The following is a 51,086-nucleotide window of genomic DNA, read 5'->3' on the forward strand; positions in this document are numbered from 1 at the left end:
CCTGCTGGCGACGGCCGCGGGCGATCAGCCAGTCGCGCAGCCGGGCGCCGCCGGGATGGGCCAGCGCCGCGGCGCCCCAGACCAGCCGGTAGGGCGCGGCCAGGCGCAGCGGCAGGCGGAAGGGGATGACCAGCGCCCCGCGCGCCAGTTCCTCCTCCATCATCGACAGCTGCCCCAGCACCACCCCCTGCCCGGCAGCCGCGGCATCGATGGCGGTGGCCGTCAGCGCGAAGCTCATCATCGGAACCGGCGCGGCGGGCAGTTCCAGCTCCTGCGCCGCCGCCCAGCCCGCCCAGCTGGGCGGCGACAGCCCGGCAAAGCGCGGCCCCCAGACGATGTCGAGCCGCGGCAATGCCAGAAGTCCGGCCGGATCCTCCAGCCCCGCGGCCAGGGCAGGCGCGCAGGCGGGGACCGCGAGATCGGTGAACAGGGCCGCATGGCGGCCCTCGGCGGGCGGCGGGCCGAAGGTCATGCGGAAGGCGGCGGCCTCGGCGCCGGGCTCCGCCTCTCCGGCGGTCAGGCGCACCGGCAGGTCCGGTGCCTCAAGCGTCCAGTCGTACAGGCTGCGCCCCAGCCATTTGGCCGTGGGCGTCGGCAGGCCCGACACGACCAGCGGCGCGGCGGCGCGGGCCCCGTGCACCACGTCCTGCGCCCCGGCCAGCACGGCCATGCCCCGGCTCAGCTCGGCATGGTAGAGCCGCCCCAGATCGGTCAGTTCCAGCCCCCTTCCCTGCCGTTCGGCCAGGGTCACGCCCAGATGCGCCTCCAGCCGCTTCAGCTGCTGGCTGACCGCGCCGGGGCTGACCCCCAGATCCGCCGCCGCCCCCGCGACCGATCCCGTGCGCCCCAGCGCCTCGAAGGCTTCCATCGCGCGGAAATGCGGCAGCCGCGTCATCCGCCCGCCCGGGGGGTGAACCGGGCCGTCAGCCGGTGCAGCCCGCCGGGATAGAGGAACCGCACCGCCGTCACCGGTGCGCCCTGCTTCCAGGTGCGCCGCGAAATGGCCAGGCAGGGCGCGCCCTCGGCAAGCTCCAGCCGCGCCGCCTCCTCGGCCCCGGCCGCGACGGCGGCGATCTGGTTCTCCGCCGCGCTCCAGGGCACGTGATCGACCAGCCACAGCCCCGGCGCCGCCGCGGCGAAAGGTTCCCCGGCCGCCTCGGGCACGCTGTCGAGAAAGATCAGCCGGTCCTCCAGCGCGAAGGGCCGGTCATCCGAACGGTGCAGGCACAGCACCCGCAGCGCCGCCGCCCCCTCGGCCAGCCCGTAGCGCGCCGCCTCCTCCGCGCCCAGACCCTGCGTGTCGCGGGCGAGGATGCGGTGGCTGTAGCGCCCGCCGGCGGCCTCGACATCGTCGCGGACATCGTGGATTTCCAGGATCGACACATGGTCCTTCTGCGGCAGGACGACCGAGCCCACGCGGCGGCGGCGGCGGATCAGCCCGGCCTGCGCCAGCTGGGTCATCACCTTGTTCACCGTCATCCGCGAACAGCCGTAGCTTTCGCTCAGCTCCAGTTCCGAGGGCACCTGGTGGCCCGGCGGCCACTCCCCCGACAGGATGCGCGCCTCGATCTCGCCCAGGATGGTGTCGTGCAGCGACTTTGCGGGTCCGGGCGCCTGGTCCATCACCGCAGCATCTGCGCCCCGCGATCCAAATAGGTATCGAGGAACTGCTCCAGCCGCGGATGGCGCGGCGCGGCAAAGACCGTTTCGGGCGTGTCGTGGAACAAGAGCTGCCCGTGATCGAGGAAGCAGACGCGGTTGCCGACCGAGGCGGCAAAGCCGATCTCGTGGGTGACGACGACCATGGTCATGCCCTCGTCGGCCAGCGTGCGCATCACGTTCAGCACCTCGCCGGTCAGTTCCGGGTCCAGCGCCGAGGTCGGTTCGTCGAACAGCATGATGGTCGGGTCCAGCGCCAGGGCGCGGGCGATGGCGACGCGCTGCTGCTGGCCGCCGGAGAGCTGGCTGGGATAATGCCCGGCGCGTTCTTCCAGCCCGACCTTGACCAGCTGCGCCATGGCGCGGTCCTCGGCGGCCTTGCGCGACAGCCCGCGCACCCGGCGCAGCGCCATCGACACATTGCCGAGCGCCGTCATGTGCGGCCAGAGATTGAACTGCTGGAACACCATGCCGATCTTCGAGCGCGTGCGGCGCAGCTCGGCCGGGGTCTGGCGGCGGCGCTTGCCGTCCTTCTCGAACACCCCCAGGGCTTCGCCCTCGATCTCGATCGTGCCGGCGGTGGCTTCCTCGAGAAAGGCCATGCAGCGCAGCAGCGTCGACTTGCCGGAGCCCGAGGGACCGATCAGGCAGGAGACCTGGCCGCGCGGCACTTCCAGGTTGATGTCCCTCAGGACCAGCGTCTCGCCGAAGCGCTTCGACACGTTGCGGACGGAAATGGCAGGCTGGGTCATGTCAGGCACTATAGGCAGAGAGGCGGCGCTCGGCGAGGCGGCCCAGGAGATTGGCGAATTCCACGAGCGCCCAGTAGACCAGCGCCAGCACGACAAGCGCCTCGACGAAGGCATATTGCTGCGAGCCGATGGCCTGCACGGTCATGGTCATCTCGGGAACGGTGATCAGCGACAGCAGCGCGGTTTCCTTCAGGAGGATCACCGCCATGTTCATGGAAGGCGGCAGCACCAGCAGCGCCATCTCGGGCAGCTGCACGTGCAGGATGGTCTGGAACCGGGTCAGCCCCACGCATTGCGCCGCCTCGGAATGGCCCGGCGGCACCGACTGGAACCCGGCGCGGAAGATCTCGGCGTAATAGGCGGCCCCGTACAGCGTGAGGCCCAGCAGCCCGGCCGCGACCGGATCGAGGCGCAGCCCGATATAGGGGCCGCCGAAATACAGAAGGAAGATCTGCACCAGGAAGGGCGTGCCGCGCAGCACCTCGACCGGGACGGACAGGACCAGATCGGCCAGCCGTCCGCCATAGCGGCGCGCGGTGGCGACGAGAAAGCCCAGCACCGCCCCCAGCAGCGTGCCGGCGATCCAGATCAGGACGGTGACGCCCAGCCCGGCGAGAATGGCGGGGCCCTTGGCGAGGATGACGGCGAAATCGAAGCTCATTTGGCTGGCAGTCCCGGCAGGGCCGCCTCGGCGCGGCGCCCGGCAATGGCGACGATCCAGTTGATCGCCAGGTAGATCAGCCCGGCAGAGGCAAAGATCGGCAGCGGCATGTAGGTGGAGGCGGCGAGGTTCTGCGCCATCTTGGTCAGCTCGATCATGCCGACGACGGAAACCAGCGACGACGCCTTGAGGATCAGGATCGCCTCGTTGACCAGCGCCGGGAAGGTCAGGCGCAGCGCGATCGGCGTGCGGATCCAGACGAAGCTCTGGACCGGCGACAGCCCGGCCATCTCGGCCGACTCGATCAGCCCGCGCGGGACGCCCTCGAACCCGCCGCGCAGGTTCTCCGCCTGGTAGGCGGCGGTGCACAGCGACAGGCCGATCAGCGCGGTGGCCAGGCTGGAGAGGCTGAGTCCGATGGCCGGCAGCAGGTTGAAGATCAGCAGCAGCTGCACCAGCAGCGGCACGCCGCGGAAGAAGGAGATGAAGATCCGCGCGAACCAGACCAGCGGCGCCAGCCCCGACATGCGCATCGCGGACAGCCCGATGGCGAAGGCCAGGCCCAGGCTGATCGAGGCGGCGCTGACGAAGATCGTCATCAGCGAGGCCTGCAGCAGCAGTTCGAAGAGTTGCCAGGTCATGAAAGGGTCCGCGGAAGGTGCAGCGCGGCGGAGGGGAGAGAGAAGGAGCCCCCCGCCGCGCCGCGTCGGTGGATCAGATATTCGGCTCGGTCACGTAGTCGGGCATGTCGAAGGTGGTGCCGAACCATTTCTGCTGCAGCTCGGCCATGCGGCCATCCTCCTTCATCGCCAGAAGGATCTCGTCGATCTTGTCCATCAGGCTGGCATATTCGGGCTCGATCCGGCCGGGATAGCCGAAATAGGTCGGCGTGCCGAAGGCGGGCTTCACGACCTTGAAGACCTCGGGGCGCTGGCTGGCGACGAAGGCGATGTTGGGCAGGGAATTGGCCACCGCCTCGATCCGCCCGGCCGCCAGGTCGGCATAGGATTCATTGAAGGAGACGTACTCCTTGATGTCGGTCGGCGGGGTCTCCAGCGTCTCGGCAAAGGCCTGCAGCTGTGCCAGCTGCGCGGTGCCGGTGCCCGATCCGACGGGCTTGCCCGCGATATCCTCGGGGGTCTCGATCTCGCATTTCGCGCAGGCCAGAAGCGCCACGGTGGCCTCGGCGACCGGCGAGGAGAAGCGATAGCGCGCCATGCGCTCCTTGGTGATGGTCGCGGGGCCTGCGACCACGTCGAACCGCCCGGCTTCCAGCCCCGGCAGGACGCCCGTCCAGTCCAGCGTGATCCATTCCAGATCGACGCCCATCTCCTTGGCGATCTCCTCGAAGACCTCGACATTCAGGCCGGTATGCGTGCCCGCATCGATATAGTCGAAGGGCGCGAAGGCGGTCTCGGTGCCGACCTTAAGGACCCCGGCCTCCATCACCCGCGCCAGCGCATCCTGCGCCTGCGCCGCCAGTGCGGAACCAAGGGTCAGAGCCGCCCCGGCCATAACCGCGAAAATCTGTCTACGCATGTCCTTGCTCCCTGTGCGCCCCCTCGGGGCTGTCCTGTTCGGTATCCGTCGGCCGCGGGACGGCCTTCCCTTTTGTTTATACAATTGAGGCAAAGCGACAGAGAGGATCGCCCCGTCCCTCGGCCCCACCGTGTTTTGCCCAATATATGAGCGCATCGCCGCTCGCCAGCCCAAATCCGCGCCGGAGGGAAACCCGCCGAGCGGTGCCCGGCCCTGCCGCGCCCTCTCGCCTGGCGGCGGGGGCCTGCTATGATGCCGGTCATGTCCAGACCCGAGTCTTCTCCTGCCGCGGCGCTGTCTCCCGAGGCGGAGGCGCAGATCCGCGCCTTCATCCGCCGCAATTTCGGCCTGCGCGGCACGCTGTCCCTGCACCGCCACGCGCTTGGCTGGGACCTTCTGCGGGCGCCCGCCAACGTGCTGCTGGCCGGGCTGGCCTTCGTCGTGCGCGTGACGATCTGGCTGCTGCACCGGCTGGGCGCGCGCCGCGCGGGCGAGGGGCTGGGCCGGATCCGGCTGGCCTTTCCCACCGCCGTGGCGCGCGAGATCGACCGCCGGCTGCGCGACGAATTGCTGGCGCCGCTGGGCCTGCTGCCCGAGGAGGCCGCGCTGCGCAGCTATGCCGAGATCCGCGCCGCCACGGGCGAGATGACCGCCACGGCCGGCACGCTGGGCACCGGCGCCGCCTTCAAGACGCTCACCCCCGGCGTCATCTCGCTGGCACCGCTGATCGCCGGGATCATCGCCCAATCCGCCGCCATTGCCGCCTTTCCGCTGGGGGGCATGCTGGGCGCCTGGTGGTACGGGGTCTTTCCGCCGCGCCCGGATGCGCAGCTGATCGCGATCTGCGTCGTGGCGCTGATGAGCTGCTTCGCGCTGGTCTCCACCTTTGCCGGGCTGGTCGCCGACCCGCTGCAGGCGCTGCTGGGGATCCATCGCTGGCGGCTGAGACGGCTGGTCCGCGCGCTCTCGGCCCCCGGCGGGCGCATGCCGGCGCCGGAACACGGCATGGCACGCGCCGGCGACCTGGCCGACATGGCCGTGAACCTGAAGCGGTTCCTGGGGCTCTAGCGCGGTCCGGGTCCCGGTCCCGGCGGGCAAATTCGGCCGCAGGGGTTGTCAGGAGACCGACTCGGACCCTATATAGGCGCCACAGAGACCCGCCCGGTCGCGCATGCCGCGTGTCCCTTCGGGTCGCCGGGGCCCTGCGGCCAGAGCTGCATTTCCCCCGGTTCCATATCAGCCAGGACAGACCCGTTCCCCGGCAGGCCCTCGCCAGTGCCCGGAGCGCGTTTTTCATTTGTCCCGGCCCAAGAAGAAGAAAGGACACGCCCATGCCGATGAGCGACGAAGAACTCGAGCGCCGGATCGAAGAGCTGAACAATTCCGGGATGACCCTTGCCGCCAAGGCGCTGATGCGCGAGCTGAGCTTCCGCCAGAAGCGCGCGGCCGCGGCCTGAGCAGGGCGCATCACGGACCGGGCCGGAGGCGGCCCGGCCGGGAATGAAGGCGGGCTTGGCCCGCCTTTTTTGCATTCTGCCGCCCGGTTTTCCTTCGCAAAGCCGCCTCGCGGGGCTATGTCACCGGAACGTGCAGGGAGGTTCGCATGGCGCAGGATCCGCTATTCCTTCTGGCAGGCGGCGCCTGTCTTCTGGTGCTGATCGTGCTGATGATCGGCATCGGCGGCTTCGCCCGCGGCGGCGCGTTCAACCGGCGCCACGGCAACCGCCTGATGCGCTATCGCCTGGCGGCCCAGGCCGTGGCGGTGGCGCTGATCCTGCTTTTCGTGGCAATCAGGGGAGGCATCGGCGGCTGATGGTCGTTCTCAACCGGATCTATACCCGCGGCGGCGATGACGGGGACACCGCGCTTGGCAGCGGCGAACGCGTGCCGAAACATGCCCTGCGCGTCGAGACTTATGGCACGGTCGATGAAACCAATGCCGCGATCGGGCTGGCGCGGCTGCATGCGGCGGGAGAGATCGCCGCGCGGCTGGCCGCGATCCAGAACGACCTGTTCGACCTGGGCGCCGACCTGTGCCGTCCCGGCATGGAGCGGGACGCGGAGGCCGCGCATCCCCCCCTGCGCGTGACCGGCGCCCAGACCGGGCGGCTGGAAGCCGAAATCGACGCGATGAATGCGGATCTGGCGCCGCTGCGCTCCTTCGTCCTGCCCGGCGGCTCGGCGCTGGCCGCGCATCTGCACCAGTGCCGGACCCTGGCCCGCCGCGCCGAGCGGCTGACCGCGCGGCTGGCCCGCGAGGAAGAGGTCAACCCGCACGCCCTGCGCTATCTCAACCGTCTCTCCGACTGGTTCTTCGTCGCCGCGCGGGCGGCCAATGACAACGGTGCAGGCGATGTGCTGTGGGTGCCGGGCGCCAATCGCTGAGCAAACCGCCGCCGGCCTTCCCCGCGCGCGGCCGCCGCGCCCACAGCCCGGACGTGACGTTTTGCGGGGCTGGCGCGATGAATTTTCCCTGTTTCTCGCGTGCCCTGCCCTATAACAGGTTTGCGACACGCCCGGGTCCGACCGGGGGCGGAGAACAGGAGAAGGCCGATGAAGATCCTCGTGCCCGTTAAGCGGGTGATCGATTACAATGTGAAGGTCCGCGTGAAGGCGGACGGGAGCGGGGTCGATCTTGCCAACGTCAAGATGTCGATGAACCCGTTCGACGAGATCGCCGTCGAGGAGGCGATCCGGCTGAAGGAGAAGGGCGTGGCGACCGAGGTGGTCGTGGTGTCCATCGGCGTGAAGCAGGCGCAGGAAACGCTGCGCACCGCGCTGGCCATGGGCGCCGACCGGGCGATCCTCGTCGAGGCCGCCGATGACGTCCATACCGATATCGAGCCGCTCGCCGTCGCCAAGATCCTCGCGAAGATCGTCGGGGAGGAGCAGCCGCAGCTGGTGATCGCGGGCAAGCAGGCGATCGACAACGACATGAACGCCACCGGGCAGATGCTCTCGGCGCTGCTGGGCTGGAGCCAGGCGACCTTCGCCTCCGAACTTTCGGTCGAGGGCGATGCCGCGACCGTGACGCGCGAGGTGGATGGCGGGCTGCAGACCATCAAGGTCAGGCTCCCGGCGATCGTCACGGTCGATCTGCGCCTGAACGAGCCGCGCTATGCCAGCCTTCCCAACATCATGAAGGCGAAAAAGAAGCCGCTGGACGTGAAGACCGCCGCCGATCTGGGCGTCGATGTCGCGCCGCGCCTGACGGTAGTCAAGACCGCCGAACCGGCGGCGCGCGCGGCGGGCGAAATGGTGGGCTCGGTCGACGAGCTGGTGGCGAAACTCAAGGAAAAAGGGCTGGTCTGATGGCTGTTCTCCTTCTTGCGGAAGTGACCGGCGGCGAGCTGCAGCTTGACGCGACCGCCAAGGCGATGACCGCCGCGGCGAAGCTGGGCGAGGTGACGGTGCTGTGTGCCGGGGCCTCGGCCGCCGCTGCGGGCGAAGCGGCCGCGACGCTGGCGGGTGCCTCCAAGGTTCTCGTGGCCGAGGACGCATCCCTGGGCCACAGGCTGGCGGAAGACACCGCGCAGCTGATCGCGAGCCTGGCGGAGTCGTATGACCATATCCTTGCCCCGGCCACGACGGATGCCAAGAACATCCTGCCGCGGGTCGCGGCGCTGCTGGACGTGATGGTGATTTCCGACGTCTCCGCGGTGATCGACGCCGACACGTTCGAACGTCCGGTCTATGCGGGCAATGCCGTGCAGACGGTGAAATCGGGCGATGCCAAGAAGGTGGCCACGATCCGCACGACCGGCTTCGAGGCGGCCGGGACGCAGGCCGCCTGCGCGGTCGAAACCGTCGCCGTGCCCGGCGCGACCGGCCTTTCGGACTGGGTGGAGGACCGCCTGGCGGCTTCGGACAGGCCGGATCTGACTTCGGCGAAGATCGTCGTCTCGGGCGGGCGCGGGCTCGGCTCGGAAGAGAGCTTCGCCATCATCGGGGCCCTTGCCGACAAGCTGGGCGCGGCTGTGGGCGCCTCCCGCGCGGCGGTCGATTCGGGCTATGCGCCCAATGACTGGCAGGTGGGGCAGACCGGCAAGGTCGTCGCCCCCGAACTGTATATCGCCTGCGGGATTTCCGGGGCGATCCAGCACCTTGCCGGGATGAAGGACTCCAAGGTCATCGTCGCGATCAACAAGGACGAAGAAGCCCCGATCTTCCAGATCGCCGATTACGGCCTGGTCGCCGACCTCTTCGAGGCCGTGCCCGCGCTGACCGAAAAGCTCTGAGACCCCGCCCTCGGACGACAAAAGGCCCCCGGACGGGGGCCTTTTCCATTTGCGCGGGACGATGTCAGTAGCCGCCGAAGGAATGGTGGTACTGGATGCCCAGCCGCTCGGGCCGGGATTTCCAGTCGCCGTCGGAATCGGCCTTGTTGTCCAGCGCCAGCGAGACCGCATCGCCCGTCCCCAGCCGCACGCCCAGCCCCAGCCGGGTGCGCATCGCCAGGTCGTCCTTGGTGTTCACCCCGTCGGTGAAATCGTAATAGCCGGGCATCAGGCTGCCCTCGACGAACCAGGACCCGGCCAGCGGCACCTCGGCCGTGACCCCTGCCCCGACCCAGAGCTCGTCGATGCCGTCCGCCACGGCCCCGCCGCCCGCGCGCAGCCCCACGGGCCCCAGTTCGGCCAGCGTGTTCGACCGGATATCCGCCGAGACGCTGAGATCGCGGTCATGCCGGTCCGAGCCGGGATTGCTCTGGCCGAGGCCGAGAACGACTTCGGCCGCCATGGCCTGGGATGCGAAAAGAAGGCCCGCAAGGGCCGCAACTGCCGGATAAATCCGCATGGTTTCCACTGCCTGTATTTTTTGTTGGACTGCTGCGGCGCAAGATAGCGCGCCGCGCGTCACTCCGCCAGAGGCAGTCCTTCGGCCGCGCGTGCCCCCGCCGATGCCGACCCGGCGGGCCCCAGCTCCTCGAAGTCGAAATTGTCGAGCCGCTGCGCCCGCCGCCCGGCCTTCTCGGCGCTGATGCGGATCTCGGACAGGTCCTTGGCGGCCTGGCCGAAATGCCGGTCGAGATTGCCCACCCGGTCGCCCAGCCGTTCGACATCGCGCGCCAGAAGCGCCAGTTCCCTGCGCACATGCCCCGCCTGTTCGCGCATGCGCACGTCCTTCAGCACCGCGCGCATGGTGTTCAGCGTCGCCATGCAGGTGGTCGGCGACACCGTCCAGACCCGCATCGCGAATCCCTCGCGGATCAGGTCGGGAAACCCGGCATGCAATTCCGCATAGACCGCCTCGGAGGGCAGGAACATCAGGGCCCCGTCGGCGGTCTCGCCCTCGATGATGTACTTCTCGGCGATCGCGCGCAGATGGCTGCGCACCGCGGTGCGCATGTCGCGCAGCGCCGCGGCGCGGGCGCGGTCATCGCCCGCGGCCCGCAGCGCCTCATAGGCCTCCAGCGGGAATTTCGAATCGATGACGATCGGTCCCGGCGGGTTCGGCAGGTGGATCAGGCAATCCGCCCGCCGCCCGTTCGACAGCGTCGCCTGCATGGTATAGCTGTCCGAGGGCAGCGCCTTGGCGACGATGTCATGAAGCTGGATCTCGCCGAAGGCGCCGCGGGTCTGCTTGTTCGACAGGATGTCCTGCAGGCCCAGCACGTCTCCCGAGAGCTTCTCGATATTGGCCTGCGCCTTGTCGATCGCCTCCAGCCGCTGCTGCAGATCGCCCAGCGACCGCGCGGTGCGGGTCGCCTGGCCGTGCAGCGTGTCGCCCATCGACTTGGTGACCTCCTCCAGCCGTCGTTCGACGCTGGCCAGCATCGCGGCCTGCGACGCCGCCTGCGCCTCGGCGACATGGGTCAGCCCGCCGGCCAGCCGCTGCTGCGCCTCGCCCAGACCCTGAACGCGGCTGCCGACCTGGGCCAAGCTCTGGGCCAGCGCCTCGGATTGGCGCGCCACCCGCGCCGAGGCGCGCGCGCCATAGACCAGCACCGCCAGCGCCAGGCAGGCGCCGAGCCCGATCCACAGACGCGGATCGGCGGGATCGAAGGGAAGATCGGCCGGGGTCATGTGCGCCCGAAGAGCCGTTCGATATCGGCGAGGCGCAGCGTCACATAGGTCGGTCGGCCGTGATTGCACTGGCCCGAGAGCGGCGTCGCCTCCATCTGCCGCAGCAGCGCGTTCATCTCCTGTGGCTGCATCTGCCGTCCCGAGCGGATCGAGCCATGGCAGGACATGCGCGACAGCACCGCGTCGATCCGCGCCTTCAGCGCATCGCCGCCGGTGCCCTCCAGCTCGTCCCAGATGTCGCGCAGCAACCGGGCGGCATCGACCTGGCCGAGGATCGCAGGGGTCTCGCGCACCGCCACCGTGTCCGGACCGAAAGGCTCGATGACGAGGCCCAGCCCCGCCAGGTCTTCCGCGATCTCCAGGAGCGTCTCCGCCCCCCCTGCGGGCAGGGTCACGATGTCCGGGATCAGCAGCGCCTGCGCGGGAACCGACCGGGTGGCGGCGCGGGCCTTCAGCTCCTCGTAGACCAGCCGCTCATGCGCGGCATGCTGGTCGACGATCACGATCCCCTCGGCGGTCTGGGCGATGATGTAATTCTCGTGGATCTGCGCACGGGCGGCGCCCAGCGGATGCGCGTCCGGGGCGGGATCCGCCGGCGCGGCGGGAGGATCAGGGGGCGCATAGCGCGCCGAGGGCTCGTCGAACCCAGCCATCGGCGCCGGCGCGGGGGCGGCGGGCGCCTGCGCAGTCCAGGCGGCGGCGCGCGCCTGCGGCGAGGGCCGGTCCATCTGGTAGATGCGCGGCCGCCCGTCGGCGGTGGGTTCCTGCGGGCGGAAGGCGCCCAGCATCGCCCCCGAAACGGTCGAGGAGGCGCGATGCCCCTCCGCCGCCAGCGCATGGCGCAGCCCCGAGACGATCAGCCCGCGCACCGTGCCCGCATCGCGGAACCGCACCTCCGCCTTGGCGGGATGGACGTTCACATCGACCTCCACCGGGGGAAGATCGACGAAAAGCACCGCCGCCGGATAGCGCCCGGAGGGCAGCACGTCCATATAGGCGGCCCTCAGCGCGCCGCTCAGCAGCTTGTCGCGCACCGGGCGGCCGTTGACGAAGAGGTACTGCGCCTGCGAGGAGCCGCGCGCATAGGTCGGCAGCGCGGCATAGCCGGTCAGGCGCACGCCCTCGCGCTCGGCCTCCAGGGGAATGGCGTTCTCGGCGAATTCGGCGCCCAGTATCCGCGATAGCCGCGCCCGCATCGCGTCGAAGAGGTCGCCGGTCTCGGCATCCAGCCGCAGCACCGTGCGGGCATCGCCGTCGCGCAGGTCGCGCAGGGTGAATCCGATGCCCGGCTCGGCCATGGCGAGGCGGCGGATCGTGTCGGCGATGGCCTGCGCCTCGGCCCGCGTGCTGCGCAGGAATTTCAGCCGCGCGGGCGTGGCGTAGAACAGGTCGCGCAGCTCCACCACCGTGCCGCGGGTCAGAGCGGCGGGGCGCGGCGGAGCGATCGCGCCGCCCTCGACCGAGATCGCCGCGGCCGCCGCCGCCCCCGCCGCGCGGCTGGTCACCGTCAGCCGCCCGACCGCGCCCAGCGAGGGCAGCGCCTCGCCGCGGAAGCCGAAGCTGTGGATGTTCAGCAGATCCGTCCCGTCGATCTTGGAGGTCGCGTGCCGCGCCAGCGCCAGCGGCAGGTCGGCCTCCGCGATCCCGTGGCCGTCATCCGTGACGCGGATCAGCACCTTGCCGCCCTCGGCGATATCCACCGCGATCCGGGCAGCCCCGGCATCGATCGCGTTCTCCACCAGTTCCTTCACCGCCGAGGCCGGGCGTTCCACCACCTCGCCCGCGGCGATGCGATTGATCGCCGCCTCGTCGAGCTGCCTTATGGGGGCGGGGCTGATATTGCGGTCCTGGATCGTCATGCCACCACAGTTAGCATGCGCCCCCCGCGGCGCCAAGCGAGTCGCTATTGCGGCGGCCAGGGCCGCGCGGCCTCGGCCTCGATCCAGGCCTGCACCCAGTCGGGCGCCTCCGGCTTGCGCCCGCGATAGGCCATCGCATCCAGCACCCGGTCGGTCGGAACGATCCCCGCCTCGCCGGTGACGGCGATGCGCACGAGGATCTGCGAGGTGCACTCGCCCTTCCGCCACATCGACTGGTCGAGATAGAAGAACCGCGCGTCCCAGGCCACCAGCCGCACCCGCGACTCCACCTTCTGGAACACCCGCACCCGGCGGCGATAGCGCACCGACAGCCCCGCCACGGTCATGCCCCAGCCTTCGCGCTTCAGCGTCTCCCACAGCCCGGCGCGCCGCGCCTGCACCACCCGGGCCACGTCATACAGGGTCAGCGTGCGGCCGTTGTTCAGTTCGAGGAAGATGTCCAGGTCCCAGGGCCAGACGTGATGCGTGGTGCTGTGCGGCTCCAGCGGCGAAAGCGGCGGCGCCTTGCGGAAGACCCACAGATCGACCGCCATGCGGATGAACGGATACATGCCTGACCCCCTGTTCGGCTGCGCCCAAGGGGCCCGGCCACCGCGCCCGCGTCAAGCCGGACATGGCGTCCGTTCTTGTTCTTTTCACCTCGAACCCCTAGGTGCTTGTCCAAGCGCCAATCCAAGGAGTCCCCCGCCCATGATGATGATCCTGCAGCTTGCCGACCTGATCCTCAGCGTCGTCTTCTTCATCATGATCGTCCATATCATCATGAGCTGGCTGATCAATTTCAACGTCCTGAACCTGGGCCAGCCGCTGGTCTACCAGATCTGGGACGGGCTGAACCGCCTGCTGGATCCGCTCTACCGGCCGGTGCGGCGCATCCTGCCCGATACCGGGGCGCTGGATCTGGCGCCGCTGGTCGTGTTCATCGGCATCATCGCCCTGCGCGACATCCTGATCCCCGGCATCGCCCGCAGCGTCGCGATGTGACCCTGCCGGGGCGGGTCCGGCCCGCCCCCGTGACGCCGCGTTCCGGCGGCGCCGCACTGGACAGGCCCCTTCCGCCGGTATTCCCTCCCGGCAGGAGGACCTGCCATGACGCCCTATCCGCATCTTCTCGCCCCGCTCGATCTGGGCCATGTCCGTCTGCCCAACCGGGTGCTGATGGGCTCCATGCATACCGGGCTGGAGGAAACCGGCGACTGGGGACGCGTCGGCGCCTTCTATGCCGCGCGGGCCCGCGGCGGTGCCGGGCTGATGGTGACCGGCGGGCTGGCCCCCAATGCCGAGGGCGCGGTCCTGCCCGGGGCGGCGGGGCTGACCGGCGCCGAGGATGTGCGCCATCACCGCGAGGTCACGGCGCAGGTCCATGACGCGGGCGGGCTGATCGCGGCGCAGATCCTGCATGCCGGACGCTATGCCTTCAGCGAGGCCGCCGTCGCCCCGTCCGCCCTGCGCGCGCCGATCTCGCCCTTCCGGCCGGTCGCGCTGGACGAGGCCGGGATCGAGAAGCAGATCGCCGATATCGCCGCCGCCGCCGCCCGCGCCCGCGAGGCTGGCTATGACGGCGTCGAGATCATGGGGTCCGAGGGCTATTTCCTCAACCAGTTCCTCGCCGCCCGCACCAACCGGCGCGAAGATGGCTGGGGCGGCAGCCATGAGAACCGCATGCGCCTGCCGGTGGAGGTGGTGCGCCGGGTCCGCGCCGCGACGGGGCCGGATTTCATCCTGATCTACCGCCTGTCGATGATCGACCTCGTGCCCGAGGGCGCGCTGTGGGACGAGGTGGTGGCGCTGGCGCGGGCTGTGGAGGCGGCGGGGGCCTCCATCCTCAATACCGGCATCGGCTGGCACGAGGCGCGGGTGCCGACCATCGCCACCTCGGTGCCGCGCGGGGCCTTCGCCTGGGTGACGCGGCGGCTGATGGGGGAGGTGGGCGTGCCGGTCGTCGCCTCCAACCGGATCAACACGCCGGAGATCGCCGAAGGGATCCTCGCGGATGGCAGCGCCGACATGGTGTCGATGGCCCGCCCCTTCCTCGCCGATCCCGATTTCGTCGCCAAGGCGGCAGCCGGGCGGGCGCGCCACATCGCGCCTTGCATCGCCTGCAACCAGGCCTGCCTGGACCATACATTCGCGATGAAGCTGACCAGCTGCCTGGTCAATCCGCGCGCCTGCCACGAAACCGTGCTGGTCCCCGCCCCGGCGGAGGCGGCCAAGGACATCGCCGTCATCGGCGCCGGGCCTGCCGGGATGACCGCCGCGCTGGAGGCGGCGCGCCGCGGCCATCGCGTGACGCTGTTCGAGGCCGCCCCGCGGATCGGCGGGCAGCTGCAGCTTGCCGCCCGCATCCCCGGCAAGGAGGAGTTCCGCGGCCTGCTGGAGTGGTTCGAGACCGAACTGGCGGCCTCCTCCGTCGATCTGCGCCTGAACTGCCGCGCCGGGGAGCCGGAGCTGGCGGGGCGGGACTCGATCATCCTGGCCACCGGCGTGCGGCCGCGCGATCCGGGCATTCCGGGGGCCGAGACCGCGCCCAGCTATGCCGATCTGCTGGGCGGCCGGGTCGCGCCCGGAGCGCGCGTCGCGGTGATCGGCGGCGGCGGCATCGGCTTCGACGTGGCGGAGTTCCTGGCCCATGCCCCCGGCGAAAGCCCGGCCGAGGATCCGGCGGCCTGGCGCCGCGAATGGGGCATCGGCGACCCCGGGACCGATCCCGGCGGGCTGGCGCCCGAGGGGCCGCGCCCGGCCCCGCCCCCGCGCGAGGTGGCCATGTTCCAGCGCCGCCCGGGCAAGTTCGGGCGAGGGCTGGGCAAGACCACGGGCTGGATCCATCGCAGCACGCTGAGGAACCGCGGCGTGAGGATGGAGGCCGGGGTGGAATACCTGCGCATCGATGCGGCCGGGCTGCACTATCGCCGGGATGGCGGCACGCATTGCTACCCGGCGGATCAGGTCGTGCTCTGCGCGGGACAGGATCCCGAAAACGCGCTGGCCGCCCTGGCGGAACGCCTCTGCCCCGGGGGAACCCATGTCATCGGCGGGGCGCAGCAGGCCGCGGGGATCGATGCGAAACGCGCCATAGACCAGGCCTATCGCCTGGCATTGGTCATCTGACGAATTTGTCATGTGGCATCCCGGCGGAGCGCGCTATCTCCCCGGAAGTTCACTGGACTATACCGATGATACGCGTGAATCCGCTGACAAAATGAATAATTGTTGCCGGAGGGATCATATCGTTCGATAGTTTCAACGTTAACCAGTACCCGGGCAGACGCTTGGAAATAATGTAGAAACATGCGAACATTTTTGCTCAAATGTATGAGTACCCTGACAGTAAATCCGGCATGGCCGGAATGGTTGGAGTGACGAATGGACAGACTGTCTGAGATGGAGGCCTTTGCGGCCGTGGTGGATCAGGGTGGATTCACCGGGGCGGCGCAGAAGCTCGGAATTTCGAAATCTGCGGTTTCCAAGCATGTCTCGTCCCTGGAGACGCGGCTGGGCACGCGGTTGCTGAACCGCACCACGCGCCGGGTCGACCCGACCGATATCGGGCTGGTCTATTACGACCGGGCCCGCAGCGTCCTGAGCGCGGCGCTGCAGGCCGATGCCGCCGTGCAGGGCATGCAGGCGGAACCGACCGGCACGCTGCAGATCCTCGCCCCTTCCGATTACGGGGCCTGCGTTCTGGCGCCGCTCGTCTCGGAATACCTCGCGCTCAACCAGGGCGTCGATGTCAACCTGGTCCTCGATCATGACCTCGCCGAGGCCACCCGCAGCGATATCGACCTGTCGGTGCAGCTGGGATCGCGGCCCGACAATGCGCTGCGCAGCTACCGGCTCGATACCGTGACCCGCATCCTGGTGGCCAGCCCGCGCTATCTCGAACGCCATGGCCGCGTCGCGCGGATCGAGGATCTGGCCCAGCACCGGCTGCTGCACCAGCTGGACACGGGCGGCGACCCGTCCTGGACCCTGACCTCCGCCAGCGGCGAGCAGCGCGTGCTGCGCGCCCGCGGACGCCTGGCCAGCAACAGCGCGGCCTGCCTGAAAGACAGCGCGATGGCGGATATGGGCATCGCCTTCCTGCCGGATTTCCTGGTGGCCGATGCGCTCGAGAGCGGAGAGCTGCTGCCGGCGATGCCGTCGCTGCCGACCCAGACCGCCCCGCTCTATATCGCCCATGCCCCCAGCCAGGGCAGCCTGCCGCGGGTCCGCAGCTTCGTGCAGTTCCTCACGGAGCATTACCGCGACTCCCAGCCGATCGAATTCGACCGCGCGATCGCCTGAGCCCGCCGCTCACTCGGCGGCGATCACGACCTCCACCCGCCGGTTCAGCCGCCGCCCCTCGGGGGTGGCGTTGCTGGCCCGCGGCGCCAGCGCGCCGACCCCGGCCGCCTCCAGCCGGGCGCCGGCCAGGCCCAGCCGCTCCACCAGATAGCGGCGCACGGATTCGGCGCGCTGGCGCGACAGCGCCTGGTTGGCCGCCGCGTCGCCGCTGGCATCGCTATGGCCGACCACGGTCGCACGGGCCCGGGGATGCGCCGTCATCCAGGCCGCCAGCTGAGAGACGCTGGCGGGCACGGGCTCCGGCAGGTCGGCAGAGCCGGTCGCGAAATCCAGGCCGTCCAGCACGGCCATGCCCTTCCCGTCCAGCGCCTGCGCGATATCCGCGACCGGCGCGGGCGCCCCCGCCCCCGGCTCGGCCGGGACCTGCGCCGGGACCGCGACGGGCCGGGGGGCCACCGGTTCGGGCCGGATCACGCTTTCCTGCCAGACCACGTCGCTGCCGGTGCGGCTGACCAGCACCAGCCGCAGCCCGGTTTCCGCGCCGCTGCCGGTCTCGACCGCGAAGGCATGGAACTCGGCCAGGTCCAGATACATCTCGGGCGGCGGCAGCAGCTCCAGCGCACGGCGGAAATCGAATCCGCCGCAGTCCTCCGTGGCACAGTCGAAGAGGATGCGCCCGCCCCCGGCCGCTGCCTCGGCGCGCAGCCCCTCGAACACGCCTGCAACGCTGGCCTGCCCGTCAAGCGGGCGGCGCCACGCCGCCAGCCGCCGCACGCCCTGCACGGCACGCAGCGGCACGGCGGTGCCGTCGAAGACCCCCACCGGCAGGCTGTAGCGTCCCGGCGGATCCTCGCGCGTTCCGGTGGCGACGGCCGCGGCGGGCGCCTGCGCGAGGGCCGGGGCGGCCATCAGGGCCGCGGCCAGGATCGCCCGGATCACGGCGCCGGCACCCGGTAGTGATAGCGCAGCACCGGGCGCATCCCCAGCCCCGCATAGAGCGCCCGCGCCCCGGCATTCGCCTCCGTGACAGCCAGGGCCAGGACCTCTCCGCCCCGGCCGGCCGCCCAGGCCGCGGCCCGGGCCAGCAGGCGCGCGGCATTGCCGCGACGGCGCAAGGCGGGGCTGATCTCCATGGCGTGGATCATCGCGACCGGCCCGTCCATGGCGACGAAGGCGGTCCCGGCCGGCCGGTCGCCATCGCGCGCCAGCAGCGACACATGCGGCCCCGCGACCCGCGCCATCACGGCAAGCCGGTCGCGCCCGATCCCGCCGAGCCCCCAGATTTCCTCCTGGATCGCCAGGGGCGGCCAATGCGCGAAGGTCGAGAGCGGCGGCGTCGCGATCCCGCCGAAGGCCGAGAGCGGCGCGGCATGGACGATGGTCGGATCCCCCACCGCCCAGCCCCCGCCTTCCAGCAGCGCATCCAGCCCCGGTGTGTCCGGCAGGATCTGGAAAACCGGCCTCTGCCCCCAGGCCTGCATCTGCGCCACGGCCCGCGGCAGCGCGGCGGCCAGCCCCTCCGCCCCCGGCAGGGCGCGGGCCGCCGTGACGCGCTGCCCTCCGCCGGCCGAGCGGCGCAGCATGAAGGGGCCCATCGCGACCTCCTCCGCGGCGGGCCATGTCGCGGCCAGCGCCCGGCGCATCCGCTCCGCGTCGGGCAGGCTCACTTGCCCACCTGCGGCAGCACCTCGCCCAGCCGCGCCATGGCCGCGTCGATGCGCGGACCATCCGTGCCGCGCACGACGATCTGGGCGCCGAAGGCCCCGTCGCGCTGGAACGGGTAGCTGCCCATCGACAGGTCCGGGAAATCCCGCGCCAGCGCGCCCAGCGGTCCGGCGATCTCGCCCTCGGGCATGTAGAGCGTCACCGACTGGCTCAGCAGCGGCGCGCCCCCGGTCAGCCCCGGCAGGACCGAGGCGACCATCGCCTCGAAGACGGCGGGCACGCCCGCCATGACATGGACATTGCCCAGGATGAAGCCCGGCGCCGCCGAGACCGGATTGTCGATCAGCGCCGCACCCTCGGGAATGCGCGCCATGCGCAGCCGCGCCTCGTTGATCGTCGTGCCGCGATTGGCGTAATGCGCCTCGAGGATCGCGCGGGCATCGTCGCGCACGCCGATATGCGCGCCGAAGGCGGCGGCGACGGCATCGGCGGTGATGTCGTCATGGGTGGGGCCGATCCCGCCGGAGGTGAAGACATAGGTGTGGGCCTCCGACAGCGCCGTCACCGCGGCGGTGATGGTGGCGGCGATGTCGGGGATGACGCGGACCTCCATCAGCGGGATGTTGTGGCGGGTCAGCTCCCCGGCCAGGAAATGCATGTTGGAATCGCGCGTGCGCCCCGAGAGGATCTCGTCCCCGATCACCAGCATCGCCGCCGTGGGAGTATCCGTCATGTCCTGTCCTTTCCGGGTTGGCCTCGGCCAGATCTAGGCCTTCGCTAGCCCGCTTCCATGCGCGGATCAACTGTCCAGACCTTGGCACGGGCGCAAGCCCGGGCCGCGCCCGACCCTCCCCCCGGGAGGGCGCTTTCGGCCTGTCGTCCAGCACCTGCGCCTGGTCATCTGGCAGCGCCCAACAAAGCTCGCCCCGAGCCCCCGCCCTCCCAGGCTCGGGCGCGCCCCTTCCCGCTATGCTTCAACCGCCGCCGGAACCGTAGCGGGCAGAGGCAGATCCGGCACGACCTCCGGGCGCACGAAGTCCGCGTAGCACTGCGACAGGGCGGCAACCAATTCCTTGATGTCCGGCCCCAGAAGATAGCTCGCGCCCGAGCCGATCGCTCCGAAGAGCTGTGGCAGGTAGATCGGAGCCACGGTTCCGGCTGCCGCAGCGGATGCGGGCAAGACGAAATCCCGCAACCAGTCGATTTTGGGATTCTTGAACCCCGCTTCCAGCAAACGGTTCTTCAGCGCGATATCGTCTCTTGCCTTGTCCAACTCCGTCCGCAGCCGGGCGAGTTCCGCTTCGGCTTCGCGGAGCTTCCTGACCAAACCGGCAACATCAGCGGCTGACCCCTGAAGCAGCTTCGCAAGCGCCGGATCGCTTTCCGGTCCCTCGGACAGGACGTCCTGCGATAGCTTGAACAGCCGGATCGCCAGCGCCTCGATAGGCTCGAAGGGCTCCGGCAAGCCATCATTGCGTATCCGCTTCGTGGCTTGGATGACCCCGTCAAGATATCGCGCAAGTCCTTCGGCACAAAGGCTCGCAGATTGCCTCTCATTGCGCAGGATTTCTGCCTGTCGCCGCGCGGCCTCACCGTTGAGAGGTGTTCTGTCACCAATCAGTCGTTGGATAGCCTCGGCCACCGCTGCCGGACCTTCCTGCCAAACCTCGTCCGGGATCAGGGCGACTTGGCGGCAAAGGTCCCAATCCGTCCAGTCTCCGGCGAGGACCGCGAGGTACCAGCGTTTCCAGAAACCCCAGATTGCATCATCGGTCGCGAAAAACTCAAACAGCCTGATCCGGCCTTGCAGGCGGTCAGTTGGTTCGGCCCGATCTGGCCAAAGCGAGGAAGCTCCGCCTCCGTGCCGTCGCAAATCTGCAACCATAGCAGGCGTCATCTCCGCGGAAAGAGCCGCCTCCGACCCCGACAACGACGCGGCAACAGCTGCTGAATGGACCTCCCCCGATAGCGGAACATCTGCGGCGGCAGCGCCGGCAAGAGCTGCACTGATCCCGCTAACTTCCGATGGTCCCCCGCCTGTTGCGGCTGCCGCCAGAAAGCGCGCAGCATTGTTGGCTCCCAGCGCAGAACTATGAGCAGCGCGCTTGATATCCTCCCCAATTGCTCTGGAACATGCCGCCGCCGTTGCCGAGGTCAATGTCGCGCGCAAAACTGGCAGAACGCATTCTGGAAGCACGTCCGGCTTTACGAACCCCAGCCCCGGCAACGCCCTGAGAGCCGACCGCGCCGCTAGGTGAATCGCCACCTGATGCGGCTGGTCCTTCAGCCAGGCCTCAATGCTTGCCTCGTCGGTAAACTCCGCCATGCGGCCGCTCCGCTCAAATCACCGCCACCCTGCCCCCGCGCCCTGCCTCCCACAACCCGCTTGACGCCGCAGCCATTCCCGCGCATCTGGCGGCCATGTCCAAGGAAAAGAAACCCCAGCAGGTCTATACCCTTCTCGTCCAGCTCGGCCGCAAGGCCGGGGACGGGCTGCCCGAGGGCGCGACCGGCGCGGCGCTGATGTGCTATTCGTCGGGCGTCGACGAGGCCGAGGCGGTGCGCGAAACCGTCGCCGTGCTGAAACAGGCCGACCTGGCGCCGCTGGATGTCACCGGCTACGGCACGCGGCAGGAACGCGAGGCGACCGGCCACGAGATCGACCCCGAAGAGAGCGACCTGATGGATCGCGCCCTGGCCGAGAATGCCGTGATCGTCGCCCAGATGACCCCCTTCTTCGGCGAGGACGAGGACGAGTGACCCCGGGGGGCGGATTGCGCCCCCCTGCCCGGCGCGTTAGGTCCCTTGGCGAAGGAGACCGCCGATGACCACCGATCCCGTCGCGCTGACCCGCCGCCTGATCCGCTGCCCCTCCGTCACCCCCGAGGAGGGCGGCGCGCTGGACCTGCTGAGCGCGGAACTGACCGCCGCCGGGTTCACCTGCATCCGCATCGACCGCAACGGTACCCCCAACCTCTTTGCCCGCTGGGGCGACAGGGGGCATGCCAGAACCTTCGGCTTCAACGGCCATACCGACGTGGTGCCGGTGGGCGATGCGGGCGCCTGGACCATGGACCCGTTCGGCGCGGAGGAGGCGGAAGGCTGGCTCTATGGCCGCGGCGCCACCGACATGAAATCGGGCGTCGCCGCCTTTGCCGCGGCGGCCATCGATTTCGTCACCGCGACGCCGCCCGATGGCGCGGTGATCCTGGCGATCACCGGCGACGAGGAAGGCCCGGCCCGCGACGGCACGGTCGCGATCCTCGACTGGATGCAGCAGGCGGGCGAGGCGATGACCGCCTGCCTGGTGGGCGAACCCACCTGCCCCGAGAGTTTCGGCGAGATGATGAAGATCGGGCGGCGCGGCTCGCTCAGCGCCTTCTTCACCGCCACCGGCGTCCAGGGCCATGTCGCCTATCCGCACAAGGCCGCGAACCCCGTGGCGGCGATGGCGAAGCTGGTGGACCGGCTGGCCTCGGCCCGGCTGGATGCGGGCAGCGCCCATTTCGACCCCTCGACCCTGGCGGTGACGACCTTCGACACCGGCAATCCCGCGACCAACGTGATCCCCGCCCAGTGCCGCGCGACGGTCAATATCCGCTTCAACGACCTGCATGACGGCGCCGGGCTGACCGGCTGGCTGTCGCAGCAGATGGCGCAGGTGGCGGCAGAGACCGGCATCGGCTTCGACATGACCACCTCGCTTTCGGGCGAGAGCTTCCTGACCCCGCCCGGCCCGCTGGTGGACCTGGTGGCCCGCGCGGTGACGGCCGAGACCGGCGTCACGCCGGTGATGTCCACCTCGGGCGGCACCTCGGATGCGCGTTTCGTCAAGGATCACTGCCCGGTCGTCGAATTCGGCCTGGTCGGGCACCGCATGCACCAGGTGGACGAACGCGTGGAGATCGCCCAGATCGACCGGCTCAAGGCCGTCTATTCCCGCATCCTGACGGAGTATTTCGACGAATGACCATCACCGAAGCCACCACCGCCCGCGACATGGACGACATCCGTGCGCTGCGCCAGGCCGTCTTCGTCGAGGAACAGAACGTGCCGCCCGAACTGGAATGGGACGGGCTGGACGGCGCGGCCCGGCACCTGATCGCGCGCCAGGACGGGAACCCGGCGGGAACCCTGCGCTGGCGGATCACCGGCGAGGAGTCCGAGATCGCCAAGATCGAGAGGGTCTGCGTCCTGGACACCTATCGCGGCACCGGGCTGGGCGCGCAGCTGATGTTCGCCGCGCTCGACGCCATCGGCGCCGCGCCCGACATCCAGCGCATCAAGCTCTCCTCGCAGGTCGCGGCGATCGGATTCTACCGCAACCTGGGCTTCACCGAGGAGGGGCCGGAATACGACGATGCGGGCATTCCGCATGTCGACATGTGGCGCCAGCGCCCCTGATCCAGCCGGGCGCGGCGCCACCTTGGCACCGGCGGGGCGCACAGCTAGAACGGGGCCAAGCATCGCCTGCGAGGACCTTCCATGACCTTCCGCCACAAGCACCTGCTCGGCATCGAGCCGCTTCACCCCGAAGAGATCGGCACCGTGCTGGACCTGGCCGACCGCTATGCCGAGATGAACCGGCGCGAGAACAAGCATGGCGACGCGCTGGCCGGGATGACCCAGGTCAACATGTTCTTCGAGAACTCCACCCGCACGCAATCCAGCTTCGAGCTGGCGGGCAAGCGGCTGGGGGCGGACGTGATGTCGATGTCGATGCAGACCTCCTCGGTCAAGAAGGGCGAGACGCTGATCGACACGGCGGTGACGCTGAACGCGATGCATCCCGACCTGCTGGTGGTGCGCCACCCGCATTCGGGCGCGGTGGACCTGCTGTCGGAGAAGGTGAACTGCGCGGTGCTCAATGCCGGGGACGGCCGGCACGAACACCCGACCCAGGCGCTTCTGGATGCGCTGACCATCCGCCGCGCCAAGGGGCGGCTGCACCGGCTGAACATCGCCATCTGCGGCGACATCGCCCATAGCCGCGTGGCGCGCTCGAACATCCTCCTGCTGCACAAGATGGAGAACCGCGTGCGCCTGGTCGGGCCGCCCACGCTGATGCCCGCGGGCGTCGCCGACTGGGGCGTCGAGATCTATCACGACATGCGCGAAGGCCTGGCCGATTGCGACGTGGTGATGATGCTGCGGCTTCAGCGCGAGCGGATGGATGGCGGCTTCATCCCGTCCGAGCGGGAATATTTCCACCGCTTCGGACTGGATGCCGAGAAGCTGGGCTATGCCAGGCCCGACGCCATCGTCATGCATCCCGGCCCGATGAATCGCGGGGTGGAGATCGACGGGCTGATCGCCGACGACCTGACCCGCTCCGTGATCCGCGAGCAGGTGGAGATGGGCGTCGCGGTGCGCATGGCCGCGATGGACCTGCTGGCGCGCAACCTGCGCGCCGGGCGGGCCGCCGCCCCGGTCCTGGCATGAGCGATCCCAGGGACCCCCGCGCCAGCGGCATGATCGCGGCGGCCGCGCTTGTCGTGATGGCGGTGCTGACCGTCCTGGTGGTGGTGCTTGCCTGACACGCTGCCGCATCCGCCCGCACGCCCGGGACAGAATCCGCTGGCGGGCATGGGCTGGATGGCGCTGTCGGGCCTGGCCTTCGTCTGTTTCATCGCCGCGATGAAATCGGTCGGCAGCGCCCTGCCCGTGGCCGAGGGGGCCTTCCTGCGCTTCGCCTTCGGGCTGGTCTTCCTTCTGCCGCTGGCGGGGCAGATCCGGGCGCATTGGCCGCGCGGACGCGACCTGAGGCTGTTCCTGCTGCGCGGCGCGGTCCATTCGGTGGCGATCTGCGCCTGGTTCTTCGCCATCGCGCGCATCCCGATCGCCGAGGTCACCGCCATCAACTATCTCTCGCCGGTCTGCGTCACGGTCGGTGCGGCGCTGTTCCTGGGCGAACGGCTGGCGGCACGGCGCATCGCGGCGGTCATCGTGGCGCTGATCGGCGCTCTGATCCTGCTGCGGCCCGGATTCCGCACGCTGGAACCCGGCCATCTGGCGATGATCCTCGCCGCGGTCAGCCTGGGCACGTCCTACGTGATCGGCAAGACCCTGGCAGCGCGGTTCCCCGCCGGGCTGGTCGTCGCCTGGATGAGCCTGGCGGTCACGCCGATCCTGGCGCCGCTCGCCCTGGCCGACTGGGTGACGCCCTCCTGGCCCGTGCTGGGCCTGCTGGCCCTGGCGGCGGGCTTCGCCAATCTGGGCCATTACCTGATGACCCTGGCATTCCGCGCCGCGCCGGTGGCCGTGACCCAGCCCGTCACCTTCCTGCAGCTGGTCTGGTCGGTGATCCTCGGCCTGGTGGTCTTCGGCGAACCGGTCGATCCCTTCGTGCTGATCGGCGGCGGGGTGATCGTCGGCGCGGTCTCCTTCATCGCCTGGCGCGAACACATGCTCGGGCGCAGGGCCGCACGGACGACTTGATCCCGGTCAAGGCGGGCCGCCCCGAGCAGGTGCAGTCTGGTCGCGCACCCCAGCGAGGAGACCGACCATGACCCATGTCCCCCATGCCCTGGCCGAGGAATTTCCCGACCGGATCGAGGCGCTGCGCCGCCTGCGCCAGAGCGATGCCCATGTCGCGCGCCTGACGGAAGACTATACCGAGATCAACGACATCCTGCACCGGGTCGACTGCAACCTGCAGCCGATGTGCGATGTCGAGGCGCTGCGGCTGCGCCGGGCCCGCGTCGCGCTGAAGGACGAACTGGCGCGGATGCTGGATCGCGCGCCCGCCGCGACCGCCTGAGGGCGCCCGTCCCTTCCGGAACCGCCCGGCCTTGCGCAGGCGCCGACCGCGCTTTAGCCAAGGACCGGACCAATCCGGAGAGACGACATGAAGAAGATCCCGCTTGGACAAACCGGGCTGCTGGTGACCGAGCTCTGCCTCGGCACCATGACCTGGGGCAGCCAGAACACCGAGGCCGAGGGCCATGCCCAGATCGACATGGCCGCCGATCGCGGCATCAATTTCATGGACACGGCCGAGATGTATCCCGTCGCGCCGGTTCTGGAAGAGACCGTCGGCGACACGGAAGAGATCATCGGCAACTGGTTCGCCCGCACCGGCCGCCGCGATGACTGGGTTCTGGCCACCAAGATCGGCGGCCAGGGCGGCAAGGCGCGCGGCGGCGCCCCGATCAGCGGACCCGAGATCCGCAAGGCGGTGGAGGCCTCGCTGCGGCGGCTGAAGACCGATGTCATCGACATCTACCAGCTGCACTGGCCCAATCGCGGCTCCTACGCCTTCCGCCAGAACTGGCGCTATGATCCCTCCGCGCAGAACCGCAACGAGACGGTGGCGCATATGCAGGACGTGCTGGCGGAACTGGACCGCCTGATCCGCGAGGGCAAGCTGCGCCATGTCGGCCTGTCGAATGAAAGCGCCTGGGGGATGGCCACCTGGACGCGCCTCGCCGACGAGGCGGGCCTGCCCCGCATGGCGACCATCCAGAACGAGTACTCCCTGCTCTACCGCGAATTCGACACGGATGCGGCCGAGGCCTCGATCAACGAGCAGATCCCGCTCCTGGCCTATTCGCCCCTGGCGACGGGGCTGCTGACCGGAAAGTACCGCGATGGCGCGATCCCCGAGGGCAGCCGCGCGACGCGCAACCCCGATCTGGGCGGCCGCCTGACCCCGCGGGCGCTGGAGGCGGAGGCGGCCTATGCGGAAATCGCCCGCAGGCACGGTCTGGACCCCGTGCACATGGCGCTGGCCTTCTGCCTGTCGCGTCCCTTCATGGGCGCCGCGATCATCGGCGCGACCTCCCTGCCGCAGCTGGAGCAGTGCCTGGCGGCGGATGGCGTGACGCTGAGCGACGATTGCCTCGCCGACATCGCCGCGGTGCACAAGGCGCATCCGCAGCCCTACTGATCCTGACGGGCATGAAAAAGCTCTGGCCGGGCCTCCCCTCCCGGCCAGAGCGCGGTGTTCGAGGTCAGCCGCATCGCAGGGGCCTCCCCTCCCCTGCGAATGCGGCCGACCGTCTATGAAGGTGCGGATTGGCGGGCCTGGCCCGGATGGGCATCAGCCCCTCGCACTCTCCAAATACTCCCGTTCCATCCTGACCCGCGCAGCAGCGCGGCGGCCATGCATGGAGGGCGTATGCCGTTTCAACCTGTATCTTGCGTAAAGCCCAAGCGCCGCTCCTGCAAGACTGATAACGAGTTCCATGGGTGAAAAAATCTTTTCCCCGAACAGGGCGGCCAGAATCGCCAGGCCATAGGCCCAGAAGCCGGTGAACCCGACGACACAGAGAAAGGCCCAGACTTTCTTCATTCACCGTCCTCCGAACCTGCCGCCTGCCAGAGGGCAGAATGCTGCATCCAGCCCTGTCAGGTTGTCGCAGGCACGATAGCCCGACTCACCCGGCACCCGTCAAGACGATCCATGCCCGGGATCGCATATATTTCATATACGGGTGCGGGTTTCATGCCGGGCGCGCGCCTCATCCGCTCCACCAGCCGCGCATCCAGTGGCTGCCGATCACGGTGACCGCGGAAAGCCAGTAGAACAGGAAGAACAGATTGGCGGATTTCAGGAACCCCAGGGACATGCGCGCCACCGGATCGCTGTCGGCCCGCGCCTGCAGCGCCGCCCTGTATTCCGCGAATCCGCCGGCATTGCCGATGACGCGCGCGTAGAACAGGGCCCGCCAGTACAGCAGGAACAACAGCGGAAATCCGATCGCCAGCCCGATATAGGCCAGCGCATAGATGCGGTCGATCTGTTGCGCCACCACGCTGCCGATCCCTCCGGTTGCCGCGCCTGCGGGGGCGCCCGGGCAGGCTAGGACGGAAACCTTGCGGCTTGGTCAATGCCGCCCGGCTGGATCACATCAGGTCCTCCTCGGCCTCCCCGGCCGAGATGCCCAGGGCTTCCAGCCCGTCTTCCAGATATCCGGCAAGCTGCGGCAGTCCCGCCAGATAGCTTTCGGTCGGCGACCGCGCCTCGTCCCGCGCGGTGGACAGGGCCTCGTCCCATTCCTCGGGGGCGAAGCTTTCGCGGCCGATCCATGCGATGGCGACCAGGGCCAGCGCGTCATCCTCGGTCAGCCCGGCGATGAACGCGGAGAGTTCGGCACGTGCGGTGGATGACCCGCTATCCTCGGCCTCGCGCGCCAGCAGGATCACCTGCGCCACGATATCGGGATGTATCTCGGGCATTTTCGCCTCCTTCTGCAGTCCACCTCCAGACGATGGGCCGAGTCGGGCGCGGAGGAAAGGCGGCAGATCCGTTTTGCCGCACCTTCCGGCGGGATCGCGCGGATGGGGGCGGGCCGGGCGCACCGGCCCGCCCCCGGGATCACCGGCTGCGCTCCCCCCGCCGGAGCGGCCCGCGGCCGACCGGCAGGCCGATATCCCGCCGCAGGTGGTCGGGCATCTCCTCGAGCCTGCGCCGGAGCGCGGGCGCGCGCAGGCAGCCGACCAGCGCGGCAAGGACGAAGCGGCCGGAGCCGTATTCGGCCACCAGCGCATCGATGGCGACGGAAAGCGGCATGGGGGTGCCGGGAATGGTCTGTTTCATAATGGTCATGACATGTCCCCGCCCGTGATCGCACGGCGGCGGGCCTTTCATTGGGTTCGGGAAGAAGGGAAGGATCAGGCACGCAACCGCCTGACCGGGCGCATCACGCCGGCCGGAAGGTCCGGAAACTGATCGGGAAGGTCAGGGGCGGGGCCGGATCAGGCGGTAAAGGCCTGTCGGGTCATGCCCTTGACACCGGAAACCTGTCGCCATGCGGAATAGGCACGCAGCATGCGCTTGGTCGCGATCATGGAGGCCCTCCTTCGGCTCGGGTCAACGGATGCCAGCGCCATAGCCGGGTTTCGCGCAGCCGCAAAACGAAAAATGCCGCGGTTCTGCCGCTGTGGCAGAACCGCGGCACGGGGCCGGGAGGGCGGGCGCGCGCAGCTCAGCGGAAGCGCAAGTTCTCGGGCGACAGGTCGGCCACCGACCGCGCCCCCATCAGCCGCATGCCGCGGATCAGCTCCGCCTGCATCTGGCCGAGCGCGCGCTCCACGCCGGGCTGACCGGCAGCGGCCAGCGGATAGAGGTAGAACCGTCCGCCGCCCACGGCCTTGGCGCCCAGGCTCAGCGCCTTCAGCACATGCGTGCCGCGCTGGATGCCCGAATCCATGATCACGTCGATCTGGTCGCCCACCGCGTCGACGATTTCCTTGAGCTGGTCGAAGGGCGCGCGCGAGCCGTCTAGCTGTCGCCCCCCATGGTTGGACAGCACGATCCCGGTGCAGCCGATCTCGACCGCGCGCTTCGCATCCGCGACCGACATGATGCCCTTCAGGCAGAACTGGCCGCCCCAGTCGCGCACCATCTCCGCCACGTCGTCCCAGGTCATCGAGGGGTCGAGCATCTCGGTGAAGTAGCGCCCGATCGACAGGCTGTCCCCGCCCATGTCGATATGCGCGTCCAGCTGCGGCAGGCTGAACTTCTCGTGGGTGAGGTAGTTGATCCCCCAGGCCGGCTTCATCGCGAATTGCGCCATGCCCGCGGGGGTCAGGCGGAAGGGGATGGAAAAGCCGGTGCGCAGGTCGCGTTCGCGGTTGCCGCCGGTGATGCTGTCCACGGTCAGCATCATCACGTCGATGCCCGACTCCTTGGCCGTCTGCATCATCGCCCGGTTCAGCCCGCGATCCTTGTGGAAATAGAACTGGTAGCATTGCGGCGTGGAATACTGCCTGCGCAGCTCGGCCATGGAGGTGGTGCCCAGCGAGGAGACCCCGAACATCGTGCCGAATTTCGAGGCGGCCGCCGCCACGGCGCGTTCGCCGTCGTGATGGAACAGCCGCTGCAGCGCGGTGGGCGAACAATAGATCGGCAGGGCCAGCTTCTGCCCCATCACCGTCACCGACAGGTCGACATCCTGCACGCCTGCGAGGACCGAGGGCACCAGATCGCAGCTATCGAAGCTTTCGCTGTTGCGCCGGTAGGTGACTTCGTCATCCGCAGCCCCGTCGATATAGTTGAAGATGGGCCCCGGCAGGCGCTGCCTGGCCAGCCGCCGGAAGTCGTGAAAATTGTGGCAATCGCTCAGACGCATGTGCTCCTCCCGCGGCGCGGGCCCCCTTACCAGTCGCTGGTCACGAGCCCTATCCCCCTTTCCTGCATCTGGTCAATCATTCTTGCCAATTCCCGCGGGGCGACGGCTCATTCCGGCGTCAGGCGGATCAGGGCGCCGTCTTCCGCATCGGTCAGGATCATCACCGCCCCGTCGGGGGCCAGCTCGACATCCCGGATGCGCGCCATGCCCTGCAGGTAGCGCGCCTCGCCCGTGACGCGCCCGTCCTCCAGCACCAGCCGCACCAGCGCCTGTCCGCGCAGCCCCCCGATCAGCAGATCGCCCTGCCAGCCGGGAAACATGCCGCCCTCGTAGAAGGCCATCCCCGAGGGGGCGATGACCGGATCCCAGTAATAGACGGGCTGCTCCATCCCCGCGCGCGCCGTCTCGCCCTGCCCGACCGCGGTGCCGTTATAGTTCACCCCGTAGGAGATCACCGGCCAGCCATAGTTCTTCCCCGCCTCGGGACGGTTCAGCTCGTCGCCGCCGCGCGGGCCGTGCTCGACCGTCCAGAGCGCCCCGTCCGGCCCGATCGCCGCGGCCTGCAGGTTGCGATGTCCCCAGGACCAGACGCCCGGCGCGCCGCCCTCGATCCGCGGATTGCCCGGCGCCGGACCGCCATCGGGCGCGATGCGGATGACCTTGCCCAGCTGGGCCGAGACATCCTGGGCCAGGCCGCGCGCCGCCGCGACCGACCGTTCGCCGGTCGTGACGAAAAGCATCCCCTGCCTGTCGAAGACCAGCCGCCCGCCGAAATGCGCGGTCGACTCCCAGGCCGGATCCTGGCGGAAGATCACCCGGACATCCTCCATCCGCGTGCCATCCGCCGACAGGCGCCCCGAGGCGACGCTGGTGCTGTTGCGGCCGTCGCCGCGCGGTTCGGCATAGCTCCACCAGACCCGGCGCGTGGCGGCGAAATCCTCGCGGATGGCGACGTCCAGCAACCCGCCCTGGCGCCGCGCATCCACTGCCGGAAGCCCCGCCACCGGGTCCGAGACCGCACCATCCGCCCCGATGATCCGCAGCCGTCCGGGCCGCTCGCTCACCAGCCAGCCGCCCCCGGGCAGCGCCGCCATCCCCCATGGATGCTCCAGCCCCTCGGCCACCACGGCCCGGCGCAGCGCCGGCTCCGCCGCCAGTTCCGGTGCGCGGGTCTGTCCGGCAAAGGCCGGTTCCTGGCCGACCGCATTGGGCGGGGCGTCATTGAAGGACTGCGCCCCGGCACAGGCGGAGAACCCCAGAACGGCGGAGAGGGCGGCGGGAAGACGGAGAGAGGAAAGCATGCGGGCCTCGCGAATTGCCGAAGGAACATCCCGCAACATGGCGCAGCGCCGGGATCACGCAAGGTCAAGACGGCTCACGATGACGTTGGACGGCGGCGCCGGTTCCGCTTGGCAGCACCGGGGCCGCGCGCTAAGGGGAGGCATGCTTTCCTATCAGCACGCCTATCACGCCGGAAACGCGGCCGATGTCCACAAGCACGCGCTGCTGGCGGTGGCGCTGGAATATCTGGGCCGCAAGCCCAAGCCGCTCACCTATCTGGAAACCCATGCCGGACGGGCGCTTTACGACCTGTCCGGGGCGGAAGCGCGCAAGACCGGCGAGGCTGCGGCCGGGATCGGGCGGATGGAAGGCTGGTTCCCGCCGGATCATCCCTATGCCCGGGCCCTGGCGGATGCGCGCGAGCTGGGCGGCGCCGCGGCCTATCCCGGATCGCCGATGATCGCGGCGACGCATCTGCGCGACACCGACCGGCTGATCCTGGCGGAACGCCACCCGCAGGAGGCCGCGGCGCTGCGCCGGGCGATCAGCTGGGCAGAGATCCACGAGGCGGACGGGCCGCAGCTGGCCCTGTCGCTGACCCCGCCCGACCCGCGGCGCGGCCTGATCCTGATCGACCCCTCCTACGAGGTGAAGACCGAATGGACCGCCATTCCCGACCTGGTGGCCAAGATCCGGCGCAAATGGCCGGTCGGGGTCATCATGCTGTGGTATCCGCTGCTGGAGTCGGGGGCGCATCTGCCGCTGGCGGCGAAACTGTCCGAGATGGGCGCCGAGGCGGCGACCAGCAATGTGCGCTTCCCCCCGGCGCGGCCGGGCCACGGAATGACCGGAAGCGGGCTGTGGGTGGCCAACGCCCCCTGGGGCTGGCAGGAGGCCGCGCGGGCGCTGGAGGCGCGCTTCGCCGCGCCGTGATCCCGCGGCTCAGCGATGCAGGCGCTGGATCCGCAGATATCCCACCGTCTCGCCCACCCATTGGCGGCTGTCCCAGACCATCCCGTCGCTGCCGACCCAGTAGAGATTGGTGAAATTGCGGGGGCCTTCCAGCTCATAGCAGCTTTCGCGCATCCGCGTCGTGGAATGCCGCATCTGCAGCACCACCCGCGCCTCCGCCCCTTCCGGCACGAGCTCGCAGAAGAACCGCTCGCGGCGGATGCTCTCATCGCCGGCGATATAGCGCAGGTCGCGCCCGTAGCGCGCGGCACGGCGCGCGGGCAGGGCCTGTTCCAGCCCGTCGGTCGTGGCGCTCAGCAGGTCAGGTCCCAGACCGCGGGTGGAGAACAGCGCCCCCTCCTTCAGCGTCACCGTCACGCCGTTCAGCGTGATCCAGGTATCCGCGTTGCGGTTCTGGCCGAAACGGATGGCGGTCGCCTGGTCGCCGCTGATCTCCACGTCGATCAGGATCAGGGGCACATCCGCCTGTTCCACCTGCGCGCGCGAGACCACCGGCCGCGGCTGGGGCTCCGCCGGGGTCAGGCTGCTGCCGATCGTGCGCAGCGAACTGAGCAGCACGCTGTTGATCGAGGTATCGACAGGCGCGTTCGTGCAGGCGGAGAGAAGTCCCGCCAGAAGGGTCGCCAGGCCAAGCCGCCGCATCACCGTCATCGCCAGAACCGTCCCCACTGATCCTCGACCCGCTCCTGCCGGCCGTGATCGACCAGATCGTAGAGCCGGCCATCCACATTCAGCCGCGCGCCGCCATCCCGCTGCAGCGGACGCATGGTGAATTCCGGCACGTTGACATTCGACCGGCCCGTGAACCAGGACAGCGGAATGGTCAGCGTGATGCCCTTGTCGAAGGAGCCTTCGCCGAATTCGTCGCTGGAGACATCGGTGAAGGTGGCGAAGGCGCCGACCTTCCAGCCATTGCCGTAGACCCGCTCCAGCTTGAAGGTCGCCCCGTCATCCCCTGCCAGGTAGCGGCCGACATCCACCTGCGCCAGGTAGTTCTCGTAGCGGTAATAGACCGAGGCATGGCCGGTGACGACATCGTAATCCAGCAGGTCCAGCCCGCCGTCGTAATCGCGCTGCCTGACATAGTTCAGCTCGGCCCCGAAGGCGAAGGGCGTGTCATAGGGCGCCCAGAGCAGTTCCGAGGAGACGCCCGCGAACATCTGTTCCAGATAGCCCGCCGTCATGCGCCCGTACAGATCCTGGCCCGGGCGGAAGTAATAGGCCCCCTGCAGCGTGTCGATGCCGGGATCGCCCTCCTTGTCGTAAAGGGGGAAATCGGACCGGACATGCGGCAGGACGCTGTCGGACTCGTGGTCGTTCTCGTCGAGATTGCCCACGAGTTTCTTGGTGATCGAGCCCGAGACCACCACGCCGCGCGCCAGTTCCGCCGCCGCCCCGAAACGCAGCCCGACATCGGCGCGGAACGGGTTGGCCGGGTCGAACAGGCTGGTGCGCATGTAGGGCGCAAGCAGCAGGTCGGTGCGCGGGTAGAAGTCGCTGATGCCCTCGCCGCGGGAAAAGGCGGCAGGCGTGCCCGTCACCGTCGCGGCGGCCAGCATGCGCTCCGCGCCGTCGGGGGCGATCTCGTTGCGCTCCAGGTCGCTGCGGCGGAAGGTGAAGCCCGGCAGGGTCATCCCCGCGCTCATCGGCACGATGGTGAAGACCTCGACCGAGGCGGGCAGGGTCGCCGCCATCACCCGCGCCGCCCGGCCGAGCGCCTGCGGCTCGGCCTCGTAGCCGGAATTGCGCAGGTAGAGCACCGCGTGATCGGGCGCCAGCCGCAGCGCCTCCATCTCCAGCCGCTCCAGCAGAAGGGTCTCGCGCAGCTGCGCCTCCACGCGGCTGCGCCCTTCGGCGCTCGCGCTCCAGCCGGTGGCATAGGCCTGCGGATCCGTGCTGCGCGCGGGGCGCGGCGTGATCGGGAAGGGCGCGCCGTCCAGCGTCCCCCCGATGGGCGGACGGTCGGGATTGAAGTTGAAGGTCAGCTGGACGCCGAATTCCGAACCATACAGGTAGTATGCCGAGAATTCGGTGCCGTTCTCGGTCTGGTAGGTCGCGCCGAAATTGAAGGCGGAGTCGCGGTCGAAGATGCCCAGCGTCTCGGATTCCAGATCGTAATGGTCGCTGGAATACTCGGCCTTCAGCACGACATTGTCGGTCACCCGGTATTGCAGCCCGGCAAAACCGCCGATCTCGCCGCGGAACAGCGTGTCGAGATTGGCCTCCCCGCCCTCGTCCACCTCCTCCGGCGTCAGATCGGGGCGATCGCCGAAGCCCGACAGGACGGAATTGCCCGCCAGCCGGCCCCAGCCCAGCCCGGCGGAGACCTCCACCCGGTTGCCCAGGTGCTTGGAGGCGACCAGGTATTCGGCGCTGTAGATGCCGGTGCCGATGAAATCCTGCAGGCCCAGCGTGACCTCGGGCAGGAAGGCGCCTTCGCGGATCGCGGTGAATCGCAGATCGAAGCTGCGGTCGTAATAGGTGCTGAACCCGGCGGAGTCGAAATCCTCGATCTCGGTATAGCGGAACCCGCCGAAGAGGCGCGGGCTGATCTGGGCCGAGAACTGGTAGCGGCTCATTCCCGCGAAATTGGCGACCGTGAAGGACAGCTCGCCATCGGGCCGGGCGAAGGCGCTCGGCATCTCCACCAGGCCGGGCACGTTGTAGAGGCTCGTGGTCGGCCAGGACGTCACGTCGAATTGCTGGGCACCGGCCGTTCCGGCCAGGAGAAGGGACAGAACCGATACGCCGGTTCCGGTACTCATTCTGAACGCTGTGCTGCCGGTCACGATCCAACCACCCTATTCTGGGGCCGACTGTCCCCTGCCCCCCTTCGCACTTCAACTACCGGCAGGACGTGGCATGGCTCAGAAGAGCCGGCTGTGCCATTTTTCCCACGCCATCCGCGACATGGCGCAGCAGGGTCAGGCGTGGCGCTGGCTGGTGCTGCCCATCGACCCCTCGACCCAGCGCGACAGCACGGCACGCGCGGCCTCCGTGTCATTGGTCTCGATCGCGTCGCGCAGGTCCCGCAGGAAGGTGGCGACCTCGATCTCCGACAGGCTGGATTCGCGGGCCCGGGTGATCTTGGCATGCTCGGTCAGCATCCGGCCCTCGCCGATCAGCAGTTCCTCGTGCAGCTTCTCGCCGGGACGCAGGCCGGTCACGACGATCTCGATCTCGCCCTCGGGATGGGCCGCGTCGCGCACGGTATAGCCGGCCGCCTCGATCATCTGCCGCGCGAGGTCGATGATCGCGACCGGCTTGCCCATGTCCAGCACGAAGACATCCCCGCCCGAGGTCAGCGCGCAGGAGATCAAAAGCAGCCGCGCCGCCTCGTCGATGGTCATGAAGTAGCGCGTCACTGCCTCATGGGTCAGCGTCACCGGCCCGCCATTGGCGATCTGGTCCTGGAACAGCGGGATCACCGACCCCGAGGATCCCAGCACATTGCCGAAGCGCACCATCGAAAAGAGCGGCCCGGGCCGGGTGGCCATGTCCTGGACGATCAGCTCCGACAGCCGCTTGGAGGCGCCCATGACATTGGCCGGGCGCACCGCCTTGTCGGAGGAGACGAGAATGAACCGTTCCACCCCGGCATCGCGCGCCGCCTCGGCCAGCGCCTTGGTGCCCAGCACGTTGTTGCGCAGACCTGCAAGGGGGTTGGTCTCCACCAGCGGCACGTGCTTGTAGGCCGCCGCGTGAAGGAGGATCTCCACGCCGTTGCCGACCATCACCGCGCGGCAGAGCGACTCGTCGGTCACCGATCCCAGCACCGGCACCAGTTCCACCCCGGTATTGATGCCGCGCAGCTCCATGTCGATGCTGTAGAGCGCCAGTTCACTGGAATCCACCATCACCAGCCGCCTCGGCCTCAGCGCGAGAAGCTGGCGGCACAGTTCCGACCCGATGGATCCCCCCGCCCCCGTGACCATCACGGTGCGCCCCGCGAAGGTCGGGCGGGCCAGGGACATGTCGCTCTGGAAGGACTTGCGCTGCAGGAAATCCGAGGGGCTGACCGGGGCCAGCTTGGCCGGGAGGGGCTCCTCTCCGGTGAGCTGCGCGAAGGAGGGGAGCGCCTGCACGTCCACGCCGAGCGGGTCGAGCTGGCGATGGATGCGCGAGCGCTTCACCGCCGAGAGCGACGGCATCGCCAGCAGGACCTTGGTCACGCTCTTCTCGCGGATCACGCGGGGCAGGTCTATCGGCGACCAGACCGGCATGCCCGAGACATAGACCCGGCGCAGCGCCGGGTTGTCATCCACGAACCCCACCGGCACCAGGAAGGCGTCATGGCGCAGCGCATTGGCCAGCTGGATGCCCGTGCGGCCCGCCCCGTAGATGACCACCGCCGTGCGCGGATGCCTGCGGCTGAGGATGCCCAGCAGCACCTGCCGCAGCAGCACGCGCGACCCCACGACACCGATGAACACGATCAGGCCGAAATTGACGAAGGTCGACCAGGGATGGGCCTGGGCGGCGATGCTGTTCAGCGAGGCCCCGACCAGCGCGATCAGCACCGCATAGAGACAGGCCAGGTGGACGCCGTTCGTCTCGAACCCGTTCAGGCGGATGCGCGGCAGGCCGAGGAACAGCGACAGCATGGCACCGATGACCATCAACGTGATGGACAGCTGCCAGTTCTCCCAGACCACCGCGGCGGGATCGGCGATGCCCGCGCGGAAGAAATTCGCCAGCAGCAGGGCCAGCGGGATGACGGCAATGTCCAGCGCGACCAGAATCCAGCGCTTCTGCTTCATGGTCAGGGCACTGACGAGCCCGTATATGCTTTGGTCTTCCCGGTCCAACCTAGCCTACCATCGTTACTCGTGCCCGCGCCGGGCCAACTCCCGCTGCAGGACAACGGAACCCTTCTGTCAAATCAATGGAACAAGATTGCTTAACACCAGGTGTCATCCCGCCGTCCCGACACAGCTTCAGCTTTCGCGCCCTGCCCGCCTCCGGCCTGCGGGAAGTCTGATATCTGAGTAGCATCTATCCCCCGGCCCTGGCACCTTGTTTCTGCAATGCGGCACGGTCTCCGCGAGCCTGTCAGGAGCTAGGATGATTTCGGCCGACCGCCAGGGAGGACTGCACAAAAAGTTTGCACCAGGATCATTATATCCAGGCAGATCGACCTGTTCCGGCGATAGATGAGATCAAGCCGTGCCTTTCGGGGCACACAGCGGCGCAGATAGACGCGCTCGGTCTCGGGGGCGCTGCGGCACCTTGCGAGGATCCGCGCCTCGTGCCCGTGAAAGCGCAGCGTCGCCAGCCCGGTCAGTCCGGGGCGGCAGGCCAGCACCTCGGCATAGAGCGCCGGGGCGGCCTCCACATAGCGCCGCAGGGGCGGGCGCGGCCCCACCAGGCTGATATCGCCGCGCAGCACGTTCCAGATCTGGGGCAGCTCGTCCAGCCGCACCGCCCGCAGCCAGCGCCCCGAACGGGTGATCTGGTCGGCCTTGTCGCCGCCGGTGACGCCGCCCCGCGCCGGGTCGACCGTCATGGTGCGGAACTTGACCAGCGTGAAGCCCCGGCTCGGGCTGCGCATGCGCTCGGACAGGTAGAAGACCGGTCGGCCGTCCAGGATCAGCACGGCCGCCGCGACCGCCGCGATCACGGGCAGCAGCAGCGGCAGCAGCAGCAGGGCCACCAGCAGATCGAAGGCGCGCTTTCCCGGCGTCACGGGCATCCTCCGCCCGCCCGCAGCCAGTCGGCGGCCAGCCCAGCCGCCCCGGCCCCGGTGGTCGCCAGCCCGGGCCACAGATCCGCCTGGCGCGACAGGTCCAGCGCGTGCGAGGCCAGCGCGCCCGGCGCGGCGTCGCGCCACGACCAGGGCACGGGGTGCCCCTGCTGCGCGAGCGCCGCCAGAAGCGCGTCCATGGCCGTCTCGCCCCCCGGTTCGGCAAGGTTGACCACCCCGAACCCGTCCCGCGGCGGCGCCGCGGCGATGGCGCAGACCGCCCGTGCCAGGGTCATCGGCGACAGGTAGCTGCGCCGCGGAGCGCCGCCTCCGGGAAGACGGTCCAGCCGCAGCGGCGCCTCCGGCCGCGCGCGGCGCACCGCCTCGCCCAGCATGTCCGCCCCCGCGACATTGGCCAGCCGCAGGCACAGCACCGCGGGTCCGCCCGGATGCGCTGCGGCCCAGTCCGCCGCGGCCGCCTCCATCGCGCGCTTGGCCCGGCCATAGGCGCCCGGCGGCAGCATGCCGTCGGTTTCGCGGAAGGGACGGTCGGCGCTGCCCGGCGCATAGACCGCCGCCGTGGAGCACAGCAGCACCACGGGCGCCGCCGCAGCCGCGCCAAGATCCAGCCCCGCCAGCGCCAGCCGCGTGTTCTCCGCAAGCGCCGCCTCGTCGCCGCCGGTGACGCCGGACAGCACCAGCACGGCGGCGGGCGGCCCCGGCAGCGCGGCGAGAAGCCCGGGCCCGATCGGCCCCGTCAGGCCGATCCCCGCGCCGGGGCTGCGCGACTGGAACAGCGCGGGCGGCAGATCCGCGGCGGGCCAGGCGCCCCGCAGCAGCCGTCCGACCCGGCCCGACGCCCCGAGGACCAGCACCGGCCCGGCGGTCACCGGCTGGCCTCCATCTGGTTGGCCTTGTGCACCTCCAGGCCTTCCTCGACGGAATCGTAGAGGGTCAGCGTGCCGGCATGCAGCACCGCCGCCATGTCGCACATGGTCTTCACCTGCGTCAGGCTGTGGGTCGCCATGATCGCGCTGGCCCGGCTCAGCCGGGTGTGAAAGGTCTCGGCGCATTTCTCGCGGAACCGCTTGTCCCCGACCGAGGTGACCTCGTCCACGAGATAGCAGTCGAAGGGCACCCCCATCGAGACGCCGAAGGCCAGGCGCGCCCGCATCCCCGAGGAATAGGTCCGGAAGGGCATGTCCAGGTAATCCCCCAGCTCGCTGAAATCCTGGACGAAATCGACCATCGCATCCGTGTCGATCCCGTGCACCCGGGCGACGAAACGGGCATTCTGCGCCCCGGTCATCTCGGGGTGGAAGGCCCCGGCGAAGCCGATCGGCCAGGACATGGCGCCATTGCAGATGATCTCGCCGGAATCATAGTCCTGCGCCCCCGAGATCAGCCGCATCATCGTCGACTTGCCCGAGCCGTTATGGCCCAGAAGCGCCACCTTGCGGCCCGCGGGGAACAGCACGCTGCAGTCCCGGATGACGTATTTGCGCTGCCGGAACCCGGTGCGATAGCTCTTGGACACGGAGACGAAGCGCACCGATCCCGGCCCCGCCGGGCGCGGCGGGCCGGGATCGGGCGCAACGGGCTCCTCCGGTGGCGGGGGGCTGGCGCGGAAACGGGCGAGCATGCCGGTCCCCTTCTCAGCGGCGGTCGCGGATCGACATGATGATCAGCATGCACAGCCCCCAGAGCGCAAACAGGAAGGCGGTGCAGATCAGACCCAGCGTGATCCGCTGCGGATAGACCGAACTGGCGGCGAGCGTCGGCTTGATATGGACCGCCAGGTAACGGCTCTTGCGGCGGGCCTCCGCGATGGCGGCATCATGCGCCCCCAGCGCGGCGGTATAGGCCTGCTCGGCGAATTGCCGATCGACCAGCAGTTCCTCGTAGCGCCCCACGGCCGGGGCCTGGTCGCTGCCGACATTGGCGCGTTCTTCGGAAATGCGGTCGCGGATCGCCTGGATCATCCGGTCGGCGCGTTCCAGCCGGGGATCGTCCGCGCGGGTGGTCGTCCCGACCAGCGCATCGCGGGCGATCATCTCCTCGGCCAGGCGCGATTCCAGCGCCGAGATAACACCCTCCTGCCCGGCCACGACGGTGGCGGGATCGACGAACTGGCTGCTGCCGCGGAATTCGGCCAGCGCGATCCGTGCCGTCTTCAGACGTTCCTCGGCCAGGTCCAGGTCCTGCTTGGATTCGGCGATGGCGTCATCCTCGGAGATGCGGCTGAGATCGTTGATCAGCTGCGCGCTCTCGGCCAGGATCTCCTGCGCGACGCGCTGCGCATCCTCCGCCGAGAAGGCCTTTACCTCGACATTGATCAGGCCGCTATCGGCCTCGTAGACGATGGTGACGATCCGGCCCCAGTAATCGATCAGATCCTCCAGCGAGGCGTCCGGCGCCAGCGCGAAGACCGGATCGACATCATGGGGCGGACTGTAGAGCGCGCGCAGGTCCAGCGCCTCGTCCGCCAGCTCCACCATGCGCTGGGACTGGATGAACTGGTAGAGCACATCCGCATCCGGCGTGGTCGAGCTGCCGCCGAGGCTGGACAGACCGAAGACCGTCTCCACCGAGGGAGTGGTGTCCTCGCGATGCACGAAGAAGGCGGTATTGGAGGCGTAGCGGTCCTGCGCGTGCTCGAACAGGTAGTAGAACACCACCGCGGCGGGCAGGATCACCATCAGCAGGAAGGTGTAGAACAGGTAGCGGTGGCGGTGGCGCATGCGCGCGCGCGGCACCGGACCCATCTGCACGCGGCTCAGCGGCGGCTGGCGCCCTGCCCCGCCGCCGCCCGCCTTCGGCGATCCGGGCAGCTTGGCATCGGGCTTGCGCGCGGGGACGGGATGCGCCTCCACCGGCACCGGGACACCGGCCCCGCCGCCCTTTCCCTGGCGCTGGCCGCGCCCCTGCTGCTGGCGGTTTCCGCCCTTCCCGCCCGGCTTGCCGGGCTCTGCCTTCGCGTCGCCTTCCCTGCGCCGCTGCCTGTCCCCCGGGCGGGCGTTTCCGCCGCCGCCCTTGCCGTCATCCTCCCGGCCCTTGTCCTCGCCCCTGCCGTCCCGGGCGGCGCGGCGCGGCGCGGACTTGCCCGCGATCACCTCGGGCGTGGGCTCGCCGTCTTCGCGGCCCGCGGGCCCTGCTTCGCTCTGGCTGCCGCCTTCGGTCGATCGGGAATTGTTCACTTTGGACCACGCTCGTTCTTCGCGGTGGGGATTAGGCAATATCCGGGTCGGCATCCGCAATACGTCATGATCGCGCACGCCCCGGCACTGCCGCTGGCAGGTGCCGCAGGCTAGGACCCGTTATTTCTCATAGAGGATAACACGATAATACCGGCTCAGGAAAAAAAGGCCCAGCAGCATGGGGACGATGGAGAAGAGCAGCACATAGGTCACGGAGATATAGGCGCCGTCATACTGGTAGTAGATGCCGTCGCGCATCACCCCGACGATCTGCAGGATCGGGTTGTACCACAGCACCGACTGAAGCATCGGCGGAAGCGAGTGGTAGGTGAAGAAGATCCCCGAGGCCAGCAGGAGCGGCCGCGTCGCGATCGACCAGATCTGCTTGTAGAGGGGATACATGGCGAAGAGAAAGCAGTTCAGCGTCCCCATGCCGAAGGACAGCAGCAGGATCAGGGCCAGGGCCAGGGCCACCTGGGAGGCATCCGGGATCAGGTCCGGCTGATAGACCAGCACGATCCCCCCCAGCACGATGTAGAAGACCAGGAACTGCATCAGCGAATTCAGCAGCAGACGCGCCAGGATCGCATCCATGAAGGTGACGCTGGGATAGGCCAGCAGCGCGCGCGAGAAGGAAATCGAGCCGGAGACCTTGTTGGAGAGGTCCATGTAGATGGAAAAGGGAAGAATGCCGGAAGCGTAGAACAGCATGAAATTGTCGCCGATCGGCGGGGTGCGCATGAACAGCGAAAAGCAGATCGCCATCATCAGGATCCCGCCCAGCGGCTCCAGCACCGCCCAGATATAGCCGCCCGGCGACTTTCCGTAGGTCGTGGCCATTTCGCGCAGCATCAGCGCGCCGACGACGCGCGGGGTCCTGGCAAAGGCATTCAGCAGCCCCATGGCAACCTCCTTTCCGTCCGCTCGCAAATGTCTCGCGCCATCACAGCGTCTCCATCAGCAACAGCAGTTCCTCTGCCTGTTCCGCGAAGCTTCGGCAAGGCACCGGCGCGGGATGTGCGTCGCGATTACGCAACTCCTGCCCCAGCGCCTCGGACAGTTCCTCGGGGCTGGCCCCGATCGGCAGCCTGCGCGACACTGCGCGATGCTCCGTCGCGCCGCCCCCCTCGGTCTGGATCACCCGCACGCCGCGGCTGATCGCCTCGCGCACCACCAGGCCGAAGGTCTCGCGCCATTGCGACAGGAACAGCAGCACGTCGATCGAGGCATAGAACCCGTCCAGCCCGGCGCTCTGTTCGAACCGCGGGTGGATCTGCCACTCGCCGCGCATCCCCTGGAACATGCTGGGGCGCCACCAGCTTCCGTCAAGGGAGCCATCCACCACGATGCCGCGGAAATCGGCCCGGTCGATGCGCTGGAAGGCGGCCCGCACCAGCGGCCATCCCTTCACCGCCGACGGCCCCCCGACGAAGCCGAAGGTCAGCTCCGGCGAGGTGGCCCGCCGCGCGGCCTGGTTGTCGAAGAACCCGGGGCCGGGATGGTTGATGCCGTTTTCCAGGATGACGTTGCGCCGGGCAGGCAGGCCCGAGCGCATCGACAGCCCGTGCGCATAGGCGCTGGGAAATGTCACGAGATCGGCCTGGCGCACTGCCGCGAACAGCTTGCTGCTGCGCTCCTCCAGCTGGGGGCGGTTCGGCACGCAGCCCGCGCATTGCCGCAGCCGCACCGGGTCCTGGCCGCAATAGCGCCCGTCGGGCTGGACCATGAACTGGCGCTGGCACAGCCACCAGAAATCGTGGATCGACAGGATCACCGGAATGCCCTGCGCCTTCAGCCCCGGGATCAGCCCCGCGCCCAGCCCCTGCAGGCAGTGCAGATGCGCGACATCCGCGCCGACCTGCGCGGCGATCTGCGTGACGCGGGCGGTCATCTGGTCGTCCCAGAACCGCGCGGTGGGTGCCGGACCGGGCGGCATGTTGATGCGGAACGTGTCGATCCCGTCGCGATGGCTGCGCACCACCGCATAGGGGGGCAGCTCTTCCGCCTGCATGGTCGCCACCGCGCTGACCCGCATCCCCGCGCCCCGCAGGTGGCGCGCCACCTCGCGGGCGACGATGGTCGCGCCGCCGTAATTGTCGGGGTCGAAATGGACATTGACCACGAGCACGTGGCGGAACCGGGTCGATGTCACGCTGCCAGCCATTCCGTCAGACCCGCATCCGTCACGCGCGCCGCCGCAGGGTCGCCCCAGTCCTGCCGCAGGGCCTCGCGCGCGGCATGTCCCAGCCTGCGGCCGCGATCCGCGCGGCCGGCCAGATCGGCCAGCGCCGCCTCCCAGCCGGAGAGATCCTCCGCCAGCCAGCCGGTCTCGCCATGGCGCACCGCCGCGGGCAGGTCGCCGCACGGGCTGGCGATCACCGGGCGTCCGGCCGAGGCGGCATCGAAGACCCGCACCGCGCTCTTGCACAGGTTGAAGGGATCATCGGCCAGCGGTACCAGCACCGCATCGGCCTCGGCCAGCTGCGCCAGGTAGGCCGGGTAATCGAGGAACGGAACCTGCGTCACCTGCGGCACCACCGCCGGGGCCAGACCGGCATGGTGATCCAGCCCGTGACCGATCAGGATGAGCCGCCGGCCGCGATCCTCGGCCAGGAACCTCTCGATCGCCGGGCGCGCCACGGCAAGATCGCCCGAGCGCCCGTCCGAGCCGCTGGCCAGGACCAGCGTCAGCCCCGGCCCGCCCGGCACCGGCGCGGGGCCCGTCACCGGTTCCAGCATCCCCTGATCGGCATAGTTGCGGCGCAGGAAGACCGGGCGCGGCAGGAAGGACCGCACCGCCTCCACCAGGGCGGGGGTGCTGACGCTGATCGCGTCGCAGGCGCTCATCACCGCCAGGATGCCCGGCGCCGCATCGGCGAAATGCCGGGTCAGGATCTCGGGCAGGCTGACGCGCGACCCGGTGATGGCGGGCACCGAGAACAGCGGGTCGTCCAGGTCGTAGAGCACCGGCAGGCCCAGCCGCCGGGCCTCGTAGAGATACATCCAGGTCCGCGCCCCCGGCTCCAGCCGGTAGAACATGACATGGCTGGCCATCTGCAGCGCGGTCAGCGCCTCGGCCTCGTCGCGCTGGTCGGCCGCGGCAAATCCCATGCCGCAGCTGCGTGCCAGACCCGCCATCTGCTCGACCCGGTAGCGCGTGCATTGCGGCAGGCTGGCCTCGGCGATCACCGCCAGATGGCGCTGCTCGACCGGCCGAGCGCCGAAGAACACGCCGTTTTTCGCCAGATGCTGCCAGGTGGGGCCCAGCGCATAGATCGAGCGCGCGGCGGCGCCGAAGCCCACCGCCTTGCCGACCGTGGACTGCGCCAGCCGGATGCGACCGTAATTCGCCACGCGCCCCAGCGCGGCCCGCGTGCCTTCCTCGCGGGCGATGCTCCGCAGCCGCGACGCCAGCGGCAGCGGATTCGGGACACCATACGCCATCGAAACCCCCGCACTTTTCCTGGATGAACTGCTACACCCCCGGCGACTTCAGGGCAATTCCCTCCCTTGCCGCATGCCGGTATTCCGCCGTAACCATGGCGCAACCGGCAAGGACGACCCATGACCCCGCTTACCATCCTGCTCGGCACCTATCAGGGTGCGGCGCATCTGCAGGCCCAGCTGGACAGTTTCACCGCGCAGACCCATCGCGACTGGCGGCTGGTGATCGGCGATGACGGATCGCGCGACGCCACCCGCGACATCGCCGCCGCCTTCCGCGACCGCGAAGGGCGCCCGCCCCGCATCGTCCCGGGACCGGGGCGCGGCTTTGCCGCGAATTTCCTGGGACTGCTTTGCGATCCGGCCGAAGCGCCCGGCCATGTGGCGCTGAGCGATCAGGACGATGTCTGGTTTCCCGACAAGCTGGAGCGGGCGATGGCGCTTCTGGCACAGGCGGACCCGGCCATCCCCGCCCTGGCCTGCGGGCGCACCCTGCTGACCGATGCGGCGCTCCGGCCGCTGGGGCCATCGCGGCGGCACCGGCATTTCGCCTTCGGAAACGCGCTGGTGCAGAATGTCGTGGCGGGCAACACCATCGTCATGAATCCTGCCGCGCACCGGCTCCTGCGCGCAGCCGGTCCGCAGGCGGTGCCCTATCACGACTGGTGGTGCTACCTGCTGGTGACGGGCGCGGGCGGGCGCATCCTCTATGATCCCGTCCCCTGCATGCAGTACCGCCAGCATGGCGGCAACGTGCAGGGCGAGAATCTCAGCGCCGGGGCCGTGATGCGGCGGGCGCGGGATTTCGGCGGCCGCAAATGGCGCGGCTGGTTCGAGGCCAATATCGCCGCGCTCGAGGCGAACCGCCACCTGCTGACCGGGCAGAACCGCGCCCGGCTCGACGCCTTCCTGCGCCATGACCGGCGCAATGCCGCCGGGCGCGCCCGCGCGCTGCTAGCTCTGGCCCCGTGGCGGCAGCGCCCGGCCGAGACCGCGGCGCTTTACGGCGGCACCCTGCTGGGCCTGTCCTGAGGCCGCGCGCCCTGCCGCGGCAATCCGGTCGCCGCCGCGGCGGGCTTGGCGCTTGTCTCGGCCGCGCCGCCTGTGCCAGCCTGACCCCAGGACCGGCGCGGCCCGCGCCGCGACAGGAGACCCGATGACCCAGCCCCTTCCCCTGCAGACGCCCCCCGACCGGGCGCACCGCACCTTTTCCGATGCCGCCGAGGCGGTGGCCTGCCTGCGGGCCCTTTACGACGAGGCACGGGATTTCCTGGCCGCAAAATTCGCCGACGCGATCACCGGCGGCGGCGGTGCGGCGCGCTACCGCGCCTACTATCCGGAGATCCGCGCCGTGATGACCAGCTATGCCACGGCCGACAGCCGGCTGAGCTTCGGCCATGTCACGGAACCGGGGCGCTATGCCACCACCATCACCCGCCCCGACCTGTTCGAGACCTACCTGACCCAGCAGATCGGCCTGCTGCTGCGCAATCACGGCGTTCCGGTGCAGGTCGGCTGGTCGACGACCCCGATGCCGATCCATTTCGCCGCCGCCGGACAGAAGGTCCCGCAGGAGGGCGCGCTGGATTTCCCGCTGCGCGACATCTTCGACGTGCCGGACCTGGCCACGACCAATGACGACATCGTCAACGGCTATGCGGTCACGATGGAGGACGGCTCCATCCCCTTCGCCCCCTTCACCGCGCAGCGCATCGACTATTCGCTGGCGCGGCTGGCGCATTACACGGCGACCGATCCCGCGCATTTCCAGAACCACGTGCTGTTCACCAACTACCAGTTCTACGTGGAGGAGTTCGAGACCATCGCCCGCGCCGCGCTGGCCGATCCGGCCTCGGGCTACACGTCCTTCGTCGGGCCGGGCAATTCCGAGATCACCGATCCCGACGGCGAATTGATGCGGCTGGCCAAGATGCCCCAGATGCCGACCTATCACCTCAAGCGCGAGGGCCAGGCCGGGATCACGCTGGTCAATATTGGCGTGGGGCCGTCCAATGCGAAGACCGCCACCGACCATATCGCGGTGCTGCGCCCGCATGCCTGGATCATGGTCGGCCATTGCGCCGGGCTGCGCAATTCCCAGAGGCTGGGCGATTTCGTCCTGGCCCATGCCTATCTGCGCGAGGATCACGTGCTGGATGACGACCTGCCGGTCTGGGTGCCGATCCCCGCGCTGGCCGAGATCCAGACCTCGCTGGAACAGGCGGTGGAGGAGGTCACGCAGCTGAAGGATTACGAGCTGAAGCGGATCATGCGCACCGGCACCGTCGCCACGATCGACAACCGTAACTGGGAGCTGCGCGACCAGTCCGGCCCGGTGAAGCGGCTGAGCCAGTGCCGGGCGGTGGCGCTGGACATGGAATCGGCGACGATCGCGGCCAACGGGTTCCGCTTCCGCGTGCCCTACGGCACGCTTCTGTGCGTCTCCGACAAGCCGCTGCATGGCGAGCTGAAGCTGCCCGGCATGGCCTCGGAATTCTACAACACCCAGGTCACGCGGCACCTGCAGATCGGCATCCGGGCCATGGAAATCCTGCGCGACATGCCGCTGGAGCGAATCCATTCGCGCAAATTGCGCAGCTTCAACGAGACCGCCTTCCTCTGAGAGAGGTCCCGAATGTTGCCAAAAGGCAACAGCGCGAACCGGCCCGCCGCCCGGAAACCGGCCGCGGCGGGTCCTCACGGAGGCCATCTGCCCCTTTCGGGCACGATTTCTGTGGGCAAATCCGCCGATCGGCACGAAAACCTTTGCAAGGCGATTGAGTAGCTGATTCCGTTGGCTCTAAGGTGGGCGCCAAACCAAAAGCAGACAGGCACAAGGAACATGACCGTGACCAAACCGCTGACCAAGACCCAGCTCGTGGCCGCCGTGGCAGAGGCCATGGAGACCGACAAGAAGACCGCGACGACCGCCATCGACGCGATCGTCGAGATCATCACCGCCGAGGTCGCCAAGGGCGGCGCCGTCACCCTGCCGGGCGTCGGCAAGATCTTCTGCCGCGAACGCCCCGAGCGCATGGTCCGCAACCCGGCCACCGGCGAGCAGATCAAGAAAGAAGCCGACCGCCAGGTGAAAGTCACCATCGCGAAGGCCCTCAAGGACGTCGTCAACGCCGCCTGAGGCCAGACGACAGCGCGACCGCCGCGGCCCCCGAGGGGGGCCCCGGCATCCCCCCGATCGGCGGCCCCTATTCGGCGGCCAGCGGCATCTGCGGCCGCGCGATCCCCGAGACCGTCTCGATCAGCCGCGTCATCACCCGGGTGATCCGCGCGAATCCCTCATGCGGCACCAGCGTGCGCTCGTCCATGTAGAGCGACCGGTCCAGTTCCACCTGCACGACGCTCTGCGACGAGGACGGCCGTCCGTAGCGCTGGGAAATATAGGCCCCGGCAAAGGGCGAGTTGCGCGCCACCACCAGACCCTCGGATTCGAACACCGCCTCGATCGCGGCCGTCACGTCGGGGTCTGCCGACGCCCCGAACCGGTCGCCCAGCACGACATCGGGCAGCCGGTCCATCGTGGTGCAGTGATGCTCAATCGCCTCATGCGGCATGGAATGGCAATCCACGAGGATCGCCCGCCCGAAGGCCGCGCGCTGCGCCGCCAGCAGGTCCTGCAGCGCCTGGTGATAGGGATGCCAGTGCTCGCCGAGACGCCGCTGCGCCTCCTCCATCGGAATGCGCCCGTGATAGATCGGCCGTCCCCCGGCCACGACCCGGGGAATCACCCCCAGCCCGGAGGTCACGCGCGGGTTATGCGCCTGGCGCCGCACCCCCAGAATCAGCGCGGGGTCCAGCTCGTCCGCCGCCCGGTTCAGGTCGACGAAGGCCCGTGGCGTATGCGCCACCAGAAGCGGCACGCCCAGCCGCGGCGCCGCCGCGATCAGCTTGTCGACGAAGGCATCCTCGGAGGAGCGCAGGGTGTGGGAATCGAGAACCGAGGCGTCCAGAAAGGCCTCGCCATAGCGCCGCCCGGAATGGGGAGAGGCGAAAATCGCGCCCGAAACAGGGGCTTCCGGAAGGAACAGGTCGAAATTGGTCGTCTGCATCGGCTCTCCTCAGGCTTTCCTTATAGTCAGATTCTTTTCCGTGTCGAAAGGGCTTGCACCCCCCGGCGACTCTGATTAGAAGCCCCCCACCGACGCGGAACAGCGGCGGCGCGGAACGAAAGGCAGGGCCCGACGGGACGCGACGCAGACGGGACGCGGCAGGCAAACGGGCGGTTAGCTCAGCGGTAGAGCACTACGTTGACATCGTAGGGGTCACAAGTTCGAACCTTGTACCGCCCACCATTGCCTCCTCGGAAAACGGGCCCCCGCTTCGGGGGCCTTTGGCTTCAACCAGGCGCGGACGCGCCGCGAAATGAGGAGAAAGGCCATGAAGGTCCGGAACTCGCTCCGCTCGCTGAAGCAGCGTCATCGCGACTGCCGCGTTGTGCGCCGCAAAGGCCGGGTATACGTGATCAACAAGACCCAGCGTCGCTTCAAGGCACGCCAGGGCTGATCGCAGACCCGAACGAGACGTCGAAGCCGCCCATCGGGCGGCTTTTGCGTTTGGGGAACCTTTTTCCGTCACGGTTTCGCGAAGGGCTGCGCCCGGCGCGACACTTGCGAGCGCCCCTGCCCCGCCCTTATAAGAAGCCCAGGCCCGGATCAGGGCGGACCGCAGAGAGGCACCCATGGCGATCGTCGACACGCTCAAGCAGGCCGTCACCTGGTGGAACGGGCAAACGCTCGGCACCAAGATCTTCACTTCCCGCCACGGCCGCCGCGTCGGCGAGGACGATCAGGGCAATGTCTTCTACCAGACCGCCGACGGCACGCGCCGCTGGGTCATCTACAATGGCGAGGCCGAGGCCAGCCGCGTGTCGCCCGACTGGCATGGCTGGCTGCATCACACTTGGGACGAACCGCCCAGCGAACGCCCCCTGGCGCGCAAGCCCTGGGAAAAGCCGCATGTCGAGAACCTCACCGGGACGGTGATGGCCTATGCGCCCGCCGGATCCATCCGCCAGCCGCAGCCTGCACAGCGCAGCGACTACGACGCCTGGTCGCCCGAATAAGGGAATACCCATGTCCGAGAATGTCACCGAAGTCGCCGTGGGCGGCGCCGTCCTGGCCGTTGCCGCGGCCTTCCTCTTCTATGCGCTCGGCACGGCCGGGGGCATGGGCGGCGGGTCGGGCTATCCGCTGACCGCCTCCTTCCGCTCGGCCGAGGGAATCGGCGTCGGCACTGATGTCCGCATGGCCGGCGTGAAGGTCGGCGCCGTCACCGGCATGGACCTGAACGCCGAAACCTTCCGCGCCGAGGCCACCGTGCAGATCGAGAACGGCATCGAGCTGCCCGATGACAGCGCCATCGTGATTTCCTCCGAGGGCCTGCTGGGCGGCAATTTCGTCGAGATCCTGCCCGGCGGCTCGGCCTATAATTACGAGGCCGGGGACGAGGTGCTGGACACCCAGGGCGCGGTCAGCCTGATCAGCCTTCTGATGAAATTCGTGGGCGGCGGGGAATGATCCGCAGCCTCTCCGCGGCGGCGCTGGCCCTGGCCGCGGCCCTGCCGGGGGCCGCCCCCGCGCAGGACCGCATCGCCGTTCAGACCGAACCCTTCGCCGTGCTGCGCGGGCTCGACCGGCTGTCCGGCGAGCTGACCGAATTCGAGGTGCGCGCCGGCGCGACCGCGATCTATCGCGACCTGGCGGTGACGGTGGCCGAATGCCGGGTGCCCGCCGACAACCCCTCGGGCGATGCCTATGCCTATCTGACGATCCAGGACCAGCGCGTCGAGGAGCCCAATTTCGAGGGCTGGATGGTCGCCTCCTCGCCCGCGCTCAATGCGCTCGACCACATGCGCTATGACGTCTGGCTGATCCGCTGCAGCACGAGCTGAGGATCGGGCACCGGCGCGTCGGGATCGAACCGCGCCGGACGGGCCAGCGCCTCTGACAGCAGCCTGCGATAGTCGCGTCGCGGGATTTCCTGGGCCCCGAGGCTGCGCAGATGCGGCGTCACGAACTGCGTGTCGAACAGCGCGAATCCCTGGGCCCGCAGGCGGTCCACCAGGTAGACCAGCGCCACTTTCGACGCGTCGGTGCGGCGCGAGAACATGCTTTCGCCGAAGAACGCCCCGCCAAGCGCCACGCCATAGACCCCGCCCGCAAGATCCCCGTCCTGCCACAGCTCGATCGAATGGCCGAAGCCCATCGCGTGCAATTCGCAGTACAGCTCGAAGATCCCCGCGTTGATCCAGGTTTCCTCCCGCGCCGCGCAGGCGGACAGCACCCCGGCGAAATCGCGGTCGAAGCTGACCTGGAACTCCGCCCGGCGGATGCGGCGCGCCAGCGACCGCGAGACATGGAACCCCGCAAGCGGCAGGATCCCGCGGCGGCGCGGATCGACCCAGAAAATCTCGGGGTCGTCGCGGCTTTCGGCCATCGGGAAGACGCCCATCGCATAGGCGCGCAGCAGGATATCGGGTGTCAGATGCAGGCTGTCCATGATCGTCGGCGGCCCCCCGTCGGGGCACCCCGCCAGTCAAGCGCAAAGCCCCGCCGGAGGCCAGAGCCTTTCTGGCCGCCCGCGACTCGGCCCGGCCGCGCGGCGCGGTCAAATTCGCGTCAGCACGCGCCGCAGACCGCGGATCGGGGGAAAAACCGGCCCGCGGAGGCGGGCTGCTGCGGCAAAGCTGCGCAGGAAAGCTTTCCACCGCCGGAAACCTGCCATATATGACCGGGCCAAGACGGGTGATCAGGCAGTCAAGTCTGGCCCCAGGTTTGGATCGAGACGAGGCACGCATGACCGACAATCCGCACGGCGCCGATGTGGCGTTTATCGAGGCTCTGGCAAAGCTGTTGCGGGAGAACGACCTGAGCGACCTGGAGGTCAAGCGCGAATATGCCGAGGATGACAGCCTGACCGTCCGCGTCAGCCGCACCCTGGCCGCCGCGCCC

The 51,086-nt window shown here is 69.3% G+C and carries 55 protein-coding genes, 1 tRNA gene and 1 pseudogene; 25 read left to right on the forward strand and 32 right to left on the reverse strand.

The genetic code is table 11. From position 1 onward, the window contains the following. The 6 genes from ICN82_RS12200 to ICN82_RS12225 form a co-directional block, all read right to left on the reverse strand. On the reverse strand, window positions 1-895 hold an 895-nt coding region (locus ICN82_RS12200; protein ID WP_193183144.1), incomplete at its 3' end, for a LysR family transcriptional regulator. Next, window positions 892-1,623 (reverse strand): histidine utilization repressor, encoded by a 732-nt coding sequence (gene hutC / locus ICN82_RS12205; protein ID WP_193183146.1) that lies wholly within the window; start codon window positions 1,621-1,623, stop codon window positions 892-894. The genes hutC and ICN82_RS12200, both read right to left, overlap by 4 nt. Then, window positions 1,623-2,411: an amino acid ABC transporter ATP-binding protein gene (locus ICN82_RS12210; protein ID WP_193183148.1), complete on the reverse strand. Its 789-nt coding sequence runs from the start codon at window positions 2,409-2,411 to the stop codon at window positions 1,623-1,625. Before ICN82_RS12210 ends, hutC begins: the two co-directional genes overlap by 1 nt. Window position 2,412: 1 nt before the next feature. Beyond that, window positions 2,413-3,072: an amino acid ABC transporter permease gene (locus ICN82_RS12215; RefSeq protein ID WP_193183149.1), complete on the reverse strand. Its 660-nt coding sequence runs from the start codon at window positions 3,070-3,072 to the stop codon at window positions 2,413-2,415. Beyond that, window positions 3,069-3,713 carry an amino acid ABC transporter permease gene (locus ICN82_RS12220; RefSeq protein WP_193183151.1) on the reverse strand — a complete coding sequence of 215 codons (645 nt, stop codon included), beginning with the start codon at window positions 3,711-3,713 and terminating at the stop codon, window positions 3,069-3,071. The genes ICN82_RS12215 and ICN82_RS12220 overlap by 4 nt, the downstream gene beginning before the upstream one ends. Before the next feature lie 73 nt (window positions 3,714-3,786). Beyond that, window positions 3,787-4,611, reverse strand: coding sequence for a transporter substrate-binding domain-containing protein (locus ICN82_RS12225; protein WP_193183153.1), 825 nt, complete (start codon window positions 4,609-4,611; stop codon window positions 3,787-3,789). Window positions 4,612-4,872: 261 nt separating this feature from the next. Between ICN82_RS12225 and ICN82_RS12230 the strand changes: the two genes are divergently transcribed. The 5 genes from ICN82_RS12230 to ICN82_RS12250 all read left to right on the forward strand — a co-directional run bounded on the left by ICN82_RS12230 (window position 4,873) and on the right by ICN82_RS12250 (window position 8,849). After that, entirely contained in the window at window positions 4,873-5,679 is an 807-nt protein-coding gene (locus ICN82_RS12230; protein WP_193183155.1) for a DUF6635 family protein, read from the forward strand. Between the two features lie 535 nt (window positions 5,680-6,214). Continuing rightward, window positions 6,215-6,424 carry a twin transmembrane helix small protein gene (locus ICN82_RS12235; protein ID WP_193183157.1) on the forward strand — a complete coding sequence of 70 codons (210 nt, stop codon included), beginning with the start codon at window positions 6,215-6,217 and terminating at the stop codon, window positions 6,422-6,424. After that, window positions 6,424-6,996 (forward strand): cob(I)yrinic acid a,c-diamide adenosyltransferase, encoded by a 573-nt coding sequence (locus ICN82_RS12240; protein WP_193183159.1) that lies wholly within the window; start codon window positions 6,424-6,426, stop codon window positions 6,994-6,996. Before ICN82_RS12235 ends, ICN82_RS12240 begins: the two co-directional genes overlap by 1 nt. Window positions 6,997-7,164: 168 nt before the next feature. Then, window positions 7,165-7,923: an electron transfer flavoprotein subunit beta/FixA family protein gene (locus tag ICN82_RS12245; protein WP_193183161.1), complete on the forward strand. Its 759-nt coding sequence runs from the start codon at window positions 7,165-7,167 to the stop codon at window positions 7,921-7,923. Beyond that, entirely contained in the window at window positions 7,923-8,849 is a 927-nt protein-coding gene (locus ICN82_RS12250; RefSeq protein ID WP_193183162.1) for an electron transfer flavoprotein subunit alpha/FixB family protein, read from the forward strand. Before ICN82_RS12245 ends, ICN82_RS12250 begins: the two co-directional genes overlap by 1 nt. Window positions 8,850-8,913: 64 nt before the next feature. On the opposite strand, the gene ICN82_RS12255 is transcribed toward ICN82_RS12250, so the two are convergent. The 4 genes from ICN82_RS12255 to ICN82_RS12270 all read right to left on the reverse strand — a co-directional run bounded on the left by ICN82_RS12255 (window position 8,914) and on the right by ICN82_RS12270 (window position 13,068). Beyond that, window positions 8,914-9,351, reverse strand: coding sequence for a hypothetical protein (locus ICN82_RS12255; protein ID WP_193183164.1), 438 nt, complete (start codon window positions 9,349-9,351; stop codon window positions 8,914-8,916). 116 nt (window positions 9,352-9,467) lie between these two features. Next, on the reverse strand, window positions 9,468-10,637 hold the full coding sequence (locus tag ICN82_RS12260) for a DNA recombination protein RmuC (protein WP_193183166.1): 1,170 nt from the start codon (window positions 10,635-10,637) through the stop codon (window positions 9,468-9,470). Continuing rightward, window positions 10,634-12,496, reverse strand: a complete 1,863-nt coding sequence (mutL, locus tag ICN82_RS12265; RefSeq protein WP_193183168.1) for a DNA mismatch repair endonuclease MutL — start codon at window positions 12,494-12,496, stop codon at window positions 10,634-10,636. The genes ICN82_RS12260 and mutL overlap by 4 nt, the downstream gene beginning before the upstream one ends. Before the next feature lie 44 nt (window positions 12,497-12,540). Continuing rightward, window positions 12,541-13,068: an acyl-CoA thioesterase gene (locus tag ICN82_RS12270; protein WP_193183170.1), complete on the reverse strand. Its 528-nt coding sequence runs from the start codon at window positions 13,066-13,068 to the stop codon at window positions 12,541-12,543. A 139-nt stretch (window positions 13,069-13,207) separates the two neighbouring features. On the opposite strand from ICN82_RS12270, the gene ICN82_RS12275 reads away from it, so the two are divergent. From ICN82_RS12275 to ICN82_RS12285, 3 genes are all read left to right on the forward strand, one after another. Beyond that, complete coding sequence (locus tag ICN82_RS12275) at window positions 13,208-13,501, forward strand: YggT family protein (RefSeq protein WP_193183172.1); 294 nt, start codon at window positions 13,208-13,210, stop codon at window positions 13,499-13,501. 105 nt (window positions 13,502-13,606) lie between these two features. Next, window positions 13,607-15,625 (forward strand): NADPH-dependent 2,4-dienoyl-CoA reductase, encoded by a 2,019-nt coding sequence (locus ICN82_RS12280; protein ID WP_193183174.1) that lies wholly within the window; start codon window positions 13,607-13,609, stop codon window positions 15,623-15,625. Window positions 15,626-15,880: 255 nt separating this feature from the next. Then, complete coding sequence (locus tag ICN82_RS12285) at window positions 15,881-16,801, forward strand: LysR family transcriptional regulator (protein WP_193183176.1); 921 nt, start codon at window positions 15,881-15,883, stop codon at window positions 16,799-16,801. A gap of 9 nt (window positions 16,802-16,810) precedes the next feature. Here ICN82_RS12285 and ICN82_RS21655 read toward each other — a convergent pair whose 3' ends face one another. The 4 genes from ICN82_RS21655 to ICN82_RS12305 form a co-directional block, all read right to left on the reverse strand. Continuing rightward, window positions 16,811-17,740 (reverse strand): OmpA family protein, encoded by a 930-nt coding sequence (locus ICN82_RS21655; RefSeq protein WP_193183178.1) that lies wholly within the window; start codon window positions 17,738-17,740, stop codon window positions 16,811-16,813. Continuing rightward, on the reverse strand, window positions 17,737-18,468 hold the full coding sequence (locus ICN82_RS12295) for a GNAT family N-acetyltransferase (protein WP_330999001.1): 732 nt from the start codon (window positions 18,466-18,468) through the stop codon (window positions 17,737-17,739). The genes ICN82_RS21655 and ICN82_RS12295 overlap by 4 nt, the downstream gene beginning before the upstream one ends. Next, on the reverse strand, window positions 18,465-19,199 hold the full coding sequence (locus tag ICN82_RS12300) for a competence/damage-inducible protein A (protein ID WP_193183180.1): 735 nt from the start codon (window positions 19,197-19,199) through the stop codon (window positions 18,465-18,467). Before ICN82_RS12300 ends, ICN82_RS12295 begins: the two co-directional genes overlap by 4 nt. 234 nt (window positions 19,200-19,433) lie before the next feature. After that, window positions 19,434-20,792, reverse strand: a complete 1,359-nt coding sequence (locus ICN82_RS12305) for a hypothetical protein (RefSeq protein ID WP_193183182.1) — start codon at window positions 20,790-20,792, stop codon at window positions 19,434-19,436. A gap of 95 nt (window positions 20,793-20,887) precedes the next feature. Here ICN82_RS12305 and ICN82_RS12310 point away from each other — a divergent pair, with 95 nt between their 5' ends. From ICN82_RS12310 to ICN82_RS12340, 7 genes are all read left to right on the forward strand, one after another. Continuing rightward, window positions 20,888-21,226 (forward strand): hypothetical protein, encoded by a 339-nt coding sequence (locus ICN82_RS12310; RefSeq protein WP_193183184.1) that lies wholly within the window; start codon window positions 20,888-20,890, stop codon window positions 21,224-21,226. A 64-nt stretch (window positions 21,227-21,290) separates the two neighbouring features. Further along, on the forward strand, window positions 21,291-22,436 hold the full coding sequence (dapE, locus tag ICN82_RS12315) for a succinyl-diaminopimelate desuccinylase (RefSeq protein ID WP_193183186.1): 1,146 nt from the start codon (window positions 21,291-21,293) through the stop codon (window positions 22,434-22,436). After that, window positions 22,433-22,870, forward strand: a complete 438-nt coding sequence (locus ICN82_RS12320; RefSeq protein ID WP_193183188.1) for a GNAT family N-acetyltransferase — start codon at window positions 22,433-22,435, stop codon at window positions 22,868-22,870. Before dapE ends, ICN82_RS12320 begins: the two co-directional genes overlap by 4 nt. An 81-nt stretch (window positions 22,871-22,951) precedes the next feature. Continuing rightward, on the forward strand, window positions 22,952-23,908 hold the full coding sequence (locus ICN82_RS12325; RefSeq protein ID WP_193183190.1) for an aspartate carbamoyltransferase catalytic subunit: 957 nt from the start codon (window positions 22,952-22,954) through the stop codon (window positions 23,906-23,908). 144 nt (window positions 23,909-24,052) lie between these two features. Then, window positions 24,053-24,904 carry a DMT family transporter gene (locus tag ICN82_RS12330; protein WP_193183256.1) on the forward strand — a complete coding sequence of 284 codons (852 nt, stop codon included), beginning with the start codon at window positions 24,053-24,055 and terminating at the stop codon, window positions 24,902-24,904. 67 nt (window positions 24,905-24,971) lie between these two features. Continuing rightward, entirely contained in the window at window positions 24,972-25,226 is a 255-nt protein-coding gene (locus ICN82_RS12335) for a YdcH family protein (protein WP_193183192.1), read from the forward strand. A gap of 87 nt (window positions 25,227-25,313) precedes the next feature. Beyond that, window positions 25,314-26,354: an aldo/keto reductase gene (locus ICN82_RS12340; RefSeq protein WP_193183194.1), complete on the forward strand. Its 1,041-nt coding sequence runs from the start codon at window positions 25,314-25,316 to the stop codon at window positions 26,352-26,354. Between the two features lie 153 nt (window positions 26,355-26,507). Here ICN82_RS12340 and ICN82_RS12345 read toward each other — a convergent pair whose 3' ends face one another. From ICN82_RS12345 to ICN82_RS12370, 6 genes are all read right to left on the reverse strand, one after another. Next, the gene (locus ICN82_RS12345; protein ID WP_193183196.1) at window positions 26,508-26,759 is read right to left on the reverse strand and encodes a hypothetical protein; all 252 of its coding nucleotides are present in this window, start codon (window positions 26,757-26,759) and stop codon (window positions 26,508-26,510) included. A 169-nt stretch (window positions 26,760-26,928) separates the two neighbouring features. After that, window positions 26,929-27,222: a hypothetical protein gene (locus tag ICN82_RS12350; protein ID WP_193183198.1), complete on the reverse strand. Its 294-nt coding sequence runs from the start codon at window positions 27,220-27,222 to the stop codon at window positions 26,929-26,931. A gap of 91 nt (window positions 27,223-27,313) precedes the next feature. Beyond that, window positions 27,314-27,646 (reverse strand): DUF3775 domain-containing protein, encoded by a 333-nt coding sequence (locus ICN82_RS12355; protein ID WP_193183200.1) that lies wholly within the window; start codon window positions 27,644-27,646, stop codon window positions 27,314-27,316. A gap of 139 nt (window positions 27,647-27,785) precedes the next feature. Then, the gene (locus ICN82_RS12360) at window positions 27,786-28,016 is read right to left on the reverse strand and encodes a hypothetical protein (protein WP_193183202.1); all 231 of its coding nucleotides are present in this window, start codon (window positions 28,014-28,016) and stop codon (window positions 27,786-27,788) included. A gap of 379 nt (window positions 28,017-28,395) precedes the next feature. After that, complete coding sequence (locus ICN82_RS12365; protein ID WP_193183204.1) at window positions 28,396-29,541, reverse strand: alpha-hydroxy acid oxidase; 1,146 nt, start codon at window positions 29,539-29,541, stop codon at window positions 28,396-28,398. A gap of 107 nt (window positions 29,542-29,648) precedes the next feature. After that, the gene (locus ICN82_RS12370; protein ID WP_193183206.1) at window positions 29,649-30,842 is read right to left on the reverse strand and encodes a PQQ-dependent sugar dehydrogenase; all 1,194 of its coding nucleotides are present in this window, start codon (window positions 30,840-30,842) and stop codon (window positions 29,649-29,651) included. A gap of 142 nt (window positions 30,843-30,984) precedes the next feature. Between ICN82_RS12370 and rlmJ the strand changes: the two genes are divergently transcribed. Further along, a complete protein-coding gene (gene rlmJ / locus ICN82_RS12375) occupies window positions 30,985-31,755 on the forward strand; it encodes a 23S rRNA (adenine(2030)-N(6))-methyltransferase RlmJ (RefSeq protein ID WP_193183208.1) in 771 nt (256 codons plus the stop codon). Window positions 31,756-31,764: 9 nt separating this feature from the next. Here the strand turns inward: rlmJ and ICN82_RS12380 are convergent, their stop codons facing one another. The 10 genes from ICN82_RS12380 to ICN82_RS12425 all read right to left on the reverse strand — a co-directional run bounded on the left by ICN82_RS12380 (window position 31,765) and on the right by ICN82_RS12425 (window position 44,118). Then, window positions 31,765-32,463 (reverse strand): YjbF family lipoprotein, encoded by a 699-nt coding sequence (locus ICN82_RS12380; protein ID WP_193183219.1) that lies wholly within the window; start codon window positions 32,461-32,463, stop codon window positions 31,765-31,767. Further along, window positions 32,442-34,559, reverse strand: coding sequence for a YjbH domain-containing protein (locus ICN82_RS12385; RefSeq protein ID WP_193183221.1), 2,118 nt, complete (start codon window positions 34,557-34,559; stop codon window positions 32,442-32,444). Before ICN82_RS12385 ends, ICN82_RS12380 begins: the two co-directional genes overlap by 22 nt. Window positions 34,560-34,718: 159 nt before the next feature. Next, window positions 34,719-36,554 (reverse strand): polysaccharide biosynthesis protein, encoded by a 1,836-nt coding sequence (locus ICN82_RS12390; RefSeq protein WP_193183223.1) that lies wholly within the window; start codon window positions 36,552-36,554, stop codon window positions 34,719-34,721. Between the two features lie 299 nt (window positions 36,555-36,853). Then, window positions 36,854-37,480, reverse strand: coding sequence for a sugar transferase (locus ICN82_RS12395; protein WP_193183225.1), 627 nt, complete (start codon window positions 37,478-37,480; stop codon window positions 36,854-36,856). Next, window positions 37,477-38,367 carry an NAD-dependent epimerase/dehydratase family protein gene (locus tag ICN82_RS12400; RefSeq protein WP_193183227.1) on the reverse strand — a complete coding sequence of 297 codons (891 nt, stop codon included), beginning with the start codon at window positions 38,365-38,367 and terminating at the stop codon, window positions 37,477-37,479. Before ICN82_RS12400 ends, ICN82_RS12395 begins: the two co-directional genes overlap by 4 nt. Continuing rightward, the gene (locus ICN82_RS12405) at window positions 38,364-39,119 is read right to left on the reverse strand and encodes an ABC transporter ATP-binding protein (RefSeq protein WP_193183229.1); all 756 of its coding nucleotides are present in this window, start codon (window positions 39,117-39,119) and stop codon (window positions 38,364-38,366) included. Before ICN82_RS12405 ends, ICN82_RS12400 begins: the two co-directional genes overlap by 4 nt. A gap of 13 nt (window positions 39,120-39,132) precedes the next feature. Further along, window positions 39,133-40,674 (reverse strand): hypothetical protein, encoded by a 1,542-nt coding sequence (locus ICN82_RS12410; protein ID WP_193183231.1) that lies wholly within the window; start codon window positions 40,672-40,674, stop codon window positions 39,133-39,135. Between the two features lie 120 nt (window positions 40,675-40,794). Then, on the reverse strand, window positions 40,795-41,577 hold the full coding sequence (locus ICN82_RS12415; RefSeq protein WP_193183233.1) for an ABC transporter permease: 783 nt from the start codon (window positions 41,575-41,577) through the stop codon (window positions 40,795-40,797). Window positions 41,578-41,617: 40 nt separating this feature from the next. Beyond that, a complete protein-coding gene (locus tag ICN82_RS12420) occupies window positions 41,618-42,838 on the reverse strand; it encodes a glycosyltransferase (RefSeq protein WP_193183235.1) in 1,221 nt (406 codons plus the stop codon). Continuing rightward, on the reverse strand, window positions 42,823-44,118 hold the full coding sequence (locus ICN82_RS12425; RefSeq protein WP_193183237.1) for a glycosyltransferase: 1,296 nt from the start codon (window positions 44,116-44,118) through the stop codon (window positions 42,823-42,825). The genes ICN82_RS12420 and ICN82_RS12425 overlap by 16 nt, the downstream gene beginning before the upstream one ends. A 120-nt stretch (window positions 44,119-44,238) precedes the next feature. Between ICN82_RS12425 and ICN82_RS12430 the strand changes: the two genes are divergently transcribed. The 3 genes from ICN82_RS12430 (at window position 44,239) to ICN82_RS12440 (ending at window position 47,257) form a co-directional block, all read left to right on the forward strand. Next, window positions 44,239-45,150: a glycosyltransferase gene (locus tag ICN82_RS12430; RefSeq protein WP_193183239.1), complete on the forward strand. Its 912-nt coding sequence runs from the start codon at window positions 44,239-44,241 to the stop codon at window positions 45,148-45,150. A gap of 124 nt (window positions 45,151-45,274) precedes the next feature. After that, window positions 45,275-46,741 (forward strand): AMP nucleosidase, encoded by a 1,467-nt coding sequence (locus ICN82_RS12435; protein WP_193183241.1) that lies wholly within the window; start codon window positions 45,275-45,277, stop codon window positions 46,739-46,741. A gap of 225 nt (window positions 46,742-46,966) precedes the next feature. Next, entirely contained in the window at window positions 46,967-47,257 is a 291-nt protein-coding gene (locus ICN82_RS12440; protein WP_193183243.1) for an HU family DNA-binding protein, read from the forward strand. A 67-nt stretch (window positions 47,258-47,324) separates the two neighbouring features. On the opposite strand, the gene ICN82_RS12445 is transcribed toward ICN82_RS12440, so the two are convergent. After that, window positions 47,325-48,185, reverse strand: a complete 861-nt coding sequence (locus ICN82_RS12445) for an N-formylglutamate amidohydrolase (protein WP_193183245.1) — start codon at window positions 48,183-48,185, stop codon at window positions 47,325-47,327. A 168-nt stretch (window positions 48,186-48,353) separates the two neighbouring features. On the opposite strand from ICN82_RS12445, the gene ICN82_RS12450 reads away from it, so the two are divergent. The 5 genes from ICN82_RS12450 to ICN82_RS12470 all read left to right on the forward strand — a co-directional run bounded on the left by ICN82_RS12450 (window position 48,354) and on the right by ICN82_RS12470 (window position 50,026). After that, window positions 48,354-48,428, forward strand: a tRNA-Val gene (locus tag ICN82_RS12450). Window positions 48,429-48,513: 85 nt separating this feature from the next. Further along, window positions 48,514-48,639 carry a type B 50S ribosomal protein L36 gene (gene ykgO, locus ICN82_RS12455; protein ID WP_010141322.1) on the forward strand — a complete coding sequence of 42 codons (126 nt, stop codon included), beginning with the start codon at window positions 48,514-48,516 and terminating at the stop codon, window positions 48,637-48,639. Between the two features lie 175 nt (window positions 48,640-48,814). Then, a complete protein-coding gene (locus ICN82_RS12460) occupies window positions 48,815-49,198 on the forward strand; it encodes an NADH:ubiquinone oxidoreductase subunit NDUFA12 (RefSeq protein WP_193183247.1) in 384 nt (127 codons plus the stop codon). A 10-nt stretch (window positions 49,199-49,208) separates the two neighbouring features. Then, the gene (gene mlaD, locus ICN82_RS12465) at window positions 49,209-49,652 is read left to right on the forward strand and encodes an outer membrane lipid asymmetry maintenance protein MlaD (protein WP_193183249.1); all 444 of its coding nucleotides are present in this window, start codon (window positions 49,209-49,211) and stop codon (window positions 49,650-49,652) included. Beyond that, a complete protein-coding gene (locus ICN82_RS12470; RefSeq protein ID WP_193183250.1) occupies window positions 49,649-50,026 on the forward strand; it encodes a DUF2155 domain-containing protein in 378 nt (125 codons plus the stop codon). Before mlaD ends, ICN82_RS12470 begins: the two co-directional genes overlap by 4 nt. Here the strand turns inward: ICN82_RS12470 and aat are convergent. Continuing rightward, the gene (gene aat / locus ICN82_RS12475; RefSeq protein WP_193183252.1) at window positions 49,990-50,634 is read right to left on the reverse strand and encodes a leucyl/phenylalanyl-tRNA--protein transferase; all 645 of its coding nucleotides are present in this window, start codon (window positions 50,632-50,634) and stop codon (window positions 49,990-49,992) included. The two genes, ICN82_RS12470 and aat, sit on opposite strands and share 37 nt — an antisense overlap. Window positions 50,635-50,930: 296 nt before the next feature. Here aat and ICN82_RS12480 point away from each other — a divergent pair. Beyond that, window positions 50,931-51,086, forward strand: a pseudogene (locus tag ICN82_RS12480) (acetyl-CoA carboxylase, biotin carboxyl carrier protein); the annotation flags it as partial.

It is taken from the genome of Mangrovicoccus algicola (assembly GCF_014903745.1).
In the GTDB taxonomy this organism is placed as follows: domain Bacteria; phylum Pseudomonadota; class Alphaproteobacteria; order Rhodobacterales; family Rhodobacteraceae; genus Mangrovicoccus; species Mangrovicoccus algicola.

What these genes read in the sequence shown, in the direction of transcription:
- ICN82_RS12365 (WP_193183204.1), bottom strand. Translation starts at nt 29,541, where the DNA reads ATGCGTCTGAGCGATTGCCACAATTTTCACGACTTCCGGCGGCTGGCC.
- ICN82_RS12370 (WP_193183206.1), bottom strand. Translation starts at nt 30,842, where the DNA reads ATGCTTTCCTCTCTCCGTCTTCCCGCCGCCCTCTCCGCCGTTCTGGGG.
- ykgO (WP_010141322.1), top strand. Translation starts at nt 48,514, where the DNA reads ATGAAGGTCCGGAACTCGCTCCGCTCGCTGAAGCAGCGTCATCGCGAC.
- ICN82_RS12385 (WP_193183221.1), bottom strand. Translation starts at nt 34,559, where the DNA reads ATGAGTACCGGAACCGGCGTATCGGTTCTGTCCCTTCTCCTGGCCGGA.
- ICN82_RS12285 (WP_193183176.1), top strand. Translation starts at nt 15,881, where the DNA reads ATGGACAGACTGTCTGAGATGGAGGCCTTTGCGGCCGTGGTGGATCAG.
- hutC (WP_193183146.1), bottom strand. Translation starts at nt 1,623, where the DNA reads ATGGACCAGGCGCCCGGACCCGCAAAGTCGCTGCACGACACCATCCTG.
- aat (WP_193183252.1), bottom strand. Translation starts at nt 50,634, where the DNA reads ATGGACAGCCTGCATCTGACACCCGATATCCTGCTGCGCGCCTATGCG.
- ICN82_RS12255 (WP_193183164.1), bottom strand. Translation starts at nt 9,351, where the DNA reads ATGGCGGCCGAAGTCGTTCTCGGCCTCGGCCAGAGCAATCCCGGCTCG.
- ICN82_RS12430 (WP_193183239.1), top strand. Translation starts at nt 44,239, where the DNA reads ATGACCCCGCTTACCATCCTGCTCGGCACCTATCAGGGTGCGGCGCAT.
- ICN82_RS12470 (WP_193183250.1), top strand. Translation starts at nt 49,649, where the DNA reads ATGATCCGCAGCCTCTCCGCGGCGGCGCTGGCCCTGGCCGCGGCCCTG.
- ICN82_RS12420 (WP_193183235.1), bottom strand. Translation starts at nt 42,838, where the DNA reads ATGGCTGGCAGCGTGACATCGACCCGGTTCCGCCACGTGCTCGTGGTC.
- ICN82_RS12275 (WP_193183172.1), top strand. Translation starts at nt 13,208, where the DNA reads ATGATGATGATCCTGCAGCTTGCCGACCTGATCCTCAGCGTCGTCTTC.
- dapE (WP_193183186.1), top strand. Translation starts at nt 21,291, where the DNA reads ATGACCACCGATCCCGTCGCGCTGACCCGCCGCCTGATCCGCTGCCCC.
- ICN82_RS12320 (WP_193183188.1), top strand. Translation starts at nt 22,433, where the DNA reads ATGACCATCACCGAAGCCACCACCGCCCGCGACATGGACGACATCCGT.
- ICN82_RS12360 (WP_193183202.1), bottom strand. Translation starts at nt 28,016, where the DNA reads ATGACCATTATGAAACAGACCATTCCCGGCACCCCCATGCCGCTTTCC.
- ICN82_RS12245 (WP_193183161.1), top strand. Translation starts at nt 7,165, where the DNA reads ATGAAGATCCTCGTGCCCGTTAAGCGGGTGATCGATTACAATGTGAAG.
- ICN82_RS12235 (WP_193183157.1), top strand. Translation starts at nt 6,215, where the DNA reads ATGGCGCAGGATCCGCTATTCCTTCTGGCAGGCGGCGCCTGTCTTCTG.
- mlaD (WP_193183249.1), top strand. Translation starts at nt 49,209, where the DNA reads ATGTCCGAGAATGTCACCGAAGTCGCCGTGGGCGGCGCCGTCCTGGCC.
- ICN82_RS12435 (WP_193183241.1), top strand. Translation starts at nt 45,275, where the DNA reads ATGACCCAGCCCCTTCCCCTGCAGACGCCCCCCGACCGGGCGCACCGC.
- ICN82_RS12325 (WP_193183190.1), top strand. Translation starts at nt 22,952, where the DNA reads ATGACCTTCCGCCACAAGCACCTGCTCGGCATCGAGCCGCTTCACCCC.
- ICN82_RS12460 (WP_193183247.1), top strand. Translation starts at nt 48,815, where the DNA reads ATGGCGATCGTCGACACGCTCAAGCAGGCCGTCACCTGGTGGAACGGG.
- rlmJ (WP_193183208.1), top strand. Translation starts at nt 30,985, where the DNA reads ATGCTTTCCTATCAGCACGCCTATCACGCCGGAAACGCGGCCGATGTC.
- ICN82_RS12210 (WP_193183148.1), bottom strand. Translation starts at nt 2,411, where the DNA reads ATGACCCAGCCTGCCATTTCCGTCCGCAACGTGTCGAAGCGCTTCGGC.
- ICN82_RS12305 (WP_193183182.1), bottom strand. Translation starts at nt 20,792, where the DNA reads ATGGCGGAGTTTACCGACGAGGCAAGCATTGAGGCCTGGCTGAAGGAC.
- ICN82_RS12250 (WP_193183162.1), top strand. Translation starts at nt 7,923, where the DNA reads ATGGCTGTTCTCCTTCTTGCGGAAGTGACCGGCGGCGAGCTGCAGCTT.
- ICN82_RS12340 (WP_193183194.1), top strand. Translation starts at nt 25,314, where the DNA reads ATGAAGAAGATCCCGCTTGGACAAACCGGGCTGCTGGTGACCGAGCTC.
- ICN82_RS12390 (WP_193183223.1), bottom strand. Translation starts at nt 36,554, where the DNA reads ATGAAGCAGAAGCGCTGGATTCTGGTCGCGCTGGACATTGCCGTCATC.
- ICN82_RS12445 (WP_193183245.1), bottom strand. Translation starts at nt 48,185, where the DNA reads ATGCAGACGACCAATTTCGACCTGTTCCTTCCGGAAGCCCCTGTTTCG.
- ICN82_RS12415 (WP_193183233.1), bottom strand. Translation starts at nt 41,577, where the DNA reads ATGGGGCTGCTGAATGCCTTTGCCAGGACCCCGCGCGTCGTCGGCGCG.
- ICN82_RS12270 (WP_193183170.1), bottom strand. Translation starts at nt 13,068, where the DNA reads ATGTATCCGTTCATCCGCATGGCGGTCGATCTGTGGGTCTTCCGCAAG.
- ICN82_RS12405 (WP_193183229.1), bottom strand. Translation starts at nt 39,119, where the DNA reads ATGCTCGCCCGTTTCCGCGCCAGCCCCCCGCCACCGGAGGAGCCCGTT.
- ICN82_RS12240 (WP_193183159.1), top strand. Translation starts at nt 6,424, where the DNA reads ATGGTCGTTCTCAACCGGATCTATACCCGCGGCGGCGATGACGGGGAC.
- ICN82_RS12260 (WP_193183166.1), bottom strand. Translation starts at nt 10,637, where the DNA reads ATGACCCCGGCCGATCTTCCCTTCGATCCCGCCGATCCGCGTCTGTGG.
- ICN82_RS12280 (WP_193183174.1), top strand. Translation starts at nt 13,607, where the DNA reads ATGACGCCCTATCCGCATCTTCTCGCCCCGCTCGATCTGGGCCATGTC.
- mutL (WP_193183168.1), bottom strand. Translation starts at nt 12,496, where the DNA reads ATGACGATCCAGGACCGCAATATCAGCCCCGCCCCCATAAGGCAGCTC.
- ICN82_RS12215 (WP_193183149.1), bottom strand. Translation starts at nt 3,072, where the DNA reads ATGAGCTTCGATTTCGCCGTCATCCTCGCCAAGGGCCCCGCCATTCTC.
- ICN82_RS12330 (WP_193183256.1), top strand. Translation starts at nt 24,053, where the DNA reads ATGGGCTGGATGGCGCTGTCGGGCCTGGCCTTCGTCTGTTTCATCGCC.
- ICN82_RS12345 (WP_193183196.1), bottom strand. Translation starts at nt 26,759, where the DNA reads ATGAAGAAAGTCTGGGCCTTTCTCTGTGTCGTCGGGTTCACCGGCTTC.
- ICN82_RS12225 (WP_193183153.1), bottom strand. Translation starts at nt 4,611, where the DNA reads ATGCGTAGACAGATTTTCGCGGTTATGGCCGGGGCGGCTCTGACCCTT.
- ICN82_RS12220 (WP_193183151.1), bottom strand. Translation starts at nt 3,713, where the DNA reads ATGACCTGGCAACTCTTCGAACTGCTGCTGCAGGCCTCGCTGATGACG.
- ICN82_RS12335 (WP_193183192.1), top strand. Translation starts at nt 24,972, where the DNA reads ATGACCCATGTCCCCCATGCCCTGGCCGAGGAATTTCCCGACCGGATC.
- ICN82_RS12230 (WP_193183155.1), top strand. Translation starts at nt 4,873, where the DNA reads ATGTCCAGACCCGAGTCTTCTCCTGCCGCGGCGCTGTCTCCCGAGGCG.
- ICN82_RS12310 (WP_193183184.1), top strand. Translation starts at nt 20,888, where the DNA reads ATGTCCAAGGAAAAGAAACCCCAGCAGGTCTATACCCTTCTCGTCCAG.
- ICN82_RS12355 (WP_193183200.1), bottom strand. Translation starts at nt 27,646, where the DNA reads ATGCCCGAGATACATCCCGATATCGTGGCGCAGGTGATCCTGCTGGCG.
- ICN82_RS12300 (WP_193183180.1), bottom strand. Translation starts at nt 19,199, where the DNA reads ATGACGGATACTCCCACGGCGGCGATGCTGGTGATCGGGGACGAGATC.
- ICN82_RS12425 (WP_193183237.1), bottom strand. Translation starts at nt 44,118, where the DNA reads ATGGCGTATGGTGTCCCGAATCCGCTGCCGCTGGCGTCGCGGCTGCGG.